Raw genomic sequence first — 56,632 nt, 5'->3', positions numbered from 1 at the left:
AGGTTGTCGTGCATGTGCGGGGCGACACCGCCGCCCTCCGCGTCCGCGCCCACCCACACGCCGTAGAGCTGGGCGACCTTCTCCTCCAGGGTCATCCGGGCCATCAGGTCGGCGACCCGGGTCCCGGCCGGCAGGGACGGGTCCCGCCAGGGGCCGAGGGGTTGGCTGAGGTCGTGCTCGGTCGCCATCGGAAGCGGCGTCCTTTCGTGGAATGCAGACAGGAAGGCAGGGGTGGAATGCGCGAGGGCGGACCCGGAGGGCCGGACGGTCACTTGCCGCCGACGCCCATCAGGCCGCTGATCAGCGCCTTGCGGGCGAGCAGGTAGGCGACGAACATCGGGATGCCGGACAGCACCACGGCCGCCAGCGTCGCCGGGATGTTCACGCCGTACTGGCTGCTGAGCGTGTAGAGGCCGGTGGTGAGCACCCGCTTGTTGTCCGACTGGGTCAGGATCAGCGGGAAGATGAATCCGTTCCAGGCGTTCAGCGCGGTGAAGACGGCGACGGTGCTCAGTCCGGAGCGGGACAGCGGGACCACCAGCTGCATCAGGATCCGGCCCTGGCCCGCGCCGTCCAGCGCCATCGCCTCGTACAGCTCCTCGGAGATGTCGCGCATGCTGCCGACCAGGATCAGCAGGGTGACCGGCATCGCGAAGGCGGCGGTGGGCAGGATGATGGCCGGCAGCGAGTCGTACAGGCCCATCTTCCCGATCATCACGTACAGCGGGACGATGGTGACCGGCGCCGGGATGGCCAGGCCGAGCAGGAAGATCCGGAACGCGAAGTTGGCCCAGCGGCCCGCGCTGCGCACCACCACATAGGCGACCGGTACGCAGAGCACCACCACGGCGGCCACCGTGAAGGCGGTCACCAGCACGTTGTTGACCAGGAAGCCCCAGAAGCCGCTGTCGAGCACCAGCTTGTAGTTGCTCAGCGTCAGCGTCTTCGGCCAGGACAGCGGGTTGCCGCCGAGTGCCTCGTCCTGGGTCCGCAGCGAGGTGGTGACCAGGATGTAGAGCGGGACCAGGACGATGACCAGCCAGACGCCCGCGCCGAGGCCGGCCAGCGGGTTGCCCTTCAGCGACAGGAACGAGCGGCCCTTCGCCGCGCCGAGTGTGCGACTCATGGTCACATCCCCTCCCGGGTGGAGCGCATGGACCCGAAGCCGGAGAACTTCACCATGAGCAGGGACAGCAGGGTGGAGACCACGACGAGGGCGGTGCCGAGCGCGCTCGCGTAGCCGAAGTCGAAGCCCTGGAAGGCCTCCCGGTACATCCCGTAGGACAGCGTGGTGGTGGAGGTGCCGGGACCGCCCTGGGTGAGCAGGAAGACGGTCTCGAAGGAGGTGAGCGAGCCCACGATGATCAGCACCGAGGAGGTGGTGATCGTGTGCCGCAGCTGCGGCAGGGTGATGTGGATGAACTGGCGCCAGCGGCCGCAGCCGTCGATGGACGCCGCCTGGTACAGCACCTCGGGGATCTGCCGCGCGCCGCCCTGGTAGATCAGGGTGTGGAACGGGATGAACTGCCAGCCGCCGACGAAGGCGACCGCGATCAGCGCGCCGTTCGGCGAGCCGATGATGTTGCCGTCGGGGAAGCCGATCCACGGCCCGATGGTGCTCGCCAGACCGAAGTTGGGGTCCAGGATCGCCTTGAAGAGCAGCGCGATGGCGGTGGTGGACAGCACCAGCGGGATGAAGAACACGGCCGACAGCACGGCCCGGTTCTTCTCCCGTCCGGCCGCCCAGACCCCCAGCAGCAGCGCGCACGGCGTCTGGAAGGCCCAGCTCAGCACGGTCAGCACGATGGTGGTGACGGTGGCCTGGCGGACGTCGCTGTCCTGGAACAGCCGGGTCCAGTTGGACAGGCCGGAGAACTGCGGCGTGCCGAGGCCGCCCCAGCTCCCGCAGAAGGAGAGGTAGACCGCGTAGACCATGGGCGCCACGGCGAAGACCGCGAAGAACAGCACACCGGGCACCGCCCAGCCGGGGCTGGGCCGTCCGACCCGGGCGGCCAGGCTGCGCCGGGCCGGGGAGCCCGGCTCCTGCCGCCCGCGCCGGTCCCCGCCGCGCTGATCCTGGCCATCGGGGCCGCCCTGGGCCCGGCCCGGCCCGCCTTCTTCCACGGCGGACCGGGCCTCTGCTTGACGGGACATTACTTGAGCGCCTTCATGTCGGTGACGAACTGCTCGGGGCTGACCTGGCCGGCGAAGAGCTTGCCGATCTCGGTGGTCATCTGGGTGGCCTGCTTGGCCGGCAGCGCCTGGTCCCAGGACAGCTGGAAGGACGGGGCCTTCTCGACCATGTCGTACTGGAAAGTGGCGAACGCCGGGTTGGGCGAGCTGGAGAGCAGCGACTTGGCCGAGGTGGTGGCCGGGACGTCGCCGTTGGCGACCAGCTTGTTCGCGTAGTCGGAGGCGGCCATGGCCTTCAGGAAGGCGATGGCGGCGTCCTTGTTCTTGGTGTGCGCGTTGACCGACCAGTAGTTGGTCGGGTTGCCGACCACGTCGGCCGCGTCGCCGGTGCCGCCCTCGACGGACGGGAAGTTGACCCAGCCCTCGTCCTTGGTGGCGAAGTCCTTGTGGTTGGACAGCTGGTTGGAGTAGTCCCAGCTGCCCATCAGCTGCATCGCGGCCTTGCCGGTGCCCAGCAGGGTCGGCGCGGCGTTGTTGGTGTAGCTGGTGGCGGTGAAGGTCTTGCCGAAGGTGCCGTCGTCGATGAGCTGCTTGGCCATCTGAGCGGCCTTCAGCACCGCCGGGTCGCCCCAGGCGGAGGAGTCGCCGTTGGCGATCTTCTGGAAGACGGACGGACCGGCGATCCGGTCCAGCAGCTCCTCCAGCCACATCTGCTCGGTCCAGGCGTCGGCGCCGCCGAGCGCGATCGGGGTGATGTTCTTGGCCTTCAGGGTGGTGATGGCCGACTGCAGCGCCGCCCAGGTGGTGGGGGCCTGCAGGCCGTTCTGGGCGAACAGGGTCTTGTTGTAGAAGAGGACCACGGGCTGCATGCCGCGCATGGGTATGCCGTAGTTCTTGCCGTCGAGGGAGCCGGCCGCCAGCACCGACGGCAGGAAGGAGCTCTTGAAGGAGGAGTCCTGGGTCAGATAGGGCGTCAGGTCGAGCAGCTCGCCCGCGTCGACGAAGGACTTGATGCTGCCGCCGCCCCAGTTGTAGAGCAGGTCCGGGGCGTTGGGCGAGCCCATCACGGCGTTGAGCTTGTTCTGGTAGGAGTCGCCGGGGACCTCGACCAGCTTCACCTTGACCTTGGAGGTCTTGTTGAACTCCGCGACCGCGGCTTCCTGGACCTTCACAGCGCCGTCGCCGTAGACGTACGCGGTCAGCGTGCCTCCGCCGGAGCCGCCCGAGCCCGAACCGGAGCCGCAGGCAGCGGTCAGCAGACCGAGACAGACCGCCCCCACCATCGCGGTGGTTCTGACAGCCCGTCGGCTCCCCTGCCGAGCACTCTTCGACCTGATCGCCATCACACACACCTTCGTGTCGAATGTTTCGGAGCAAATTCCGAATGATTACGGGGAACTTAAACGGCTGTTGTGATCGACGTCAAGATGCTCTTGGGTAGATCTCATTCCGGTTTCGAAGACCGTCCGCTAGCATCTCCGCCATGAGCACCGCCCGAGAACCACGTCTGCGCAGCGAGAACGGCTCCTCACCGACCGGGGCCACCCTCGCTGAGATCGCCCGCGCCGCAGGGGTGTCAGCCCCGACAGTTTCGAAGGTTCTCAATGGACGATCGGACGTGGCTCCGGCCACCCGGCTCCGTGTCGAGGAACTCCTCCAGCAGCACGAGTACCAGCCGCGGCGGCGCAGCGGCCCCGCCCCGGCCTCGCTGATCGACCTGGTCTTCCACGAGCTGGAGAGCCCCTGGGCGATGGAGGTCATCCGCGGGGTGGAGGCCGTCGCCCGCGACGAGAACCTGTCGCTGGTGGTCTCCGAGTCGGCCGGACGACTGAGCCCCGGCCAGAGCTGGGTCGACGCGGTGCTGGCCCGGCGCCCGGTCGGGGTGATCCTGGTCCTGTCCGACCTGGACCAGGCCCAGCGCGACCAGTTGACCAGCCGCGGTATCCCTTTTGTGGTGATAGATCCGGCCGGCGACCCGGGCCGGGACGTGCCCGCCATCGGCGCCACCAACTGGCAGGGCGGCCTCAGCGCCGCCCGCCACCTGCTCGAACTGGGACACCGCAGGATCGGCGTGATCAGCGGCCCGGCCCGGATGATGTGCAGCCGGGCCCGGGTGGACGGCTACCGCGCCGCGCTCGACACGGCCGGGGTGCCCTTCGACGAGAGCCTGGTCACCGAGGGCGACTTCCACCACGAGACCGGCTACACCGCGGGGCTGGAACTGCTCTCCAGGCCGGACCGGCCGACCGCCATCTGCACCGGCAACGACCTGCAGGCGCTCGGCCTCTACGAGGCCGCCCGGGAGCTGGGACTGAGCATCCCGCAGGACCTCAGCGTGGTCGGCTTCGACGACCTGCCGCTGGCCCGCTGGGTCGGCCCGCCGCTGACCACCGTCCGCCAGCCGATCATGGAGATGGCGGAGTCGGCCGTCCGACTGGTCCTGGACCTGGCCCGCGGCGCCGCCCCGGCCACCCGCCAGTTGGACCTGGCCACCAGGCTGATCGAGCGGAGCAGCACGGCCGCGCCGTCGGTCTGACCCACCGTCTCTTTTGTCTCTTTTGCCCGTTTTCTGCGCTCCAGTCCCGCCGAACCGAGGTGCCTCCGCCATGCCGACCGCACGGAACCCGCTACTGCCCGGCTTCTTCCCGGACCCCAGCGTCTGCCGCGTTGGCGAGGACTACTACCTGGTCAACTCGTCCTTCCAGTACTTCCCGGGCCTGCCGCTGCACCACAGCCGGGATCTGGTGCACTGGCGGCCCGCCGGCCATGTCCTGGACCGTCCCGAACAGCTCCCGCTGGACCGGATACGCCCCTCCGGCGGCCTATACGCGCCGACCATCCGGCACGACGGCAGCCGGTTCCACGTGGTCTGCACCCTGGTGGACGGCACCCTGCCGGGACGGCAGGGCAACTTCGTGGTCTCGGCGGAGGACCCGGCGGGCCCCTGGAGCGACCCGGTCTGGCTGCCCGAGGCGCCCGGCTTCGACCCCTCGCTCTTCTTCGACGAGGACGGTTCCGCGTACCTGCTGGGCACCCGTCAGATCGTCGGCGCCGAGCCCGCGGGCCGCACCGAGATCTGGCTCCGCCCGATCGACCCGGGCAACGGCTGGGCGTTCAGCGGTCCGGAGACCGTGCTGTTCTCCGGCGCGCTGGTCGACGCGGTCTGGGCCGAGGGACCGCACCTCTACCGCCACGACGACGGCTACCTGCTGCTGCTCGCCGAGGGCGGCACCGCGGACGACCACGCGATCACCGCGGCCCGCGCCGAGCGGATCACCGGCCCGTACCGCAACTGCCCGCGCAACCCGCTGCTGACCCACCGGCATCTGGGCTCCGGCCAGGCGGTCACCGGGGTCGGCCACGCCGACCTGGTGCAGACCCAGCACGGCGACTGGTACGCGGTGCTGCTGGCCACCCGTCCGCTGACCGCACCGGACGGCGAACCGCACGACCTGCTCGGCCGGGAGACCTTCCTCGCCCGGGTCGACTGGCAGGACGGCTGGCCGCTGTTCTCCGCCGGGGTCGGCCAGGTCGAGCCGCAACTGGAGGTCCGGCTGACCGGGGCCTCCCCGGCCGGGGCCGGCGGCCCCGACGCGGCCCCCGCGGCCGACGGACGCGACGACTTCCCCGCCCCCGCCCTCGCCCCGCACTGGAACCTGCTGCGGACGCCGTACCGGCCGGTCCACCGGCTACCGGGCACCGGGCTCCGGCTGCCGCTGCTGCCGGAGACGGTCACCGAGCGCGCCTGCCCGGCCCTGGTCGCCCGGCGGCTGCAGCACCACCGCTTCGAGGCCGAGACCGTGGTCCACTTCACCCCGGCCGCGCCCGGCGAGGCGGCCGGGCTGGTGCTGCTCCAGGACGAGGACCACCAGCTGCGGCTGCTGCTCGGCGCGGACGCCGGTCTGCGACCGACGCTCACCCTCACCGAGCGCCGGGCCGGCCAGGAGACGCTGCTGGCGAGCGCCCCCGCCCCGGGCGGCTCACCGCTGCGTCTGACCGTCCGCGCCGAGGGGCTGCGGCTGCACTTCGGTTACCAGAACGTTGTCTTCGCGGAGGCCGACGCCACCGTTCTGAGCACCCGCACCGCCGGCGGATTCACCGGCGCGTACATCGGCCTCTACGCCACCTCGCACGGCGTGCCCGGTTCGGCGAACCACGCCGACTTCCCCTGGTTCCGCTACTCGCCGCAGCCCTGACCGGGCGTCATCCCCTGGCCCGAGTCGGACGCGCGGACCTCCGGTTGGACCGGGCACTCGGCGACGACCTCCTGGGTTCCCGGTCGGAGTCCTAGCCAGGCTCCGGGACCATCCGGTGCAGACCCTTGCGGTCGTAGTAGGAGGCGGTGGCCAGGCCGAAGGCCAGAGCCACCAGCACCCCGACGCCGATCATCACCCAGGCCCGGGTGAGGCCGGCCCCCGCACGGGCGTCGAAGTAGAGGATGGCCCGCACTCCCCCGCTGAGCTGCCGCATCGGCTCGAACACCGCCAGCCAGCGGTAGAAGCCCGGCAGGGCCTCCAGTGGGACCGTCGCCCCGGAGGAGGGCAGGGCCAGCACGATGAAGACGAACATGCTGACGAGCTGTCCGATGCCGCCGAAGGCCGCGTTGATGGCCTGCACCCCCAGCCCCACGGTGGCGCTGGCGCAGAACGAGAACACCCAGAGCAGCCACAGGTGCGAGGCGTCCATGCCGAGCACCACCACGCACGCCAGCATGATGAGCGCCGACGTCAGTGCGGCGACGACCACCGACATGACCCACTTGACCAGCAGGGTCCTGGTCCGGTTGATCGGCACCACCGGACGGCGGGTGTGCCAGGGGCCGATCTCGCTGTCCGCGTAGCCCAGGCCGACGTCCACGCCGTTGCTGATCACATTGCCGCCCATGAAGCCGGCCAGCACCAGCAGCAGGGTGTAGTAGAAGGCGGTCAGGCCGAGCCCGCTGTGGGTCCCGATCGGGTGGCCGACCTGCACCGAGACGCTGATCGGGTCGGCCAGCAGCAGCCGTGCGGCGCTGCTGGCGGTCCCGGCGGCCACGGTGGGAGCAGCGGCGGTCAGGGACCTGCCGAGCTCCAGCGAGGCCTGGTGGGCGGCGGTCTGGTTGATGGTGCTGGCGAAGGACGAGGCCAGGCTGCCGACGCCAGGATTGGTGAGGACGTCCACGATCGGCCGCGCCGGGGTCCCGCCCCCGGTGCTGCCGAGCGCGGCCACCGCCTCGGTGAAGCCGGCCGGCACCTCCAGCACCCCGTCCAGCTTGCCGGAGGCCAACTGCCGCTCGGCGGCGGCCAGGTCCAACCGCCGCCAGGAGGCCTGCGGCTTGGAGTCGGCGGCGTTGGCGATCGAGTCGGTGATCTGCGCGCCGAGGTTGGCCTGCCGCCCGCCCAGCTCGCCGCCGCGGTCGGCGTTGACCAGACCGACCGGCAGCCGGTGCAGGTTCCCGTTGGGGTCGACGATGCCGCCCATGTAGAGGAGCGAGAGCAGCAGGACCACGAGCGTGACGATGACGGTGGGAAAAATCCAGATCTTGGGGTTGCGCAGCACCTGGAGCGGGCGCACCTGTCCCGGCCGCGACCGGCCCGGGGGGCGGAGAGGGGAAGACATGGCGCTCCAGGGGCTTCAGTGGTCGGCCCGGGCAACGTAACCGCTGACGCCGCGCGGACCGGGCGCCCCGCCCGGCCCGCGCGGCGGTTCCGCCCGTCTGGCCGAGCGGGCGTCTGGTTGGATGGACGGCCGGACCCACCGCCCCCGACCCCACGGAGCCCCCTTGACCAGCGCCTCCGCCCACCCGCCGGCCCACCGGACCGCCCACCCGGCAGCCCACCCGACCGCGTACCCGCCGGAGATCCGCGCCGCGCTGGCCGCGCACACCACGCTGACCCTCGCCTACGCCGACGCCGAGGGCCCCGGGGCCTGCGCCGTGCTGTACGCCTGCGCACCGGACAGCTCGCTGGTCCTGGTCACCTCCCGCAGCACCCGGCACGGCGGCGCCCTGGCCGCCGACGGTTCGGCAGCGTTCACCGCGCAGGCCGACGGTCAGGACTGGCTGTCGCTGACGGGAATTCAGGGGCGCGGTCGGTGCGAGCTGCTGACGGGTGATCAGCGAGAGGCGGGCTGGGCCGCCTATACCGCCAGGTTCCCCTTCGTCGCCGACGATCCGCGTCTGCGCGAGGCACTGCGGCGCACCGACCTGTGGGCCCTGCGGCCCAGTTGGCTGCGGCTGATCGACAACGGCCGGGGATTCGGCCACAAGCAGGAGTGGTCCGCCTGAGGAAGGCGGACCTCTGCGGCCCGCACCGGCTCAGCCCCCCGTCGGCCGCATCCCGTCCACGAAGACCGCGAGCGTACGTGCGCAGGCCTCCCGGTCCCCGGCGAACTCGACCGCCCTGGACGCGCCGACCAGCAGCGCCTTGAGCTCCGCGACGCCCAGGTCCGCCCGGACCGCGCCGACCGCCTGGGCCCGGCCCAGCAGTTCCTCCAGGGCCGCGGTCAACTCCCCGGCGATTCCCGAGGTCACCCCCTGGACGTCGACACCGGCCTGTTCCATCGCGTCCGCGAATGCGTTCTTCGCCGGGGCCTGATCGACGACCAGGGTGAAGAACTCGAAGAACGCCGGGCCCGGCTCCGCCGCGGTGGACAGCGCCCTGGCCTGCTCCCCGAGCCGCTCGAACCGCCCCAGGAAGACCGCCGCCAGCAGGGCCTCCTTGGTGGGGAAGTGCCGGAAGACGGTGCCGATCCCGACACCGGCCTGCCGGGCGATCTCCTCGGTGGACGCCCCGGTCCCCTTGGCGGCGAAGACCTCCTCGGCCACCGCCAGCAGCCGCTCCCGGTTGCGCCGGGCATCGGCACGCAGCGGGCGGACCGGCGCCCCGGACGCCACAGGCACAGCAGGCACAGCAGGCACAGCAGGCACAGCAGGCACAGCGGACGCGGCAGGCGCAGCAGGCGTGGGATCGGACGTCATCGGGTCCCGCCTTCGGTCGATCCCTGGACAAACGGAGTAGCCAGTCCGTATCGTGTAATCGGAGTCACAACTCCGATTCTAGCCGGATCTGCCCAGGAGGAGCCATGTCCGCGCCAGCCCGCACCCCGCGCCAGGCCTTCGAAGCCCTCATCGACCACATCACGGCCCGCCGGTGGAAGGAGATCCCCGACCTCTACGCCGAGGACGCTCGCGTCGAGATCCCCTTCGACCTGCCCGCACCGACCACGATCACCGGCCGCGAGGCGCTCCGCCGCCGCTTCACCGGCGCCTCCGCCGCCGGCCAGGACATCGAACTGCAGGCCCACAACGTCCGGGTGCACGAGACCGCCGACCCCGAGGTGATCGTCGCCGAGTTCGACTATCGCGGACGCGTCCCCTCCACCGGTCGCAGCTTCGACGTGGCCAACATCCAGGTCCTCACCGTCCGGGACGGCCTGATCGTGGCGACCCGCGACTTCCACGACCATCTGGCACTGGCCGCCGCCGGCGGCCAACTCCCCGCTGTGCTCGCGGCACTGGACTCCGCGAGCACTGCGAGCACCCCGGAGCGCTGAGCGCCGGTCGGGCCTCCTGCGCCAGGTCTCACTCCTGCGGCGGCTGCCACGGGGACAGGCCGGTCCCGCGGTCCAGGCGCAGCCAGCGGGTGATGCCGACGCCGTGCAGGAACGGCAGGTCGTGGCCGGCCACGACCAGGGCGCCCTGGTAGGAGGCGAGCGCCGTGGACAGCTGGCGCACGCTGGACAGGTCCAGGTTGTTGGTGGGCTCGTCCAGCAGCAGCAGTTGCGGGGCCGGTTCCGCCAGCATCAGCGCGGCCAGGGCGGCCCGGAAGCGCTCGCCGCCGGAGAGGGTGGCGACCTGCTGGTCCGCCCGGGCGCCGCGGAACAGGAACCGGGCCAGCCGGGCCCGGATCTGGTTGTCGGTGGCGGACGGGGCGAAGCGGGCGACATTGCCCACCACCGACAGGTCGTCGTCGAGCACGTCCAGCCGCTGCGGAAGGTAGCGCAGCGGCACCGCCGGATCCACCTCGCCGGACAGCGGGTCGAGTTCGCCGACCAGCGTGCGCAGCAGCGTGGTCTTGCCCGCGCCGTTGCCGCCGACCAGGGCGATCCGCTCGGGGCCGCGCAGGTCCAGGTCGAGCGCCACGCCTTCGGCGGCGTAGCGGGTGCGTAGCCCGCGGACCGTCAGCACGGTGCGCCCGGCCGGGACCTCGCTGGCTGCCAGGTCCACCCTGATCTCGGCGTCGGCACGGACCGCCAGTTCGGCCCCGGCCAGCCGCTCCCTGGCCTCGGCCACCTTCTCCTGCTGCTGGATCCGCAGCTTGCCCGAGGAGACCTGGGCCTGCCGCCTGCGCTCGTTCATCACGATCCTCGGCTCGCGCTTGCTGTCGTACTGCTTCTGGCCGAAGCGCTTCCGCCGGGCCAACGTGACCTGGGTGTCCACCAGTTCGCGCTGCTGGCGGCGGACGTCGGCCTCGGCGACCCGGACCATCCGCTCGGCCGCCTCCTGCTCGACAGCCAGCGCCTCCTGGTAGGCGCTGAAGCCGCCGCCGTACCAGTGCACCGAGCCGTCGCGCAGATCGGCGATCCGGTCCACCCGCTCCAGCAGCTCCCGGTCGTGGCTGACCACGACCAGCGCGCCGCGCCAGGAGGCGACGACGTCGTAGAGCCGCTCGCGGGCGTCAAGGTCCAGGTTGTTGGTCGGCTCGTCCAGCAGCAGCACCTCGGGCTGCCTGAGCAACTGCCCGGCCAGGCCCAGCAGTACGGCCTCGCCGCCGGAGACCTCGCCGACGGTGCCGCCCAGGCGCACGGCCCGGAGCCCGAGCCGGTCCAGGGTGGCCCTGGCCCGCTCCTCGACGTCCCAGTCGTCGCCGACTACGGCGAAGTTCGCCTCGGTGGCCTCACCGCGCTCGATGCCCAGCAGCGCCGCCCGGGTGTCCGCGATGCCCAGCACCTCGGCCACCGGCAGGGCCGCGTCCAGTACCAGGTTCTGCGGGAGGTACCCGAGGGCGCCGGTGACGGCCACGCTGCCGGCGTCCGGGCTCAGTTCACCGGTGAGCAGCCGCAACAGGGTGGACTTGCCGGAGCCGTTCAGCCCGACCAGACCGGTCCGGCCGGGGCCGACGGCCAGGTCGAAGTCCTTGAACAGGATGCGGCCGTCCGGCCAGCCGAAGCCGAGTCCGGAGCAGACCAGCGAGGCGGCGGGGGTGGTGGGGGTGTGCACGGTATGAGACATGGAGCGGCTCCCGGTGTCGGTGTGAGTGGCGGCACGGAGGGAGACACCGACAGCCCCGCAGGCAGGCACACACTGCGGGAGCAGCTATGGCAGAACTGCCACGAACGACAGAGCTGCCACGAACGACAACGCCGCCCAGGAACAGGGAGGGCATGGCTGATCGCCGAGTCGGACTGGGGCACGCGAGCACGATGGCTGCGGTGTCTCCGGACTCAGACGAGCAACGGCCTTCTCCTGTCGGGCGGCTTCAGGTACTGCATCAGGCTAGGCGGGCCCCGGTGCGGCCGCAAACGGTTTTACGCACGACAGCCGCACCCGCGCCGGCCGTCAGCCCACTCTGGACGTCGGGGTCGGTGACGTCGACGGCACCGATGGCTCCGACGGCGACGTCCTGCCGACCACCGGGGTGCCGGCCACCGGGGTGCCGACAACCGTCGTCCCGACCACCGGCGCCTTGCCGGGCGGCATCGGCCCGGCCGTCGCCAGCACTCTGGCGTACGCCCCCAGCGCCGCCACCAGGACGACAAGGATCACCAGCCAGCGCAGGTGCATCCGGGCCGGCAGGCTCAGCATCCAGGGCAGCGCCCCGCCGGACGGGGCCCGTCCGGCGCGGCGGTTGCGGTTGACGCGCCGGCTCAACGACGCCTCCTTCGGTTGACGGGACGCGAGTGCGGACGGGTACGGCCGATGTCGTCCCGGTAGGCCAGCAGTTCCAGCGGCATGTCGAAGGCGACCACGGCGACCGTCTGCGGGCCGTACTCGCTCGGCCTGGTGTAGCGGGCGATGAAGCGCTCCGAACGCAGCGAGCCCTCCAGCACCTCGACGTCCGTGCCCAGCGCGGGGATGCCCACGGCCTGGATCCGGGTGCCGTGCTGCTCGGACCAGAAGCGCGGTACCGGGGTGAACCGGGCGGCGCGGTCCGGGCCGCGCAGCAGCGAGTCGGCGGCGTGCTGGCCCATCTCGACTGCGTGGATCAGGTGTTCGACCCTTCGCGGCTGCGCGTCGAAGCGCGGATTGGGCCAGCGGGCCACGTCCCCGGCCGCGACGATATTGGGGTGCGACCGGCCCCACACGTCCACCGCGTGGCAGGTCGGGTCGCAGAGCACACCGTCGGAAACGTCGAGCCCGCTGCCGCGCAGCCACTCGGTCCGCGGCTCGCTGCCCAGCCCGAGCACCACGAAGTCGCAGTCCAGCACCGCTCCGTCGGTCAACCGCAGCCGCAGCACGTCGCCGTGGTCCTGCCAGTCGGTGATCTCGGTGCCGAGCCGGACGTCGACGCCGGCCCGGCGCTGGATGTCGCCGACCACCGTGCCCACCTGACTGCCGAGCACCCGGCGCAGCAGCGGGGCGCTGTGCACCACCAGGGTCACGTCCATGCCGTGTTCCCGTGCGGTGCAGGCCAGTTCGCAGCCGACGAAGCCGCCACCGAGAATCACCACATGGTGCGCGCGGGCGGCGTGCATGGCCCGCCGTACCGCGTCGGCGTCCGCCAGGGTGCGGATGGTGCGCACCCGCTCGCTGAAGACCGGCGCCTCGGGCAGCCGCTTGGCGTCCACACCGGTCGCCAGCACCAGCCCGTCGTAGGGCAGCCGCTCCCCTCCGCGCAGTTCCAGGGTGCGCTTCTCGACGTCCAGGCCGACCAGCCGGGTGTCCAGCAGCCAGTGCGCGTCCAGCGTCTCATCGGCCCGGAAGACCAGGTCGTCCTCGTCCAGCGCGCCCGCCAGGTACTGCTTGGACAGCGGCGGCCGGCTGTAGGGGCGGCGGGTCTCCTCGCCGACCAGGACCAGCTCGCCGTCGAAGCCGCGGTCCCTGAGCCTGGTCGCGGCGCTCAGCCCGGCCAGGCCGCCGCCGGCCACCACGATCCGCCTGCGGCTCGACCGCGAGGCCGATCCGCTCCGCAACGGGCGGCCCGAGGCCCGGCGTTCGGCGGAACCGCCGCCCGGGGCCTCGCCGCCGCGGATCGCGATGGCCTGCATCGGGCAGCAGCGCACCGCCTGCCGGGCCTGGGCCGCGAACTGTGCGGGCACGCTGCGGGTGTAGTGCAGCGAGCCGCCCTCGGAGATCCGGAAGACCTCCGGCGCCTCCTGCTGGCAGATGCCGTAGATGTGGCAGCGGTTGTTGTCCACGCTGACCCGGACCGGCTCGGCCTCCGGGACCAGCACCGGGCGGGCGAGGTCGAAGGAGTCGGCCGGGACCGGCGCGGGCCGCACTTCGGACGGCGGGACCGGCAGGTGCTGGACCGGGTGCGGGCCGACCGGGTACTGCTGGGGCGGGTACTGCTGGGACGGCATCGGGACCGGCTGCTGGGGCTGGACCGGCACCGGGTACCAGTGACCGGGCTCGGGCCGGCCCGGCTGGAGTTGAGGATGGCCGGCCCGGGGCCGGCCGGGCTGCGGGGGCGGACAGGCCGCCTGCGGATAGCCGGAGTGGGAGTCCGTCATCGGCCGACCCCCTCACCGGCGGGGAAGGCCCGCTGCCGCAGCCGGGACCGCGAGGGGAAGGCGCGGATCAGGAAGGCGAACAGGCAGGTGCCGGCCCCTGCGGCGACGCCGATCGCCACCAGGTTGTCGTGGCGCGGTTCGGGGTGCACCAGGAAGACATGCAGCCAGATCAGCGCGAAGGCGACATAGGCGAGTTGATGGAACCTCAGCCACCGGTGGTAGCCGAGCCGCCGCTGCAGCCAGACCGAGCAGCCGACGGCGACGGCGAGTTCGGTGCCGAGGATGCCGAGCCCCACCGGGAGCCGCTGCACCCCGCCGGTGAACGGAACGGTCAGTTCGCGCGCGCCGATCTGCCAGATCGGCTGGTACACGAACGTGAAGCCGTGCAGCGCGCCGAATATCAGGGCGGAGAGCGCCAGCACCATATGGGCGCCGTAGAAGGTCTGCCGGTTGACGGCGCGTTGCATGAATCTGAGTCGCAGCACAGCGCCGAGGACGATGGTGGCGACCATCAGTACATAGGCGATCAGCGCGAAGACCCGGGCGATCATGTGCACACCCGGGTCGTAGCTGACACCCTTGTCGTAGGCGTCCAGCGGTGAGCCGGGAATCGGCGCGACGGCGGCCGCCGCCGCTTCGGCGTGTGCGGGGGACGGTGCGAGAAGAGCGGGGACGACGAACCCCAGCAGCACGAGGACGAGCGCTGCCGTGACGGGGGGAGCGATCCGTCGGCGGCTGCTCGGGGGCGCAGCCGTTCGCTCTCCGAAAGATCGGAGCATGTCCTGGACTCCTTGCGTCGGCGCGCCCCGGAAACCCGGCAGGCAAAGGCCCGGATTAACGCCCGGCGGAGATCCGAATGGGTATTCACCCTTTCTGCACAATAATGTGACACGGATCCGGGCAAGGTGTGTCCGATCCCTTTCCCCGGAAGGGCGCGCTGCTTCGGGGGGAGGCTACACCACCGGATCGCGCCTGGTCGAAGCCGACCGGACAGGCCACGCCCAAGCAGGAGAAAACGGGATATAGGCAACTATTCCCGGGAAATCAACAATGCCCTGCGGCGCAATCGAACAATGATTCCCGGCGGATCAATTACCAGCCGATGCCCTGGAAATTCCCAGATTCCCGGGAAGGCCGCGAGTCCGGCGCGGCAGGCGGTACCGGGTCTCGCGTGGGCGCGTCGGCACGACCATGACGGCCTCCCGCGCTCCCGGCTGGAGGAGCCGGCGGTCCGCATAGCGTTCATCTTCATCCCAATGCAACGAACAGGTGCGCGCCGTTGCACTGCAGCGCACAGCCATTGCAACGAAATTATGCCATTAACCTGTACTGATTGGCTTCTGAAGCAACATGACCATTGCGCGATCCATGAACGCTACGTAGCGTTTCTCCTGTCAGAAACGAGCAACGCAGACGGAGAACACCATGCAGACGTTCAAGACCCCCGCCCCGATCACCGCCGTCCTGGAGATCCCCGCGGGACGCATCCAGTTCATCGCCGCCGACCGGACCGACACCAGGGTCGAGATCCTCCCGGCCAAGGCATCGAAGAGCCGGGACGTGAAGGCCGCGGAACAGACCTCGGTCGCATACGCCGACGGCGTCCTGCGGATCCAGGGCCTGACCAGGAACCAGTACCTCGGACCCAGCGGATCCGTCGAGGTCACCGTCCAACTGCCCGCCGGCTCCCGGGTCGAGGCCCGCACATCCGGCACCGAACTGCGGGTCGTCGGCCGACTGGGCGACGTCGCCTTCGACGGCGCCTATCGCGAGATCAAGATCGACGAGGCCGCGAGCATGCGTCTGACCGCGGTCGACGGTGACGTCGAGGTCGGCCGGCTCACCGGTCCCGCGGAGATCAGCACCGCCCGCGGCGACATCCGGATCACCGAGGCCGAGAACGGCGCGGTGGTGCTCAGTACCCAGATGGGCGACATCTCGGTCGGCGCGGCCGTCGGGGTCTCCGCCTCCCTGGACGCGAGCACCGGCCACGGCCGCGTCAGCAACGCCCTCAAGAACGACGGCACCACCGGCCTCGACATCCGCGCCACCACCGGCATGGGCGACATCAGCGCCCGCAGCCTCTGACCCGAAGGCCCCGGCCCGAGGCCCGACCCTGATCCGCAGTCCCTGACCTGCTGCCCCAGAAGGAGTACCCACCATGAGCAACCTGGCCATCGCGGCGAACGGGCTGCGCAAGTCCTACGGCGACAAAGTCGTCCTGGACGGCGTCGACCTGAACGTCCCGGAAGGAACGGTCTTCTCCCTGCTCGGCCCGAACGGCGCCGGCAAGACCACCGCCGTCAAGATCCTCTCCACGCTCGTCTCCGCGGACCCCGGCTCCGGCAGCATCCACGTCGGCGGCCACGACCTGAGCACCGATCCCCAGGCCGCACGCGCCGCGATCGGAGTCACCGGCCAGTTCTCCGCCGTCGACGGCCTGATCACCGGCGAGGAGAACATGCTGCTCATGGCGGACCTGCACCACCTCTCCAAGCGCGAGGGCCGCCGCACCGCCGCCGAACTGCTGGAGCGCTTCGACCTGGTGGAGGCGGCGAAGAAGCCCGCCTCCACCTACTCCGGCGGCATGAAGCGCCGACTGGACATCGCCATGACCCTGGTCGGCAACCCGCGGATCATCTTCCTCGACGAACCCACCACCGGCCTGGACCCGCGCGCCCGCCACAACATGTGGCAGATCATCCGCGAACTGATCACCGACGGCGTCACCGTCTTCCTCACCACCCAGTACCTGGACGAGGCCGACGAGCTCGCCGACCGCATCGCGGTACTCAACAACGGCACGATCGTCGCCCAGGGCACCGCCGAGGAGCTGAAGCGGCTCATCCCCGGCGGACACGTGCGGCTCCGCTTCACCGACCCGGCCGCCTACCAGAACGCCGCCGCCGTCCTGTCCGACGCCGCACCGGACGACGAGGCACTGGCACTCCAGCTCCCCAGTGACGGCAGCCAGCGCGAACTGCGCTCCGTCCTGGACCGGTTGGACTCGGCCGGCATCGAGGCCGACGAGCTGAGCGTGCACACCCCCGACCTCGACGACGTGTTCTTCACCCTGACCGGCGCCGGCGCCGGCATCCCCGCCCAGTCCAAGGAGAACGTCCGATGAGCACCCTGCCCCTCGCCGTACGCGACTCGACCACCATGCTGCGCCGCAACCTGCTGCACGCCCGGCGCTACCCGTCCCTCACCCTGAACCTGCTGCTCACCCCGATCATGCTGCTGCTGCTCTTCGTCTACATCTTCGGCAATGTGATGAGCGCGGGGATCGGCGGCGGCACCGGCCGGGCCCACTACATCGCCTACATCGTCCCCGGCCTGCTGCTGATGACCATCGGCAGCACCACCATCGGCACCGCGGTGTCCGTCTCCAACGACATGACCGAGGGCATCATCGCCCGCTTCCGCACCATGGCCATCCACCGCGGCTCCGTGCTGATCGGGCACGTCGTCGGCAGCGTGCTGCAGTCGGTCGCCAGCGTGGTGCTGGTGGGTGCGGTCGCCGTCGCCATCGGCTTCCGGTCCACCGGCGCCGGCGTCCTGGAGTGGCTGGCCGCCTTCGGGCTGCTGGTGCTCTTCGCCACCGCCCTCACCTGGATCGCCGTCGGCATGGGCCTGGTCAGTCCGAACGCCGAGGCCGCCAGCAACAACGCGATGCCGCTGATCCTGCTGCCGCTGCTGTCCAGCGCCTTCATCCCGGTCCACACGATGCCCGGCTGGTTCCAGCCGATCGCCCAGTACCAGCCGTTCACCCCCGCCATCGAGACCCTCCGCGGCCTGCTCCTCGGCAGCCGGATCGGCAACAACGGGTGGCTCGCCGTCGTCTGGTGCGTCGGACTGACCGTGCTCGGCTACTACTGGTCGAAGGCGAAGTTCGACAGCGATCCGGAGTGACCCGGACGACCACGCGGGCCGCGTCCCGCAGCCCGTCCCCAGGACGCAGTCGTCCCCTCCCAGGGCGGCGTACACCGACACCGCGTCGGAGTACGCCGCCCTGTCGGTTCTCCCCCGGGGCCCGGCCCGGCTCCGGCGCGCCCACGGTCCTGACAAACGGTCATATGGGATAAATGGTTCAGCTGCGGGGTGTCGTGGCCCCCGCCTGGACTCTGCGAGGAGCACGCACATGGCGGATATCGGCGACGTGATGGACCTGGTGCCGTCGTGGAAGCGGCAGGTCGGGGTGTCGGCGGCGGTGCTGCCCGGCGAGCGCGTGGACGCGGTGGCCGTCGGCGAGGTGCTGGGGGTCCCGGTGGCCGCGCCGGTGGCGGACCAGGACTGGCTGGGGCTGAGCTCCGCCGGGCTGCGGGCCGCCGGGATGGACGGGAGCGTCGGTCGGACCCTGGCCTGCCCGGTGCCCGGCGGCGGCCTGGCGGTGCTCTACGGGGTGGGAGCCGTGGAGGACGCCGACGCACGGGCGCTGCGGGACGCCGGGGCCGCGCTCGCCGCGGCGGCGAAGGACTACAGCCGGATCGCCCTGGTGGTCCCCGAGGGGACCACCGGCGCCGATGCCGCCGAGACGGCCGCGCAAGCGCTGGTGGAGGGGGTCGTGCTGGCCCGCTACGGCTATCCGGTGCTCAAGCGGCCGACCGCCGATCCCGAGCTGGAGTCGCTGGTGCTGCTGGCCGCCGAGGCCCGGTTGCCGGCGGTGGCGCAGGGCGCGGAGCGCGGCCGGGTGCTGGCCCGGACCCAGTCGCTGGCCCGGGACCTGGCCACCTGCCCGCCGAGCATCATGACCGCCGAGGTGCTGGCCCGGATCGCACCGCGGCTGGCCGCGGACTGCGGGTTCACCGCCGAGGTCTTCGACCGCGCGCAGCTGCGGCAGTTGGGCTGCGGCGGCCTGCTGGGGGTGAACGCGGGCAGCACGGACGAGCCACGGATGATCAAGGTCAGCTATGCTCCTTCCGACCGTCAGGCCGCATCGCTGGCGCTGGTCGGCAAGGGGATCATGTACGACTCGGGCGGCATCAGCCTCAAGCCCAGCGACGCCGTGCACGCCACCATGAAGAACGACATGTCCGGCGCCGGCGCCATCCTGGCGGCGATGACCGCGCTGGCGGCGCTGGCCTGCCCCACCGCCGTGACCGGCTGGCTGATGTGCACCGACAACATGCCGTCCGGCAGCGCGACCAAGCTCGGCGACGTGCTGACCATCCGCGGCGGTTCCACCGTCGAGGTGCTGAACACCGACGCCGAGGGGCGGCTGGTGATGGCGGACGCGCTGGTGCTGGCCACCGAGGAGCCCTGCGACGCGATCGTCGACATCGCCACCCTCACCGGCGCCAGCATGCGCGCCCTGGGCGCGGAGATCGCCGGACTGTTCGGCAACGACCAGCCGCTGGTGGACCAGGTGCTGGCCGCCGCCCGGCACACCGACGAGCCCTGCTGGCAGCTGCCGCTGGCCCGGCGCTACCGCGCCGAACTGGACTCCGACGTCGCCGACATCAAGAACATGGGCGGCCCCAACGGCGGCGCGATCCATGCCGCCCTGTTCCTCGAGGAGTTCGTCGGCGAGCGCCCCTGGGCGCACATCGACATCGCCGGGCCCGCCCAGAACGACAGCCCGAAGTCCTGGCGTCCGCGCGGCTGCACCGGCTTCGGCGCCCGGCTGCTGACCCGGCTGGCCCTCGACTTCAGCAAGCCCAAGCCCAAGCCGTAGCGGTAAGCCGCGCGGCCGGCCATCCGTACGCCGCACCCGAAAGCGCTCTACGTCGCGGCACCGAGCGCATAGGCGGCGACATACCCCAGCGCATTGGTCGCCCAGTGCAGCCCCATGGGGGCGAGCACACTGCCGGACCTGCGCCGCAACTCGCAGAAGACCACACCGGACGCCGCGGTGAACAGCACCGCCCCGGCGTCGGCCAGCACCGCGCCGAGAACCGAGTGGCCGAAGAGCGAGCCCAGTACCGGCTTGTCGGTGTTCAGGTGGAGCGAGGGCAGGATGTGCCACAGCCCGAACAGCAGTGAGGACACCCCGGTGGCCCAGTAGACGCCGCGGAGGCGCAGCAGCAGTCCGTACAGCACGCCGCGGAAGGCGGTCTCCTCCAGCAGCACCGTCCCCAGCGGCACTTCGACCAGGACCCGGTACGCGACCTGACCCCCCGCCAGGGTGTCCGTCCGCTGGTCGGCGAAGAGCCCCCGGGTCGGCGGGAACAGCGCACCGACCAGGTAGACGGCGGCGACGATCCCGATCACCGCCAGCGCCCAGCGCGTCCCGCGCGGAACGCTCTCCGGGGCCAGCCCGGCCAGCTCGGCGCCGCCCCGGGCCCCGCTCCGGGCCCCGTCGCCGGCCCAGTACGCGATGCCGAGCAGCACGATCACCACGACCACCGCCGTGAGCAGCCCCCAGGCGTGCAGCCAGCGGTTGTTGAGCAGGTTGGTGAGCACCAGCAGCACCACGGTGACGCTGAGCGCGGCCCCGTCGCGCACGGATGCCCCCTGACGGTTGGTTGGATTTGGAGCAACACGCCGGACATATCACTCAAATATTAATGAAAGCACCTAAAGTCGGCAGAGGCTTTCAATGACACCAGCTTCAATCGTGCGCCGATCGGAAGGCGGGGTCGCTGTGTCGCAGCAGGAACCCGAAGAGCTGCCCGAGGAGCACCCCCCGCCCGGGGCGCACCGCGTCCCCCCGCGCCCGCACCGGACCGTGCGCCGGCGCCCGGACTGGGGCGGGCTGCTCGTTGCGGCGGTGTTCTACTGGCTCTCCTTCACCCCGTCGCTGCTGCCCCGGCCGTGGTGGCTGCAGGTGCTCGCGGCGGCGGTCACCGCCACCATCGGCTACGCCCTCGGCGCGCTGATCGCCCGGATCGTGCGGATCTGGTTCACGCCCCCCGCCCGGTGGCGGCACACCGCCTGGTGGGCGCTGGGCATCGGGGTCACGGCCGCCGTGGTCGTGACCACCGCCTGGAGCGTGACCTGGCAGGGCGACTCGCGCCGCGCTGTGGGCATGGACCCCCGGGTGACCTGGTGGCAGTGGGCCCTGGTGCCGCCGATCGCGGTGCTGCTGTCCGCGCTGCTGGTGCTGATCGGACGTTCGCTGCGGCTGGCGAGCGGCACCGCGGCGCGCTGGCTCGGCCGGATCCTGCCGCCCAGGCTGGCTGCGGCCTGTGCGGTGGTGCTGGTGGCCGTGCTGGTGATCGGCATCGGCCAGGGGTTCCTGCTCCGCGGGGTGCTCAACGTCGCGGAGAGCAGTGCCGAGCTGGCCAATGACGCGACCTCGCCCGGCATCGTGCAGCCCACCCTGCCCACCCTCTCCGGCAGCCCCTCCTCGCTGGAGACCTGGGACAGCCTGGGGGCCAAGGGACGCGACTTCGTCGGCCAGGTCCGCACCCGGGCCCAGCTCACCGCGTTCAGCGGCAGGCCGGCCGAGGACCCGGTCCGGGTCTATGTGGGGCTGCGGTCCGCGCCGACCCTGGCCGACCGGGCCAGGCTGGCCGTCTCCGAACTGGAGCGTACCGGCGCGTTCAAGCGCAAGGTGCTGGCGGTGATCAGCACCACCGGCAGCGGCTGGATCAACCAGAACATCGCCAACCCGCTGGAGTACATGTACGACGGCGACAGCGCGCTGGTCGCCATCCAGTACTCCTATCTGCCCAGCGCGTTGTCGGTGCTGACCGAGGACGAGGCCGCGCACGCGGGCCGGGCCCTGTTCGACGCCGTCTACGCCCGGTGGTCCTCACTGCCGGCCGCCAGCCGCCCCAAGCTGCTGCTCGCCGGCGAGAGCCTCGGCTCCTACGCCACCGAGCGGGCCTTCGACGGCAGCCTGGACGAGCTGACCTCGCGGTCCGGCGGGGCGCTGCTGCTCGGGCCGACCGCCGACAACCCGCTCTGGCAGAACGTCAGCAACGGGCGTGACAGCGGGAGTCCGCTCTGGCACCCGATCTACCAGCAGGGACGGACGGTGCGCTGGAGCCAGGTCCCCGCCGATCTCGCCCGGCCGGCCGAGCCGTGGTCCACCCCGAGGGTCCTCTACCTCCAGAACGGCTCGGACCCGATCACCTGGTGGACCACCGACCTCATCCTGCACCGCCCCGGCTGGCTCAGGGGGCCGCGCGCGACCGATGTCTCCAGCGGGATGCAGTGGTACCCCTTCGTCACCTTCTGGCAGGTCACCTGCGACCTGCTCGGCGCGGACAGCGTCCCGATCAACCACGGCCACCGCTTCGGCACCCTGCCGGTCGACGGTTGGGCCGCCGTCGCCCAGCCGCCCGGCTGGACGGCGCAGGACACCGAGAGACTGGACGCCCTGCTGCAGCAGTGACGGGGCGTGACGGTCCATGATGGTGGGTGCACGGATTCGACGACGGAGTGGATGACATGCCTCTTGAGGGTGAGTACGAACCGAGCCCGGCGAAGTGGGTACGCGAGCAGGTGGAGCTCTACGAGAGCTCCGGCGGGACCGAGGGGACGACCCTGCGGGGCATGCCCGTCGTCATCCTCACCACGCGCGGCGCGAAGAGCGGCAAGATCCGCAAGACCGGGCTGATGCGGGTGGAGCACAACGGCACCTACGCCGTGGTCGCCTCCCAGGGCGGCGCGCCCACCCACCCGGTCTGGTACCACAACATCACCGCCGACCCGCACGTCGAGCTCCAGGACGGCCCGGTCCGCCAGGACATGACGGCCCATGAGGCCACCGGCGCCGAGCGCGACGAGTGGTGGGCCCGCGCCGTCCAGGCCTACCCGGACTACGCCGACTACCAGAAGAAGACCGACCGGGTGATCCCGGTCATCGTCCTCAGCCCGTCCGCGTAGCCTCCGCCTGTCCGAGTAGCCTCAGCCGGGTCCGGGGCGCCGCCGCCGCGGCGGCGGCGCCCCGGACCAGCGGGGCCTGCGGGGCCGACCTGCGGGCATTCGCGTCCATCGGGGCCGTTACAGTACCTGAATGGCAAATCTACGGGAGCAGATCCTCACCGAGCTCGGCGTCAAGGCGACCATCGTGCCCGAGGCCGAGGTCCGGCAACGGGTCGACTTTCTCAAGGCGTATCTGCGGGCGACCCCGGCCAAGGGCTTCGTACTGGGGATCAGCGGCGGCCAGGACAGCACGCTGACCGGCAGGCTGTGCCAGCTCGCCGCCGAGGAGCTGCGGGCCGAGGGGCACGAGGCCACCTTTGTCGCGGTGCGGCTGCCCTACGGCGTCCAGGCCGACGAGGACGACGCGCAGATCGCGCTGGACTTCATCCGGCCCGACCGCACCGTCGCGGTGAACGTCAAGCCGAGCGCGGACGCCGTCGCCGCCGAGTCGGCACTGGGCCTGGCGGAGCTGCTGGGCGACGCCCCCAAGCTGCGGGACTTCGTCCGCGGCAACATCAAGGCCCGCGAGCGGATGGTGATCCAGTACTCGATCGCCGGACAGCTGAACCTGCTGGTCGTCGGCACCGACCACGCCGCCGAGGCGATCACCGGCTTCTTCACCAAGTACGGCGACGGCGGGGTCGACATCACCCCGCTGTCCGGACTGACCAAGCGTCAAGGAGCAGCTCTACTCCAGGAGTTGGGCTCTCCGGCGAGCGTCTGGAAGAAGGTGCCGACCGCCGACCTGGAGGACGACCGGCCCGCCCTGCCGGACGAGATCGCGCTCGGGCTGACCTACTCCGATCTCGACGACTACCTGGAGGGCGTCGACGTCACCCCGGAGCTGGCGGCCAAGGTGGAGTCGGGCTACCTGGCGACCCGGCACAAGCGGGCCGTCCCGGTCTCCCCGCTGGACGACTGGTGGCAGCGCTGAACACCGTGTCCGCACAGGACTGGATCCTCCGCGCCGCCGAGCCCGGCGACGTCGAAGTGATCGCCGAGCTCCGCGCCGTCGTGATGCGTCCCGACCTGGAGCGGTTGGGGCGCTTCGACGAGCAGCGGGTCCGCGACCGGTTCCGGGACTCCTTCTCCCCGCGTCACACCTGGGTGATAGTCGCCGGCGGCTCCTTCGCGGGCAGTGTCACCCTGCGCGCGGCCGACGACGGACGGTGGCTGGAGCACTTCGTCCTGGCACCGGAACAGCAGGGCCGCGGCCTCGGCAGCGCCGTGCTGGCATCACTGCTGGCACGGGCGGACACGGACCGCGCCACCGTCCGCCTGAACGTCCTCAACGGCAGCCCGGCCCAACGCCTGTACGAACGCCACGGCTTCACCGTCGAGGACGAAGGCCCCATCGACGTCCATATGGCGCGGACACCGGTCTGCCGGGATCCCGGGTAGGGTGCGGCGGTGCGGCGCCCCCTTGTGCATGCACTGTCATCGGGTGCATGGTCCTCCGAGGAGCTGGGCTGGTCATGATCGGCGGAGGGCAGTCGGATGCGTGGATGGGGCCTGCTGCACAGACTCGGGGTGCTGGGCGGTGCCGCCGCCCTGCTGGCGGCGGCGCTCGGGGCGGGGGCGGGCGCCGGGTCCGCGGTCGCCGCTGACGCGCCGATCGAGACGGGGTACCAGAACCCGGTCACCGCGCTGCCGCCGGTGAGCCGGCCGCCGACGCCGCACTGCACAGTGACGGTGATGCGGAACGACTTCGGCAACACCATCGGCTCGCCGCCCTACACCGGCACGGTCACCCCGCCGGCGGACTGCCCGGGGCCGTGGAACAAGGTGGTGCTGGACTGGTCCGGCAGTGTGCAGGGCCGCCAGTACGACCGGCTCGCGGGCGTCTGGATCGGCGGCGCCGAGGTGCTGCGCACCAGCACGCCGGAGCCGACCGCGGCCGGGATCAGCTGGCACCTGGAGAAGGACGTCAGCAGCTTCATCCCGCTGCTGCGCACCGCCCAGCCGCTCGCGGTCTCCCTGGGCAATGTGGTCGACTCCACCTACACCGGCGTCTACCGCATGACGCTGACCCTCACCTACTACCGGTCCGACCGCCGCCACCCGGCCGCGCAGACCGCCGACCAGGTGCTGCCGCTGTCCGAGGACACCGCGGCAACAGCGGGGACGGCGGCAACAGCGGGGACGGCGGGCTATGCGAGCTGGTACTCGCTCAACCCGGGGCAGTCCGCGACCAAGACGGTCACCCTGCCGCGCAACCTCACCGGTGTGCAGTTGGAGGTCTACGCCCGGGGCGGTGGCTGCGACGAGCAGTGGTTCGACTCGGTCCCGTCCGACCTGGCCGCCAAGTACCCGGACTACCTCTGCGGCGGCGGGGCCTACCGCGAGGTGCAGGTCTCGGTGGACGGCAGGCCCGCCGGGATCGCCCAGCCCTATCCGGTGGTCTACTCGGGCGGCATCGTGCCGACCCTGTGGCGGCCGATCCCGGCGGTGGACCAGTTCGTCACCCAGGCCTACGACATCGACCTGACCCCGTTCGCGGGCACGCTGGTCGACGGCAAGCCCCACACCATCACCATCACCCCCTACAGCGCCGCCGACACCTGGACCGTGGACGGCACCCTGTTCCTGGACACCGACCACGGCGCGGCCCGCACCCACGGGGCGCTGAGCTCCGACACCCTGGGGCTCTCCCCCGCCGTCAGCACCACCGAGACCCCGGGCAGCGGCGGCACCACCGTGGTCGGCACCACCGCGCAGCGGGACTGGCAGACCTCGGGCTGGCTGCAGACCTCGCACGGACGGGTCGTCACCACCGTGTCCCAGCACGCCGTCTACAGCAACCGCGACGCGGTCTCCTCGGGCGGGCAGCGGCAGTTGATGGCCCAGCAGGAGTACGGCTCCACGACCGTCGCCGCCAGCGGCCGATCGACGACCCGGCAGGCCTGGTCGTACCCGGTCACGGTGGACTCCGACGTCCCGCTCTACACCGACGGCAACAACTACTCCCTCTCGGCCACCGTCTCCCAGGGCCGGATCCTGGTCGACAGCGTCCGCGCCGGCACCGGCGACCACGGATCCTGGCGGCCCACCGCGGTCACCGACGACCGGGTCGACGCCACCGGCGTCCTGGCCCGCACCGCCGGGGTCACCACCGCGGCCGACGGCACCGACTCCGAGCACTACCTGGGCACCACCGACACCGGCGGCTGCTACGACCGCAGCATCACCGCCGCCCACGGCTACGTCACCGCGGACCGGCAGCTCCCCTGCGGTTGGAGCGCCCTGGCCGCCGTCCGGTGGACGAGACCGGGGTCCGTCCACATCTTGCCTTCCTTCGCCCCTTGACCCTGCCACCGTGTCAGGGCCCAACCTCGAGAGCACCATGTTCACCATCGGAGACTTCGCCAGGCACGGACGTGTGTCGATCCGGATGCTCAGGCACTACGACAGCATCGGCCTGCTGCACCCGGCCCGGGTGGATCCGTCCAGCGGGTACCGCTTCTACGAGGCGGCGCAGCTGTCCCGGCTCAACCGGATCGTCGCGCTGAAAGACCTCGGTTTCACGCTGCAGCAGGTGCAGACGATCCTCGACGAGGAGGTCAGCGCGCCGGAGCTGCGCGGGATGCTGCGGTTGCGGCGAGCCGAGCTGGAGGCGGCCATCGCGGACGCGGCGGCCGGCCTGGTCCAGGTCGAGGCGAGGCTCCGGTCGATCGAGAGTGAGGGCGCCATGCCCCAGGAAGACGTCGTCATCAAGAGCCTGCCCGCACTGCGGCTGGCCGAGCTGAGCGGTACGGCCGCGAGCTTCAGCCCCGACGCCATCGGCCCGCTGGTAACCCGGATGTTCGACGAGCTGTGCGCGCACACCGGCGCCGCCGGGATCACCCCGGTCGGACCCGGCACCGTGTACTACGAGACCGGCGACGCCCTGGACGCGGGCGTGGTGGTGCACGCCGGCCTCCCGGTCGGCGCGGGGGTCACCGCCGGACCGGGCTTCGAGGTGGTCACCCTGCCCGCGGTCGAGCAGGCCGCGACCATCATGCACCGCGGCTCCATGGACGGGGTGCTGAGCACCAGTCAGCTGCTGGCCCGCTGGGCCGAGGCCCACGGCTACCGCTTCCAGCGGCACGCCCGCGAGATCACCCTGAACCACTCGGAGAATCCCGACGAGTGGGTGACCGAACTGCAGGCGCCGGTGGTCCCGGCCTGACCGAGGAAGCGACCGCGCCCGTACCGTCAGTCGAAGTTCAGGCTGCCGGTACGGGTGCGCTTCAGCTCGAAGAAGTCCGGGAAGCCGGCCAGCGCCCGGGCCCCGTCGAAGATCATGGCGGCCTGCTCGCCGCGCGGGATCGAGTTGAGCACCGGACCGAAGAAGGCCACCCCGTCGATGTGGATGGTGGGCGTCCCCACATCCTCGCCGACCGGGTCCATCCCCTCATGGTGGCTCTTCCGCAGCACGGCGTCGTAGGCATCGCCGTCCGCCGCGGCGAGCAGTTCCGCCGGCAGCCCCACCTCGGCCAGCGCCTCTGCGGCCACCGCGCGGTAGTCCTTGTTCCCGCCCTTGTGGATCCGGTTGCCCAGCGCGGTGTAGAGGCCCTCGTACACCCCCTCCCCGTGCTGCTCCCCCGCAGCGGTGACGATCCGCGCCATCGCCAGCGAGTTGTCCACCAGCTCCCGGTACCACTCCGGCAGCTCCCGGCCCTCATTGAGCACAAACAGACTCATCGGCCGGAACCGCAGCTCCAACTCCCTGAGCTCACGCACCTCCAGGATCCACCGCGAGGTGATCCAGGCGAACGGACAGGCGGCGTCGAAGTAGAAGTCGACCTTTGCAGGCGTGGCGGGCGCGGCAGGCGATTCAGTGCTCGTCATGACCGTTGATCCTCTCAACCCTCAAACCGTGGATACCGACAGGACGACACTATCCGTATAGTTGCCCACCCATCAGGGCCAATAGACCTCCATGATCCTGCGCCAATTATGAGGTCCGTCGAGGTGTAGGAGGGTGGGGCCAGGGCTGCCTCGGTCGACTCGCACCGGCCTCAGGTGAGTTGCGCGCGATGGCGTTGGAAGAGGGCGAGGGCGGCGATGGTGGGGGCGTCCTTGATTCGGCCGTCGGCGATCAGCTGCCACACCTCGGGCTCGGGGAACCAGCGGCTGATCAGGCCTGCCTCGGTCTCGTCGAGATCGGTCCCGCCCGCGGTGAGGTCGGTGGCGAGCAGGACGTGACAGCCCTGGTCGGCGAAGCCGTAGGCCGCGAACAGGTGTCCCAGCGGCGTCATCGAACCAGCGGTCAGCCCGGTCTCCTCGGCGAGCTCACCGCGGGCCAGGACGAGCGGGTCGGCGTCCGGACGGCCCTCCCAGGAGCCCTGCGGGAACTCCCAGTAGCGGCCGCCGACCGTGTAGCGGTACTGCTCGACCAGGTGGAAGCCGCCGTCCGCGTACGGGACCACCAGCGCGAAGTCGGGCTTCTGCACCACTCCGTAGACGCCCTCGACACCGTCGTACCGCAGGGTCAGATCCTCACGGACGGTCATCCAGCGGTTGGCATAGACGACGGTGCTGCTGGTGGCGGTCAGTTCGTGCTCGGGCAGCGCCGAAACCGATGCTTCATCAGACATGCCCGCAGGCTAACCGATCACGTCACGGCGCCGATCGCTCAATTGCTCATGTCGACACTGGCCGAGGCGCCGCTGACGCCGACGGCTGCAGCGGAGACCGGTCCGGCCGCGCCGAGTCCGCGGCAACGCGCAGGGCGTCGAGGACCGGACGGATCAGCGGATGCCGCTCGGCTCCGCGCCGGACCGCCGCGAACACCCGCCGGGTCGCCGGATCCCCGGCCACCGGCAGCACCACCACCTCCGGCAGGTCCACCCCGCGCAGCGCCGAACGCGGTACCAGGGCCACCCCCGCGCCCGCCCCGGCCAGCGCGGCGACCGCGCGGAAGTCGTCCGAGGAGTGCGTCACCCGGGGCTGGAAGCCGGCCGACTCGCAGGCCAGCATCACCACGTCGTGGCAGGGGTTGCCGGCGTAGGGGCCGATCCAGGGCTCGTCGGCCAGGTCGGCCACATTCACCCGCTCGCCCCCGGCCAGCCGGTGGCCCCGGGGCAGCACCGCGTCGAACGGCTCCGCGTACAGCGGGACCCGGGACAGCCGCTGGTCGTCCTCGCGCGGCGCGCCCCGGTACTCGACCGCCACCGCCAGGTCCGCGTGCCCGTCCAGCACCATCATCAGGCTGGCGTCGCCCTCGGCGTCCCGCACCCGGATCCGGATGCCCGGGTCGGTCTCCCCCAACGCCGTCATCGCCGGGGCCACCACCGCGGAGATGCCGGTGGCGAAGGACACCACGGTGACCTCGCCCGCGTCGCCCGCGCCGTAGGCGGCGAGCTCGGCCTCGGCCCGCTCCAGCTGGGCCAGCACGGTGTTGCTGTGCGCCACCAGGATCTCCCCGGCGGCGGTCAGCCGGACCCCGCGGCCGTCGCGCACCAGCAGCTGGTGGCCCACCTCGTGCTCCAGCGCGGCCAGCTGCTGGGAGACGGCGGACGGGGTCAGATACAGCGCGGCGGCCGCGGCGGTCACCGTACGGTGGTCCGCCACGGCCCGCAGGGTGCGCAGCCGCCGGGTGTCGATCACACGGTCATTTTGCCAGGGATGCCCGGGCCGCCACGAATGCCCCCACTGCCGTCTCCACGTCCTCGGCCGAGTGGGCGGCCGACAGCTGGACCCGGATCCGGGCCTTGCCGTGCGGGACCACCGGGTAGGAGAAGCCGACCGCGTAGACGCCGTGCTCCAGCAGCTGCTCGGCGATCCGTCCGGCCTGCTCGGCGTCGCCGACCATGACCGGGGCGATCGGGTGGTCGCCGGGCAGGATCTCGAAGCCCTCCTCGGTCATCCGCCGGCGGAACAGCTCGGTGTTGGCGTAGAGCCGGGCCCGCAGCGCGGCGCCGTGGCCGGTGGTGTCGTCCTCCAGCAGGTCAAGCACGGTGATCGAGGCGGCCGCGATCACCGGGGCGAGCGAGTTGGAGAACAGGTAGGGGCGCGAGCGCTGCCGCAGCAGCGCGACGATCTCGGCGCGGGCGGCGACATAGCCGCCGGAGGCCCCGCCCAGGGCCTTGCCCAGGGTGCCGGTGAGGATGTCCACCCGGTCCATCACCCCGTGCAGCTCAGGGGTGCCGCGGCCGCCGGGGCCGACGAAGCCGACCGCGTGCGAGTCGTCCACCATGACCATCGCGCCGTAGCGCTCGGCCAGGTCGCAGATCTGCTCCAGCGGGGCGACGTAGCCGTCCATGGAGAACACGCCGTCGGTGACGACCAGCTTGCGCCGGGCCTCGCCGGCCTCCTTGAGCTGCGCCTCCAGGTCGGCCATGTCGCGGTTGGCGTAGCGGAAGCGGCGGGCCTTGGACAGCCGGATGCCGTCGATGATGCTGGCATGGTTGAGCGCGTCGGAGATCACCGCGTCCCGCTCGTCCAGCAGGGTCTCGAAGACGCCGCCGTTGGCGTCGAAGCAGGAGCTGTAGAGGATGGTGTCCTCCTGCCCCAGGAAGTGCGACAGCCTGGACTCCAGCTCCTTGTGCACCTCCTGGGTGCCGCAGATGAAGCGGACCGAGGCCATGCCGTAGCCCCAGCGGTCCAGCGCCTGCTTGGCGGCGGCCACCACCTCGGGGTTGTCCGCCAGGCCCAGGTAGTTGTTGGCGCAGAAGTTCAGCACCTCGCCGGGGCGTCCGCCCGCGGTGACGTCGACCGAGGCGCTCTGCGGGGTGCCGATGACCCGCTCGGGCTTGTGCAGACCGGCGCTGCGGATCTCGTCGAGGGTGGCGCGGAGGTCCGCGCGGACCGAGTCGAGCATTCTGGGGTCACTCCTGGTCTCGTTGGCTCGGATGGATGGCGGCTCGGATGGACGGCGGCTCGGGCGATGGGGCGGTCGGCTACGCCGTCCAGTCGAGGATGACCTTGCCGCAGCGCCCGCCGGCCGCGTCGTCGAAGGCCGCGTCGAAGTCCCGGTAGGAGTAGCGGCCGGTGATCACCGGGCTGAGGTCCAGCCCGCCCTCCAGCAGCACCGACATGGCGTACCAGGTCTCGAACATCTCCCGGCCGTAGATGCCCTTGAGGGTGATCATCGAGGTGACGATCCGGGCGAAGTCGACCGGGAACTCCTCGGCCGGCAGCCCCAGCATGGCGATCTTCCCGCCGTGGGTCATGTTGGCGATCATGTCGCGCAGCGCCTCGGGGCGGCCGGACATCTCCAGGCCGACGTCGAAGCCCTCGCGCAGCCCCAGCTGCCGCTGCCCCTCCTCGATGGTGGCGCTGCGCACATCCAGGGCCAGGCTGACGCCGACCTTCTCGGCCAGCTGCAGCCGGTACGGGCTGACGTCGGTGATCATCACCTTGCGGGCCCCGGCGTGCCGGGCCACCGCCGCCGCCATGATGCCGATCGGGCCCGCCCCGGTGATCAGCACGTCCTCGCCCACCAGCGGGAACGACAGCGCGGTGTGCACGGCGTTGCCGAACGGGTCGAAGATCGCCGCGACGTCCAGGTCCACCGGCACCCGGTGCACCCACACATTGGAGGCGGGAAGGGTGACGTACTCGGCGAACGCGCCGTCCCGGCCGATGCCCAGGCCCACCGTGCTGCGGCAGAGGTGGCGCCGGCCGGCCAGGCAGTTGCGGCACTTGCCGCAGACCAGGTGGCCCTCGCCGCTGACCAGGTCGCCCACCGCGATGTCGGCGACCCCGGGGGCCGTCCCGACGACCTCGCCGACGAACTCGTGACCCAGCACCAGCGGGGTGCGCACGGCCTGCTGCGCCCAGCCGTCGTAGCTGCGGATGTGCAGGTCGGTCCCGCAGATACCGGTGCGCAGCACCTTGATCAGCACCTCGCCCGGGCCCATCTCGGGCTCCGGGACGTCCAGCAGCCACAGCCCGGGCTCCGCCTTCGCCTTAACCAGTGCCTTCACGGCGGGAGCCTCCTGAGCTGCTCTGAACTGCTGCGATCGGGATACAGCGGTGTACGGCGGCTGCGAGCGCGACCGCCGCTGACAAACCCTGCCGGTCCGCCCTGCCGCAGGTCCATCGAGGCTTTCTTAAGCGCGCCTCCACCGGAGCTTCATGGTGCCCCGGGAGGCGGGCGCCCGCGATCCGCGGCCCGCGGGTCCGGGGGCGCGCCGCGCCACGACACGCCGTACGGCGCCACGCATTCGGGTGATGATCCCGGCTCCGCCGTTGCCCGGCGGGGCCTCGGAGCGTTGGAGGTGCTGAGCCTCGTGTCCCGATCGCTCGCTCCATCCTGCTGTCTCGAAAGGGTCCCATCGTGAACCACAAGCGCAACACCTTCGTCGCCGCCGCCGCTCTCGGTCTGCTCGCCGCCGGCGCGGGTGTCGCCTCCGCGTCCAGCACGGCCGCGGGTGCCGCGACCCACTCCCCCGGCGTCGCCTCCGGCAACCTGATCCAGGTGCCGGTGCACGTCCCGGTGAACGTCTGCGGCGACAGCGTCAACGTCATCGGCGTGCTGAACCCGGCCTTCGGCAACGAGTGCTCCAACTGGGGCTGACCGCACCCGGCGTAGGCCTGCACCGAACCCCCGGCACCCCGGTGCCGGGGGTTCGGTCGTCCCGGGGGAGCGGCGGACGCCGCCGCCCGCCGGGCACGGTGAGGAAAGCGAAACGGCGCCGAAGCCTTCAGGACATCTCCCGGCAATGTGAAACCTGCGCGAAACACACCCGTTCGCGACCGGAAATCTGCCCCGGCGAGCATCGCCATGGTGAACCCCCATGCCGCCCTGCTCGCCGCCTCCCCGCCCGCCCTCGACGCCGGCGACACCGCCTGGCTGCTCGTCGCCACCGCGCTGGTCCTGCTGATGACCCCAGGGCTCGCCCTCTTCTACGGCGGCATGGTGCGCACCAAGAGCGTGCTCAACATGCTGATGATGAGCTTTGTCTCGATCGCCCTGGTCACCGTGGTCTGGCTACTGGTGGGCTACACCCTGGCCTTCGGCCGCGACGCCGGCGGCGTCGGCCTGATCGGCGATCTGGAGCATCTGGGAATGGCCGGAATCACTCCGACCTCGCTCACCGGCAGCGTCCCCACCCTGCTCTACGCGACCTTCCAGCTGACCTTCGCGATCATCACCGCCGCGCTGATCAGCGGCGCCGTCGCGGACCGGGCCAGATTCGCGGCCTGGGTGGTCTTCGTGCTGGTCTGGACGCTGGTGGTGTACGTACCGGTGGCGCACTGGGTGTTCGCGCCCGGCGGCTGGATCAACTCCCAGCTGCACGCCCTGGACTTCGCCGGCGGGACGGTGGTCGAGGTGAACTCCGGCGCCTCAGGGCTCGCCCTGGCCCTGGTGCTCGGCCCCCGGCTGGGCTTCCGCCGGGAGGCGATGCGCCCGCACAACCTGCCGCTGGTGCTGCTGGGGGCCGGGCTGCTCTGGTTCGGCTGGTTCGGCTTCAACGCCGGCTCCGCGCTCGGCGCCAACGGGCTGGCTGCGGCCGCCCTGCTGAACACCCAGGCGGCCGCCTGCACCGGGCTGCTGGGCTGGCTGCTGACCGAGAAACTGAGGGACGGTCACGCCACCACACTGGGCGCGGCCTCCGGGGCGGTGGCCGGGATGGTCGCCATCACCCCGTCCTGCGGCTCGGTGGACCTGCCCGGCGCGCTGGTCATCGGATTGGTCGCGGGCGTGCTCTGCTCCTACGCGGTGTCCTGGAAGTTCCGCTTCGGCTACGACGACTCGCTGGACGTGGTCGGGGTGCACCTGGTCGCCGGCGTCGCCGGAACCGTGCTGATCGGCGTCTTCGCGACCAGCGTGATGACCGGCGGCGCGGACGGCCTGCTGCACGGCGGCGGCCTGGACCAGCTCTGGCGGCAGGCGGTCGCGGTGCTGGCCACCGGGGCGTACGCGTTCGGCGCCAGCTACGGCATCGGCAAGCTGATCGACCGCCTGATCGGCTTCCGCGCCCCGGCCGAGCACGAACTCTCCGGGCTGGATCTCGCCGAACACGCCGAGACCGCATACGATCACGGCGTCATCCACCAGGGGGCCCTCGCCGGATCCCCGGTCCACCGCGGTGACGCCAACCGCACCGGCCCCCACAGCAGCGACCTCAGCAGAGAGATCCCCTCCCAATGAAGCTCATCACCGCCGTCATCAAGCCGTTCAAGCTGGACGAGGTGAAGACGGCGCTGAACGAAGTCGGCGTACGCGGCCTCACCGTCACCGAGGCCAGCGGCTACGGCCGCCAGCGCGGGCACACCGAGGTCTACCGCGGCGCCGAGTACCGGATCGACCTGGTGCCCAAGGTCAGGATCGAGGTCCTGGTCGAGGACGCGGAGGCGGACAGCGTGATGGACGCGATCGTGAAGGCCGCGCGGACCGGGAAGGTCGGCGACGGCAAGGTGTGGAGCGTGCCGGTGGAGACGGCGGTCCGGGTCCGCACCGGCGAGCAGGGGCCCGACGCGGTCTGACGGCGGGTGCAGAACAAGAGGGTCCGGCACCGGTTCGGTGCCGGACCCTCGGCCTGTCAGTCCTGCGGTCGGCGGGCCGGTACTACTTCCAGGTGTCCGACAGCGTCACGGTGCCCGAGCTGCCGGTGGTGTAGCTGCGGTTGGTCCCCGACTCCCAGGTCACGTTCCCCGAGGCGTCCTTGACGATGTACTTGTACTCGAACGAGGTGTTCGGGGAGATGCTGACGGTCTTGGACCAGACCGGGTAGCTGCTCGACGACAGCAGGATCGCGTTGCCCGTGTCCCACTGGCCGAGCCCGCTGATGCTGCCGACCACGTACACGTTCTGGCCGGTGACGGTGGTCTTGGTCTCGTCGAAGACGACCCCGACGGAGCTGGTGGCGTTGGTCCCCCAGGCGTTGCTGAGGGTGGCCGCCGAGGTGCCGGTGGTGGCGGTGTGGTTGGCGCCGGACTCCCAGGTGACGGTGCCGTCCGGGTCCTTCTTGATGAACTTGTACGCGAAGGCGGTGTTGGACGGCAGGTTCACCGTCGCCGACCAGGTCGGGTAGGCGGCGGAGGAGAGGGCGACCGCGTTGGCGGTGTTCCAGCCGCCGAGCGCCGCGATCGAGCCGACCACGTAGACGTTCTGGCCGTACCAGGTCGTGGCGGCGTCGTTGAAGGTCTCCGCCACGGTGGTGCTGGAGCCGTTGAAGGTGTCGGTGAGGGTGGCGCTGTCACCGGAACCCGTGGTCGCGCTGTGGTTGGATCCCGGTTCCCAGGTGACGTTACCCGCCGAGTCCTTGGCGATGTACTTGTACTGGATCGCGGTGGACTTGGGCAGGGTGACGGTGACCGTCCAGTTCGATCCCGACTGGGTCATCGGTATCGCGCTGCCCGGGGCCCAACTGCCCAGCTCACTGGTGGAGCCGACCAGGTAGAGCGGGGCGCTGGACGGGGCTCCGCTGACGGTGAAGGTCTCGTTCACGGTCGAACTGGTGGAGCCGGTGCTGGTGCTGGTCGCCGTGGTGGTGGGCGTCGCGGTGGCAGTCGCGGTCGCACTGGCGCTGGCGCTGGCCGAGGCCGACGCACTGGCGGTCGGGGTGCCGGTGCCGGTTCCGGTCGTGGTGGCGTACAGCGCCACCGAGTCGCCGGCCGCGATGGACACCGTCGCGTTGCCGGAGCTGTCGACGGCCACCGTCGGGCCGGAGCAGGCGCCGGTCGAGGCGGTGTAGTCGCCGTGGATGATGTCGCAGTAGGTGCCCGCGGCCAGGCCGGTGGCGAAGGTCCTGGTCTGCGTGGTGCTCTCGTTGTTGATCGAGATCCAGGCCTTGGAGCCGCGGGAGAAGGCGATCAGGTTGGACCCGTCGTCGTACCAGTTGGCGACGGCGGCCGTGCCGGCCGCGTTGTGCCAGCCGACCATGTTGGCGATGCCCGTGCTGCGGTCGGTGCAGACCCAGGCACTGGAGGAGCAGTCGGTGTTGGTGACGAAGCCGTTGGAGTCGGCCGGCGGCGAGTCGTCGGAGCTGTTGAAGGAGAAGCCGGAGAAGACCGAGGGCGTGCCGTAGCCCCAGGCCAGCATGAACTCGGTGGCCAGCGTGTACTGGGTGCCGTTCTTGTAGTTCAGGGTGCTGCCGTTGCGCTCGGTGTCATGGTTGGTCACCATGGCGCCGTCGTAGGCGCTCGGCAGCAGGCCCCAGGTGCTGCCGAAGGTCTTCAGGTTGGCGATGCTGCCCTGGAACTGGCTCTTCATGGCGTACGCGTAGTCGAAGCCGATCACGCTGCCGTTGCTCTCGAACGCTGCGGGCGCCAGGTTGCCGCTGCTCCCCGGGTAGACCTCCTGCAGCACGAACGGCCGCGCGCCCCACAGCGTGTTGTTCAGCCGGGACTCGATGTCGGCCATGTCGGCCTGGGCGATGTGCTTGGCGGAGTCGACCCGGAAACCGTCGACGCCGTCGGCGATCAGCGTGTTGAGGTAGGCCGCGATCTTCGCGCGGACGTCGTCCGTCTCCGTGTAGAGGTCGGCCAGGTTCTCCAGGTCACACTCCTGGACCTGGGTCTGGCTGTTCCAGTCGTTGATCGACAGACCGGAGTTGGGACAGTTGGCGGGGTAGGTGTGGAAGTCGGAGGAGGTGTAGGGGACTTCGCTGTAGCTCCGCGACGACACCGAGAAGCTGTCGCCGCCGTAGGAGTCGGTGCTCGTCTGGTCGGTGCCGGACATGTGGTTGATCACCGCGTCCGTGTAGACCTTGACGCCGGCGTTGTGACAGGCCGTCACCATGGCCTGGAACTGCGCCGCGGTGCCCATCCGGCTGTTGAGGTCGTAGCCGACCGGCTGGTAGACGTCCCACCAGGAGTGCGTGGTGCCGGCCAGGCGGATGGAATCCTGGGGCGGGGACACCTGCACCGCGCCGTAGCCCTTGGGGCCGAGGACATCGGTGCACTCGGACGCGACCGAGGGCCAGTTCCACTCGAAGAGGTTGGCGATCACATCACCGCCGTTGCTGCTGCTGGTGGCATGGGCGGAGCCGCCGAGCGCGAGCGGCAGCAGGCCGCCGGCGAGCATCGCGCCGGCGAGCAGCAGCCCACCCGGGCGGGACCGCAGCCGGCTGGTGCGGCGTGAGCCGCCGGGCGGTGGAGCCATGGACGTGGATCTACGCAACGACTGCATCGTGACTGCTCCCAGGAGGGTGGATGGGATGGGTCGTCATGCGGGCCCGCACGCGGCGCCACAGCCTCCGCACATCATTGCGAAAGCCGTCTGATGGACCGTCCGACCCCGGTGACCACCAAGGACCTGACGGTGCGCGAGATGACGATCCCGCCGGTGACGGGTGGTGGTCAACCCTTGAGTGCAAACAATTTCAGCTTCTTACGAAAACTCCCTGCGAGCTTTCAGTGAATCCCGAAAGCCGGACACCGGCTACGCGTCGTCCGCGGCCGGCGTCGGACGCACGTCGGCCCAGCGCTGGAGCAGCGCGGGGCGTTCGAGCTGATGCTCCGTCATGACCCGCTGGACAGCGGGCATGACGCCGGTCAGCGAAGGCGGACGCCGACCAGTCTGGTGAGGAAGCGGTCGACCTGGTCCTCCAGGGACGGCCAGGGCAGATCGGGCTGGCTGAGGCGCATGGAGACGGCGCCGTGGACGGCCGCGCGGAGGTCGAGGGCGATGAGGGCCGGGTCGTCGACCGGGGCGAGGCCCGCGTCCATGCAGCGCTGGACGGCGAGGGTGCTGCGGTCCGCCAGCTCCTGCCGGAAGGGCATGCCCGGGCTCTGGTTGACGGTGCTCTCGTGCAGCACACGGTAGAGGCCCGGGTGCTCCTGGGCCCAGGCGCCGAGCAGCAGGGTGCGGGCCCGCAGCCGGTCCACCGGGTCCTCGCTGTCACGCTCGGTCTCGTCGACGGCGCGCACCAGCTCGTGGTGGCAGCGCTCCATCGCCGCGAGCACCAGCGCGTTCCGGTCGGCGAAGTGGATGTAGACGGACGTCGCGGCGATATTGGTCCTGCGTGCCACGGCGCGCAGCGACAGCGCCTGGTCGTCGCCGAGTTCGTCCAGCAGAGCGAGGGCGGACTCGACGATGTCCTCGCGCAGCCGTTCGCCCTTGCCGCGGGGGTTGCGGCCGCGCGGTGCTGCGGTGGGGGTCGGATCCATGAGCGGCAGTCTAGGGGAACGGCCATAGCACTACGGGTGTAGCCTTACGGCCCCGAGCGGGAGCGGGCCCGGGGCCAGGCGGTCCTGGCGCGCGCGACAGGCTACGATCCGCTCGTGCTGAAGATCGGTCTCATTGGTATGGGTCGGATGGGGACTCCCATCTGCGCCAACCTCGTCGAGGCGGGCCATCGAGTGGCCGCCTACGACATCCGTCCCGAACGCGAGGCAGCCGCGTCGGACTGCGGCGCGGCCTGGTGCGGCTCGGGGCGCGAGGCGGCGGCTGGGGCGGATGTGCTGGTGCTGGACCAGCCGGAGTTCAATCCGCCCATGGACTGACAAAAGGTCATGCTGCTTGTCCTGAAAGATAGTTCATCTAGTATCGCGGGCATGATCCCTGGCCTCCCTGACTATTCCGGTCTCACCCCAGAACTGCTGGACGAAGCCTGCCGGGCCGCCGTCACGGCGTGCGACGCCGGCGTCGCAGCCATCGTCGCCGTGCCGGCGTCGCAGCGTACGTACGCCAACACGATGCTGGCCCTGGAGGACGCCGAGCAGTCGCTGGCGGCGGCGATCAGCGCCTGGACGTTCATGGCCCAGGTCGCCGTCGACGAGTCCCTGCGCGACGCGGCGCAGGAGTGGGAGGAGCGGCTGGGCAAGCACCGGGTCGGGCTCGGGTTCGACGAGGAGCTCCACCGCGCGGTCACCGAGTTCGCGGTCAGCGCCGAGGCCGCGGCGCTGACCGGTGAGGACGCCCGGCTGCTGGAGCACACCCTGCGCGACTACCGGCGCAACGGCTTCGAGCTCTCGGCGGGCGAACGGCGGCGGCTGCGCGGGCTCTTCGACGAACTGGTCGGACTCGGCTCCCGGTACGTCGAGGCGCTGGCCACCTGGGAGGACGCCATCGAGGTCGACCGGGAGGAGTTGGACGGCCTGCCGGACTCCTTCATCGACGGCCTGGAAACCGTCGACGGCCGCTACCGGGTCTCACTGGAGCCCCCGGAGTTTCAGCCGTTCATGGCCAACGCCCGCTCCTCGGAGCGTCGGCGCGAGCTGATGGGGAAGGACTTCCGCAAGGGCGGCTCCGAGAACGTGGCCCGGCTGGAACGGGCCCTCGCCGCACGGGCCGAGATCGCCCGCACCCTCGGCTACGACTCCTGGGCCGACTACGCCGTCGAGCCGCGGATGGCCAGGACCCGGGAGGCCGCCGCGGCCTTCGTCGACGATCTGCACGCCAGGGTCGCCGCCAAGGCGGAGAAGGACCTGGTGCTGCTCGCCGACGCCAACGAGGCGGCCGTCGGCACTCGGGAGCTGCACCGCTGGGACCACTCCTTCGCGGTCAACCAGCTGAAGCGCACCGCGTTCGCGGTCGACGCCCTTGAGGTGGCGGCCTACTTCCCGCTGGACGCCTGCCTCGACGGGCTGTTCACGCTGGTCCAGGAGCTGTTCGCGGTGCGCTTCCACGAGCTGCCGGACGCCCCGGTGTGGCATCCGGACGTGCGCGCCTACGCGATCACCGACGCGCAGGACGCGATTGACGCCGAACCGCTCGGGTACTTCTTCGTGGACCTGTTCTCCCGGCGCGGCAAGGACGGGCATCCGACCTGCTACACCCTCAGGGCCGGACGGTCGTTGGCGGACGGCGGCTACCAGCGACCGGTGGCGGCCATCACCGCCGGCTTCGGCCGGCCGACCGCGGACCGCCCCTCGCTGCTGCGGCACTCGGAGGTGGTCGGCCTCTTCCACGAGTTCGGCCATGTCCTGCACGGGACGCTGACCCGCGTCCAGCGGGCGCGCTTCTCCGGCTCCGAGACGGAGGTGGACTTCGTGGAGGCACCGGCGCAGATGCTGGAGCACTGGTGCTGGGATCCGGCGGTGCTGCGCCGTTTCGCCCGTCACCACGAGTCCGGCGAAGCCCTTCCGGAGCAGCTGCTGGCCGGGATGGTCGCGGCGAAGAACGTCGACTCCGGCCTGGCGACGATGCGTCAGCTGTACTTCTCCGCCCTCGATCTGGCCTACCACTCGCCGGGCTTCGACGGGGACTCCACCGCCGTCCTCAAGGAGGTCTCCGAGAGGTACGGGTTCACCCACCTGGAGGGCACCCACTTCCAGTCCCGCTTCAGTCACCTCTTCGGCTACGAGGCTGGCTACTACGGCTACCTGTGGTCGCAGACCCTGGGCGACGACATGTACACCAGGTTCACCGAGGCCGGGCCGACCGAGGCTGGGACGACCGATCCCGGGCCAGGACTTGCCTTCCGGCGGACCGTGCTGGAACGCGGTGGCACCGTGGACGGCGACCAGCTGGTTCGGGACTTCCTCGGCCGGGCACCGAACCATGATGCCTATCTCCGCGGCCTCGGAGGTCTCTGACCGGCCTTGACTGCGACGCGTCCCTGACTCGTCGCGCGGTTCCCCGCGCCCCGGGGTGCAACCGGTGGAACCGGCGCGCTGCGGGGACGTTGCACCCGAGGGGCGCGGGCGGGCGTGCTCACCCGGGCAGCAGCCGCACCGCTGCGGTGGCGACCACGGCCACCAGGACCACCACCAGGAAGGGCGCCCGGCGCCACAGGGCGATTCCGGCGGCGGCCAGGCCGAGGGCTCGTGCGTCCAGCGCCAATCCGTGGGCGCCGTGGCCGAAGGTCTGCAGCGCCGTGAGTGCGGCCAGCAGGGCGACGGGGGCGAGCGCGGCGAAACGGCGCACGGCGGGGCGGTCCAGCAGTCCGGCCGGGATCGAGAGGCCCAGAAGTTTCAGCAGGTAGCAGCCCGCGGACAGGACCAGTACGGCGCTCCAGACGTTCACGATGCCTCCTCGCTCCCGCTCTTCCGCGACCCGCGCAGCAGGCCCGCGATCGGTACGGCGGCGACGGCGGCGAGCACCGGCAGTCCGGCCGGCAGCACCAGGCTCGCGCCCAGCGCCAGTGCAGCTCCCAGCAGCGCCACCGAGCGGGTCTCCCCCGCCGCCCGCAGCTGCGGTCCGAGCAGGGCCAGGAAGACGGCCGGGCCGGCGGCGTCCAGCCCGAAGCGGGAGGAGTCGCCCAGAGCGCCGGCGCCGAGGGCGCCGACCAGGGTGGTGAGGTTCCAGGTCAGATAGAGGCTGACGGCGGTGACGGCGAAGCCGATCCGGGTGCTGCGCCGGTCCGGCTGGACCATGGCGACGGCGGTGGTCTCGTCGATCACGCCCTGGGCCGCCAGCGGGCGGAGCAGCCGGGGCAGCTCCAGCCGGGGACCGAGGCGAAGACCGTACAGGGAGTTGCGGACGCTGAGGAAGAGCGCCCCGGCCACGCCGGCCATCGGGGCGGCGCCCGCCGCCAGCGCCGCGACCAGGGCGAACTGGGAGGCCCCGGTGAAGGCCAGCAGGCTGAGTGCGCAGGTCTGCCAGACCGTCAGATGCGCGGTGACGCCGGCCACGCCGAAGGCCAGCCCGGACGCTCCGATGGCGAGGCCGACGCCGAGGGCGTCCCGAACGACCGTGCGGTCCGTGACGGGCGGCGGAGGGGCGGCGGTGGGGGCCGAAGCGGGCTGCCGGTTGCGCTGGCGGGCGATCATGCCGCCATGCTGCCCCCGGTCACGGCTCCAGGGCTTGTACGTTCCTGCGCGCCCGCTGGTACGCCCCGGGCGGTACGCCGACGATCCGGCGGAAGTGCCTGGTCAGATGTGCCTGGTCGACGAAGCCGACGGTGACGGCGGCCTCGGCCGGCATGGTGCCGGCGTCCAGCAGCCGACGGGCCGATCCGACCCGGTGCTGGGTCAGCCAGGCGTGCGGCGGCAGCCCGTACACGCTGCGGAAGGCGCGCAGCAGCGGGAACGGTCGGGCCTGGACCGCGGCGGCGAGCTCGTCCAGGGTGGGCGGGTCGGCGATCCGGGCCACCAGCAGGTCCCTGGCCTGTTGCGCCGCGCGCAGCCCGTCGGCGGGAGGCTGCCGGTCCGGGCTGCGGCCCCGGGCGTGGCCGCGGACCACCCGGGCCAGCGCCAGCTCCAGCAGCGTGCTCGCGGCGAGGACCTGGTTCTGCCCGGCGGCCCGGTGCACCCGCTGGACCAGCTGGTTCAACTCCTCGTCCACCGCGACGGGGCTGTTGAACCCCAGCGTCCCGGAGCCGGCGCCCAGGTCGGCGGCGACCGCTGACATCCGTTCCACACTCGGGTAGACCACCTGGTAGCTCCAGCCGCCGGGGTCGCCGGCCTGCCCGGTGTGCAGGGTGTCCGGGTCGACCAGGGCGAGGCTGCCGGCCCCCGCGACCTCCAGCCGGCCCCGGTAGTGGAACGCCTCGACGCCGGTGGTGATCGCGGCGATCACATAGGTCGCATGGGTGTGCTTGCCGAAGGAGTGCCGGACGTAGGAGGCGTCGAGCAGGTCGACCTCGGGGAGCGCCGGGTGGGTCCAGTAGTGGGCGCGCTCCTGGGAGTTGGATCCCCTGACTGCAGCGGTCATGACGGCGGCCCCGCCTACTCCAGCTGGTCCGCGAAGGCCAGCAGTTTCTCGGTCGAGTACGCGAGGCGCCCCGCGCGCAGGTCGTCGAGCACCCCGTCCAGCCAGGTCAGCTCGGCCGCGGTGACGGCCCGCAGGTACTCGCCCTCCAGGGCGGTGATCCGCGGCAGCCCGCGCTCGGCCTCCGCCGCCGCGGCGGCGTCCATGTCGCGCACCGAGGCCGCCACCAGTTCGCGGCGCGCTTCCAGCGCCGCCAGCATCTCCGCCGGTTCCAGCAGCAGCAGCTGCGACAGCGCGGCGGGGAACTCCGGGTACTCCTGCTTGGGCGTGCGCAGCATCTCGACCAGCCAGGACCGCGCCGTCGCCCGGCCCTGCTCGGTGACCTCGTAGACGGTGCGCTCGGGGTACTGCTGGTCCCGGCCGGTCTCCCGGACCGCGATCAGCCCGGCGGCGAGCAGCCGGTCGATGGTCCGGTAGAGGCCGGCCCGCTGGCCGACGTTGACGACCTGGTCCTTGCCCCACTGCTTGATCAGCCGCTGGATCCCGTAGGGGTGCAGCGGCTTGTAGGCCAGCAGGGACAGCACGGTGAGCGCCAGCGGCGAACTGCGCACGGGGGTGGGGGTGTCCATACGGGACATCCTAGCGCGGACTAGCCCCGTCGATACTAGTTGACTTGAGACTAGTTCCAGTGCGACTATCAATCCATCGACGCGAGAGCACGGACGAAGGATGGGAAGCAGTCATGAGTACGCGAGACACCCGCACCGCCCTGGTCATCGGCGGAGGCATCGCCGGCCCGATCGCCGCCATGGCCCTGCAGCAGGCCGGTATCGAAGCCACCGTCTTCGAGGCCTACACCGGCACCGCGGACGGCAAGGGCGGCGGCATGACCATCGCCCCCAACGGGCAGGACGCCTTGGACGCCGTCGGCCTCGGGGAGCTGCTCCGGCCGCTCGGCGTCCCGATGACCGGCATCGTGATGCAGGACTGGGCCGGCCGGCGCCTCGCCGAGTTCGGCAACCCGCCCGGCGTCCCGCCGATGCAGCTGGTCTGGCGCGCCGACCTCTACACCACGCTGTACGGGGAGACCGAGCGCCGCGGGATCCGCATCGAGCACGGCAAGCGCCTGGTCGACGCGGTGGACACGGCCGACGGCGTCACGGCGCACTTCGCCGACGGGACGACGGCCACCGCGGACATCCTGATCGGCGCCGACGGCATCCGCTCCACCGTGCGCACCCTGATCGACCCGGACGCGCCCGGCCCCTCCTACGCCGGGCTGATCAGCTTCGGCGCCCAGGTACAGGGGAGCACCACGCCGTCGACCCGCTCCAAGATGAACATGAGCTTCGGCAAGCAGGCCTTCCTGGGCTACCAGGTGCTCGACGACGCCTCGGCCATCTGGTTCGTCAACCTCCCGCACCCGGAGGCGGTCTCGGCGGCCGAGACGAAGCAGACCCCGTCGGAGGAGTGGCTGCGGCTGCTGAGCTCGAAGTTCGCCGACGACCGCACTCCGGCGCGGGAGCTGATCGGCCGTACCGCCCCGGAGGACCTGATCGTGGTCGGCCCGGTGGAGAACATGCCGCCGCGGGTGCCGGTGTGGAGCCGGGGCCGGATGGTCCTGGTCGGCGACTCGGCGCACGCGCCCTCGTCCAGCTCGGGGCAGGGCGCCTCACTGTCCATCGAGAGCGCCGTGGAACTGGCCCGCTGCCTGCGCGACCTGCCCCACCAGGAGGCCTTCGCCGCCTACGAGCAGCTGCGCCGGCCCCGGGTGGAGCGGGTGATCAGGGAGACCACCCACAAGAACAGCGCCAAGGCGGCGGGGCCGGCCGGGCGGGTGGTCTTCGCCATGATGATGCGGCTGTTCGGCAGGATCAACAAGCCGGAGAAGATGGCCTGGGTGTTCGACCACCGGATCGACTGGAATGCCCCGGTCACCGCCTGACCGATCGTCACCGGCACCTCACCGGTACACCGGCGCCCCGGAAGCCGACCTCGGCTTCCGGGGCGCCTTCGGCTTCAGCCGGCCGGCGGCGGCGCGGTGCTCTCCCGTACCACCAGCTGCGGGGTGACCACGCTGCGCACCTCGCCGCCCGGCCGGTGGTCCTCGGCGAGCTGCTCCAGCAGCAGCGACACGCACAGCCGTCCGACCTGCTCGAAGTCCTGGTGCACGGTGGTGAGCGGCGGATGGAAGAAGCCCGACTCCGGGATGCCGTCGTAGCCGATCACGCTGACGTCGCGGGGGACCTCCCGGCCCGCCTCGCGCAGGGCCTTGATCAACCCCAGCGCCATGTGGTCGTTGGCCGCGAAGACCGCGGTGACGTCCTTGTCCTCGGCCAGCCGGCGGCCGATCAGATAGCCGGAGTCCGCCGACCAGTCGCCGTAGAGCACGGCCGGGATCGGCGCCCCGGCCCGCTTGAGGGTGCTGTACCAGGCGGCCGCGCGGCGCCGCGCCGAGAAGGAGTCCTGCGGTCCGGCCAGGTGCCAGACGGTGCGGTGGCCCAGACCCAGCAGATGGGCGGTGGCGGCTTCGGCGCCGGCCGCCTGGTTGTTGTCCACCGAGGGGTGGCGCTGGTCCGGGTCCCCGTCGGCGACCACCACCGGGACCCCGGTGGGCAGCCGCAGGTCGGGGTGGTCCAGGATCTGCGCCTCGATCATGATGATGCCGTCCACGCCCTGGCCCGCCAGTTTGGAGAACGCCTTGCGCATCGCTCCCCCGGTCTGGGACTCGGGTCCGACCAGGTTCACCGAGTAGCCGGCTGTCTGCGCGGCCTCCGAAATGGCTTGCAGGGTACGGCTGTTGCCATGGGCGCTGAGGCTGAAGCTGATCACGCCGATCATCCGGAACCGGCCGGTCACCAGGGCGCGTGCGGCGCTGTTGGGCCGGTACCCCAGCACCTGCATCGCGGAGAGGACCCGCTGCCGGGTCTCCTCGTCCACGTTGCTGCGTTCATTGGCGACCCGGGACACGGTCTGGCTCGAGACCCCGGCCAGCGCCGCGACGTCCGCCTGGGAGGGCGGCTTGACGGTCTGCGTCACCTTGCGGGCCTCTGTCACACGTCTCACCTCTCGTGATGTTTACGTCAACATCGTATCCAGCCCACGGCAGCCCCGGCAATGCTTCCGAGCCACCACGGAACCGGCCTGCCCTCCGGCGTTTGGTCCGTATTCGGATGGTTCCGCCAGGCTGTTCGCGGTGCCGACTCCTGCTGGAAATTTTTCGGCAACGAGCCTTGACGCCTTCGATGCGGCTGGCACACACTCATCGACACATGGACCGTGTTTGCGTAAACATGTCTGCGAAATGGACCCAGCTGTGACGAGCGAAACCCTCCAACCCCGGCTCCGCCGCCGAAGGGCACCACGCCCCGGCAGGTACGGGATGCTCTTCGTGAGCCCGTTCCTGCTGGCCTTCGCCTTCGCGATCGCCGCACCGCTGCTGTACGCGGCCTACCTGAGCCTGTTCCGGCAGGGCCTGGTCGGCGGCAATGTCTTCGTGGGCCTGGACAACTACAGCCGCGCCCTCTCGGACGCGCTGCTGCACACCGGGCTGATCCGGGTCGCGATCTTCCTGGCGGTCCAGGTCCCGGTGATGCTGGGGATGGCGCTGCTCGCCGCGCTGGCACTGGACAGCGGCCGGCTGCGCTGGGCCGCGCTGTTCCGCATCGGGATCTTCATCCCCTACGCGGTCCCCGCCGTGGTGGCGGCCCTGATGTGGGGCTACATCTACGGTCCGCGGTTCGGCCTGGTGCACCAGATCGGCAGTGATCTGAGCATCCCGCTCCCGGACCTGCTCTCGCACTCCTGGATGCTCGCCTCCATCGGCAACATCACCACCTGGGAGTACACCGGCTACAACATGCTGATCCTGTACGCGGCGCTGCGCTCGGTCCCCTACGAGCTCTACGAGGCCGCGGAGGTGGACGGGGCGGGTGAGATCCGCAAGGCGGTCAGCATCAAGATCCCGGCGCTGCGGCAGGCCCTGCTGCTGTGCACCATCTTCTCGATCATCGGCAGCTTCCAGCTGTTCAACGAGCCCAATGTGCTCCAGGCGCTGGCCCCCGGCGTGATCACCACCAACTACACGCCCAACATGTACGCCTTCAACCTCGCCTTCAACGGCCAGGAGTACAACTACTCCGCCGCCATCGCCGTGGTCCTCGGCGGCGTCACCGCCGTCGTCGCCTACGCCGTCCAGCTGTGGACCAACCGACAGGAGCGTGCGTTGTGAGCGCTGCAACCACCGCCCCCGACCGGCCGCCCGTGGCCACCCCGTCCCGCCGTCCGCGCCAGCGCCCGGCCAGGCCGCGCAGCCGGGCCAGTACGTCGCTGACCGTCGCCATGGTGCTGATGCTGGCCTACACCCTGGTGCCGCTGCTGTGGCTGGTGATGAGCAGCACCAAGAACAGCCAGTCGCTGTTCTCCAGCTTCGGCCTGTGGTTCGGGAACGGCTTCTCCTTCTTCCACAACGTCCATGAGGTGCTGACGTACGACAACGGCATCTATGTCCGCTGGCTCGGCAACACCGTGCTCTACGCCGTCGTCGGCGCCGGCGGCGCGGCCGCGCTGGCCGCGCTCGGCGGGTACGGGCTGGCGAAGTACTCCTTCCGCGGCAAGCGGATGGTCTTCGGGATGGTGATCGGCGCCATCACGGTGCCGACCACGGCGCTCGCGGTGCCGACCTATCTGCTGTTCAGCAAGATCGGCATCGTGAACACCCCCTGGGCCGTCATCATCCCGGCGCTGGCCAGCCCGTTCGGGCTCTACCTGATGCGGGTCTACGCCCTGGAGGCGGTGCCCGACTCGCTGCTGGAGGCGGCCCGGATCGACGGCGCGAGCGAGCTGCGGACCTTCTTCACCATCTCGCTGCGGCTGCTGGCCCCCGGCTTCGTCACGGTGCTGCTGTTCACGCTGGTGGCGACCTGGAACAACTACTTCCTGCCGCTGATCGTGCTGAACAACCCCAAGTGGTTCCCGCTCACCGTCGGCCTGAGCCAGTGGAACTCCCAGACCACCGGACCGCAGACCGGCGCCACCCTGGACCTCTACCCGATGGTGATCACCGGCAGCCTGCTGGCGGTGGTGCCGCTGGTGGTCGCCTTCCTGCTGCTGCAGCGCTACTGGCAGTCGGGCCTGGCCGCGGGCAGCGTCAAGCAGTAGCACCCCCTGATCCCCCACCGGTCCCGGCGTCCCACCCGAGCCCACCGGTGCGGTCCAGCACGTCCCGAAACGCCCTGACACGTCCTGACACTCCATCGAAAACCCTCACCCTCCCGACAGGAGACCATCCCAGATGGACACCACGCGCAGATCATCCCGCTTGCGGACCCGTACGGTGCTGGCACTGTCCGCCGCGCTGGCCCTCTCGCTGACCGCGGCCTGCAGCAGCAGCTCCTCCGGGAACGGGGCCGCCAACCCGGCCGCCGCCGGGTCCTCGGCCGCCGACGCGCTCAACACCCCGACCACGCTCACCTTCTGGACCTGGGTGCCGAGCATCCAGACCACGGTGAACGCGTTCGAGAAGAAGTACCCGAACATCAAGGTCAATGTGGTGAACGCGGGCCAGTCCGCCGCCGAGTACACCAAGCTGCAGACCGCGATCAAGGCCGGCAGCGGCGCCCCGGACGTGGCCCAGATCGAGTACTTCGCGCTGCCGCAGTTCGCCCTGTCCAAGCAGGTCGTCGACCTGACCCAGTACGGCGCCGCCTCGCTGAAGTCGGGCTACACGGCCTCGGCCTGGGACCAGGTCGCGCTGCAGGGCGGCATCTACGGCTACCCGCAGGACACCGGGCCGCTGACGATGTTCTACCGCACCGACATCTTCAAGAGCCTGGGCCTGACCGCGCCCACCACCTGGGCCGAGTTCGCGGCCGACGCCGCCAAGATCCACGCGGCCGACCCGACCCACTACATCACCTCGATCGACCCGGGCGACGCCGGCGGCGTCGACAGCCTGATCTGGCAGGCCGGCGGCAAGCCCTTCCAGACCACCGGCTCCACCTCGGTCAACGTCAACCTCAAGGACAGCGGCTCGGCCAAGTTCTCGTCCATGTGGACCTCGCTGCTCTCCAAGAAGCTGGTCGACCCCACCCCCGGCTGGACCACCGACTGGTGGAAGAGCATGGGCAGCGGCAAGTACGCGATGTGGATCGCCGGCGCCTGGGCCCCGGGTTCGCTGGAGACCACCATCGCCAACACCAAGGGCAAGTGGGGCGTCGCACCGGTGCCGCAGTGGACCGCGGGTGACAACGTCTCGGCGGAGAACGGGGGCTCCTCCGACGCGGTGGTCTCCACCAGCACCCACAAGGCCGCCGCCGCGGCCTTCGCCGCCTGGCTCAACTCCAGCGCCGAGGGCGCCGCCTCGCTCAACAGCATCGGGCTGTTCCCGGCCACCACGGCCCTGCTGAACAGCTCCACCTTCCTGGACCAGACCTTCCCCTTCTTCAACGGGCAGAAGGCCAACCAGGTCTTCGCCGCCTCCTCCAAGGCGGTCGCCGCGGGCTGGCAGTACCTGCCCTACCAGGTCTACGCCAACTCGATCTTCAAGGACAGCATCGGCCAGGCCATCACCAACGGCAGCGACCTGTCCGCCGCACTCGGGACCTGGCAGACCGGCATCTCCCAGTACGGTACCCAGCAGGGCTTCACCGTGGCCAACGGCTGAGCACCGCGCACCGGCCGCCCATCCCTCCGGCCGCCCACCACGGGCGGCCGGACCCCGCCCCGACCGCCCCTGTACCGATAGCGGAGCCAGACAACCGTGGCCATACTCGACATCACCGATGACGGATTCCACCTGGACGGCCAGCCGTTCCGCATCCTCTCCGGCGGACTGCACTACTTCCGGGTCCACCCCGAGCAGTGGGCCGACCGGCTGCACAAGGCCCGGCTGATGGGCCTCAACACCGTCGACACCTACGTCCCCTGGAACCTGCACGCCCCGCGTCCGGACGTGTTCTCCCTGGACGGCATCCTGGACCTGCCGCGCTTCCTGGAGCTGGCCGCGGCGGAGGGGCTGCACGTACTGCTGCGGCCCGGACCCTACATCTGCGCCGAGTGGGAGGGCGGCGGGCTGCCGTCCTGGCTGCTGGCCGACCCCACCATGGAGCTGCGCACCACCCACCCGGGCTTCGTGGCCGCGACCGACGACTACCTGGACCGGCTGCTGCCCGCCGTCCTGCCGTACCTGTCCACCCGCGGCGGACCGGTCATCGCCGTCCAGTTGGAGAACGAGTACGGCGCCTTCGGCGAGGACGCCGGCTATCTGACCCGGCTGGCCCAGGCCCTGGTCAAGCGCGGCGTCGACGTCCCGCTGTTCACCTCCGACCAGCCGGGCGACCTGGCCGGCGGCGGCCTGGACGGGGTGCTGCGCACCGTCAACTTCGGCTCCGGCGCGGAACGCGGGCTGGCTGCGCTGCGTGCGCAGCAGCCGACCGGGCCGCTGATGTGCACCGAGTTCTGGAACGGCTGGTTCGACCGCTGGGGCGGCAAGCACACCGTCCGCCCGGCCGCCGACGCCGCCCGGACCCTGGACGAGATGCTGTCCGCCGGTGCGTCGGTGAACTTCTACATGTTCCACGGCGGCACCAACTTCGGCTTCACCAACGGCGCCAACGACAAGGGCGACTACCGCGCCACCATCACCTCCTACGATTACGACGCCCCGCTCGACGAGGCCGGCGACGCCACTCCCAAGTACCGTGCCTTCCGCGAGGTCATCGCCCGGCATGCGTCGGTGCCCGAGCAGCCGGTCCCGGCGCCCTCCGCCAAGTTCGCCCGGTCCGGCATCGAACTCACCGAGCAGGCACCGCTGTTCGCCGACCTCCCGGCCCTCGGCACCCCGGTTTCCGGCGACCGTCCGCTGACCATGGAGGAGCTGGGGCAGAGCTTCGGTTTCGTGCTCTACACCACCCGGCTGCGGACGCCCGGACCGACCCGGCTCACCGTCGGCGCCGTGCGCGACCGCGCCCAGGTCTTCCTGGACGGGCAGCCGGTGGGCGTCCTGGAGCGCGAGAACCACGAGCACACCCTGGTCTTCACCGTGCCCGACGGCGGGGCGGAGCTGCGGGTGCTGGTGGAGAACCAGGGGCGGGTCAACTACGGGGCGGCCCTGCACGACCGCAAGGGCCTGATCGGCCCGGTGACGGTCAACGGCAAGCCGGCTGACGAATGGTCAAGCCTGCCGCTGCCGCTGGACGACCTCGCCCCCTTCGCCTTCGGCCCGGCCCCCGACGTCCCCGTCCCCGGGCCGGTGCTGCACCGGGGCACCTTCCAGGCCGACCGTTCAGCCGACAGCCATCTGCACCTGGACGGCTGGACCAAGGGCATCGCCTGGGTCAACGGCTTCAACCTGGGCCGCTACTGGTCCCGCGGGCCGCAGCGCTCGCTGTACGTGCCCGCCCCCGTGCTGCGGCCCGGAGCCAACGAGATCGTCCTGCTCGAACTCCACGGCTCCACCGGCCGCACCGTCGACCTGCGCGAGGTCGCCGACCTCGGGCCCACCGAGGAGTAGCGCCAAGGAACCACCACCCCACCCGGCACACCGTTGGAGGGACCGTCATGTCCAGGCTCGTCCTGACCCCCACCCGGCGCCTACGCGCCCTCCTGTGCACCCTCGTCACCGCCCTCGCCACCGTCCTGACCACCGCCGCGATCGGCGGCCTCGCCGTACTGCTGCCGGCGCAGGCCGCCTTCGCGGACACCAGCAGCACGTTCACCCCCGGCAGCGCCTGGAACGACAGCTCCGGCAACGCCCTGCAGATGCACGGCCTCGGCATCATCAAGGTCGGCTCCACCTGGTACGGCTTCGGCGAGAACAAGTCCGGCGAGAGCTCGTCCGACGCCGCCTTCCAGTCCGTCAACTGCTACAGCTCCACCGACCTGTCCCACTGGACCTACCAGGGCGCCGCGCTGAGCGAGCAGAGCAGCGGGGACCTCGGCCCGAACCGCGTGGTGGAGCGCCCCAAGGTCATCTACAACAGCAGCACCGGCATGTACGTGATGTACCTGCACATCGACAACGCCGGCTACAGCGAGGCCAAGGTGGGCGTCGCCACCAGCAGCACCCCCTGCGGCGCCTACAGCTATCTCGGCAGCTCACAGCCGCTGGGCTTCCAGAGCCGGGACATCGGGCTGTTCCAGGACACCGACGGCACCGGCTACCTGCTGAGCGAGGACCGCGCCAACGGCCTGCGCATCGACAAGCTCTCCGGCGACTACCTCAGCGTGGTCTCCTCGGTCCAGGTCTTCGCCGACTACGAGGCTCCGGCCATGGTCAAGGCCAACGGCGTCTACTACCTGCTGGGCTCGCACCTCAGCGGCTGGAGCGCCAACGACAACGTCTACGCCACCGCCACCTCGCTGACCGGGACCTGGTCCGCGTTCCGCACCTTCGCCCCGGCGGGCACCCGGACCTACACCACCCAGACCGCCAACATCATCCCGGTGCAGGGCAGTTCGGGGACCACCTACATCTACGCCGGCGACCGCTGGACCACCGGCGACCTGGGTGCCTCGCCCATGGTCTGGCTGCCGCTGACGCTGAGCGGCACCACCGTCTCGGTGGGCTGGCAGAACAGCTGGACCCTGGACGTCACCACCGGCGCCTGGTCCGGCACCTCCAACCCGACCGCCGCCACCCGAACCCTCACCGCCGCCAACAGCGGTCTGCTGATGGACGTCAGCAGCGGCTCCACGGCCAACGGGGCGCACATCATCCAGTGGACCGCGACCGGCGGCGGCAACCAGAAGTGGGCGCCGACCCGGGTCTCCGGCAATGTCTACACGCTGACCGGCACTGCCTCCGGCAAGTGCCTGGAGGTGCCGAACAGCTCGCTGGCCCAGGGCACCCAGCTGGACATCTGGACCTGCAACGGCGGGACCAACCAGCAGTGGGCGCTGGCCTCCACCGGCAGCTGGACCAGTTCCACCGACACCACCTACGTGCTGGTCAACCTGAAGAGCGGCTGGACCGTCGACGTCAGCGGCCAGTCCACCACGGCCGGCGCGGTGGTCGACCAGTGGGCCGCCAACGGCGGCAGCAACCAGTCCTGGACCCTGAACTGAACCTTGCTCCCTGCGGCCCGGTCACCCGTCCCCTTGCCGGGGCGGGCGACCGGGCCGCAGAGGGGTGCCTCCACGCGGAGCTGACGGTCGGGTCGGCCTGATCCCTGGCGTCCTCATCCGCCCGGTCGGTGGAGCAGCAGGCAGGCCTGCGGGGCTCCGGGCCCCTGCAGGTCCCTGAGCAGGGTGGCGTCCAGCACCAGGCCGGCGGCGGTGGCCAGTTCGGCGATCAGTTCCGGTGGGCGCAGGTAGAGGTCGAGGGACATGGGATGGCCGTAGCCCTGGTCCTTGCGGCGCTTCTCGTCGCCGACGTGGAAGCCGAGCAGCACGTGGCCGCCGGGGGCCAGCACCCGGTGGAACTCGCGGAACGCCACCGGCAGTTCCTCCGTGGGGGTGTGCACGGTCGAGTACCAGGCGACGACTCCCCCGAGCCCGCCGTCGGGCAGGTCCAGGGCGGTCATCGTGCCGACGTCGAATCGCAGACCGGGGTGCGTCCGCCGGGCCACCCCGACCATCACCGGTGACAGCTCGACGCCGAAGGCGTCCAGGCCCAGGGTGTGCAGATGGGCCGTCACATGTCCTGGCCCGCAGCCCGCGTCGAGGACGGGGCGGTCGCCGCCGGCCAGTACCAGCTCGGCGAACGCGGCCATCGTCGAACGCCCCAGCAGGTCGTTCTCGAAGGCCGGGCCCACCAGCCCGGCGTAGGACTCGGCGACGGTGTCGTAGGAGGCGCGGATCTCGGTCAGATGAGTCGGCTCAGCCATGCGCAGACCTTACCGGGGGGCCGCTGAGCGCAATATTCGGATGTAGATACCGAGTGTATAGACGCAGTATCCATACTCGGCGTACGGTAACGCCATGAGTGTTCCGCTGACCCTGTTGGGGCTGCTCGACCGCGAGCCGAGCCATGGATACGACCTCAAGCGCGACTACGACACCTTCTTCGTCCGGGGCAAGGCCCTTCCCCCCGGCCAGGTCTACTCGACCCTCGGGCGGCTCGCCCGCGACGGCAAGGTCGTCGCCGGGGAGAACGAGGCCGGCAGCGGCCCGGACCGCAAGCGCTACGCGATCACCCCGGCCGGCCGGAACGAGGTCGAGTCCTGGCTGGCCGAGCCGGTGGACGGCGACCCCAATCTGCAGACCGTACTGTTCGTCAAGGTCGTGCTGGCGCTGATGCTGGGACGCGACGCCGAGGGCTACCTCAACGCCCAGCGCGCCTCGCACCTCAAGCGGATGCGCGAACTGACGGCCCTTCGTCGCAGCGGCGACCCGGTCGACGCGCTGCTCGCCGACCACCGGCTGTTCCATCTGGAGGCCGACCTGCGCTGGATCGACCTCACCGGTGCCCGGCTCAGCACCCTCGCGGACATGGTGGCCGCGTCATGAGCGCCGCAGAGTACCCGAAGCCCGGGAAGTCGCTGACCGTCCCCTCCCCCGGCGGGACCGGCGACGGCGGCGGCCCGCTGATCGAGGCCCGGGGCCTGTACCGCTCCTTCGGCAGCACGCCCGCGCTGCAGGGCGCCGACCTGGCGGTCGACCCGGGCGAGATCGTGGCCGTGATGGGCCCCAGCGGTTCGGGCAAGTCGACGCTGCTGCACTGCCTGGCCGGGATCTTCCGGCCGGACCGCGGCGAGGTGTGGTTCGACGGCGGCAGGCTGGACCTGCTGAACGAGAACAGGCGGACCGAGCTGCGCCGCACCGCCTTCGGGTTCGTCTTCCAGTTCGGCCAGCTGGTACCGGAACTGACGGTCGCCGACAACATCGCGCTGCCGCTGCTGTTCAACCGGGACGACCGCAAGGACGCCTACCGCAAGGCCGACGACTGGCTGAACCGGCTGGAGCTGGACGGGCTGGGCGGCCGGCGCACCGGTGAGCTCTCCGGCGGCCAGGCACAGCGCGTCGCCATCGCCAGGGCACTGGTGATCCACCCGCGGGTGGTGTTCGCGGACGAGCCGACCGGCTCCCTGGACTCGCTCACCGGCGAGCGCGTCATGGACCTGCTCACCGACCTGGCCCGGGCCGAGGGCACCACGGTGGTGCTGGTCACCCATGACGCCCGGGTCGCCGCCTACGCCGACCGCGAGATCATGGTCCGCGACGGCCTGGTGACCAGCCCGTTCCCGGTGGAAGGCGGCCGCTGATGCTCCGCCTCGGCCTCCGGCTCTCGCTCCAGGGCGGCAGGGAGGCGCTGGTGCGTCTGGCCGCCATCGTCGCCGCCGTCGCCCTGGGCGTCGCGGTGGTGCTGTCGATCCTCGCCGACTACCGCGGCTACCAGACCCTGATGGACCGGCAGTGCTGGGAGTGCACCCACGGCACCGCGGTGAGCAGCACCGCCGCCATCCCCGGCTCCGGCACGCTGTGGAACGTCAGCGACGACTACTTCCACGGCAAGACCGTGGAGCGGCTTGACGTCGCCCCACTGGGCCCCGACGCACCGACCATCCCCGGCCTGCGGCAGCTGCCGGGCGCCGGGCAGTTCGTGGTCTCCCCGGCACTGGCGGCGCTGCTCCGCACGGTCCCCGCCGACCAGCTCGGCGACAGGTTCCCCGGCACCCAGTCCGGGCTGATCGGCGATGCCGCGCTCACCGGACCGGAGCAGCTGGTGGTGGTCGTCGGCCACACCCCCGCGCAGCTCGCCGCCGACTCCGGCACCGAGTACGTCACCCGGGTCGCGACCAAGCACAGCGACATCAGCACCTCCAACATCTACCAGTACGGCTTCCGCCTGGGCACGATCGCGGTGCTGTTCCCGCTGCTGATCCTGATCAGCACGGCCACCCGGCTCGCCGCCGCCCGGCGCGAGGAGCGCTACGCCGCGATGCGCCTGGTCGGCGCGACGCCCCGGCAGATCAATGTGATCGCCTCGGTGGACTCCGCCGTCGGCGCGCTGCTCGGCACGCTGCTGGGCATCGGCGTCTTCCAGCTGATCCGCTCCGGGGTCAACGACCTCGCGGTGACCGGCTCGCGGTTCTTCCCCGCGGTGGTGCACCCCACCGCGGCGGACTACGCCGCCGTGGTCGTCGTCGTGCCGCTGGCCTCCGCGACGGCCGCGCTCTGGTCGCTGCGGCGGGTACGCGTCTCCCCGCTGGGCACCAGCCGCCGGGCGACGCCGCCCGCTCCCGGGGCCTGGCGGCTGGCACCGCTGCTGCTCGGCCTGGTCATCTTCGTCGGGCCGCTGGTGATCCTCGGATTCCAGAACAAGTCGACGAGCGGGCCCAGCAGTTCGGCGCTGGCACTGGCCCAGCTCGGGGTGCTGCTGATCATGGCCGGGCTGATCCTCAGCGGCTCCTGGCTCACCCTGCAGGTGGCCCGGGGCCTGGCCAGGCTCACCAGGGGTCCCGCCGCGCTGCTGGCCGCCCGACGGCTGGCGGACAACCCCAAGGCGGCCTTCCGGGCGGTGAGCGGGCTGGTGCTGGCGGTCCTGGTGGGGACGGCCATCGGCGGCCTGGTGCCGTCAGTGGTCGACGGGCAGAACAGCGGATCCGCCGGGTCGCTGACCCAGGTGCTGCAGGCCGGCTTCGCGGTCGACGCCACCTCGAAACCCGGGCCGGACAACGGTCCGGGCACAGCGGCCGGGCCGGCCCCCGGCGCCCTCGGACTGTCCCCGCAGACCGCCGTCCCGCTGCTCGGCCGACTGCGCTCCTTCCCCGGGACGACCGTGGTGCCGATCTACTCGGACAGTGCCGTCTCCACGACGCCGGCCCGCGGCAGCGGCGGGGAGATCGTCGCCTGCGCCGATCTGCGCGAGCTCAGCGCCCTCGGGCAGTGCGCGCCGGGGGCCCAGGACGTCAAGGCGGACTTCAGGGCGCTCCAGGACGACAACCTGCTCTCCCTGGAGCGGCAGTTGCCGCTGGTCACCAGTGCCAGCGCCACCGGGACCATCGACGTCTCGCAGCTGGACCTGCGCACCGTGCTGGTCAAGGTGGACAGCTCGGACACCCTCGAACAGATCCGCACCCTGCTGTCCACCTACCTGTCCGCCAACGGTGTCACCCAGCCCCCGCAGACCTTCGGCGAGGTCGGCCAGGCCCGGGCCGGGCTGCTCAGGGCCGCCGAACGGGTCATCGAGGTGCTGGTCGGGCTGACCGTCCTGGTCGCCGGGTGCAGTCTGGCGGTGTCCGTCGGCGGGAGCCTGGTCGAGCGCAGGCGGCCGTTCACCCTGCTGCGGCTGAGCGGAACGCCGACGCCGACGCTGTACCGGGCGGTGGTGCTGGAATCCATGCTGCCGCTGCTCACCGCGACCGTGGTGGCCGGAGTGATCGGCTTCGGCACGTCGCTGCCGCTGGTGCTGGCGCTGGTCCCGCAGCACGCCCATCTGGCCGCGCCGGACGGCGCCTACTTCGCGCTGATGGGCGCCGGGCTGCTGGCCTCGGTGCTGGCGATCCTGACGGCGCTGCCGCTGCTCGGCAGACTGACCGCGCCCTCGAACGCACAGTTCGAGTAGGCGGGCCGATCCGGACAGGGGCGGGCAGGGGGGGCGGGCCCCCCCCCCCCCCCCCC

At 71.3% G+C, this 56,632-nt stretch carries 52 protein-coding genes (1 of these 52 running past the window's edge); 28 read left to right on the top strand and 24 right to left on the bottom strand.

Annotated elements, in window-relative coordinates; all coding sequences use genetic code 11:
- From TR46_RS01160 to TR46_RS01145, 4 genes are all read right to left on the bottom strand, one after another.
- A protein-coding gene (locus tag TR46_RS01160; protein WP_042392029.1) for a beta-xylosidase/alpha-l-arabinosidase crosses the window boundary here: on the bottom strand, positions 1–188 show its 5' end (the start). Its footprint begins 2,185 nt before the window's first position; only the first 188 of its 2,373 coding nucleotides appear in the window; the start codon lies at positions 186–188; its stop codon lies beyond the left edge, outside the window.
- A gap of 80 nt (positions 189–268) precedes the next feature.
- Positions 269–1,126 carry a carbohydrate ABC transporter permease gene (locus TR46_RS01155; protein ID WP_042392027.1) on the bottom strand — a complete coding sequence of 286 codons (858 nt, stop codon included), beginning with the start codon at positions 1,124–1,126 and terminating at the stop codon, positions 269–271.
- Between the two features lie 2 nt (positions 1,127–1,128).
- Positions 1,129–2,154 carry a carbohydrate ABC transporter permease gene (locus TR46_RS01150; RefSeq protein WP_084717702.1) on the bottom strand — a complete coding sequence of 342 codons (1,026 nt, stop codon included), beginning with the start codon at positions 2,152–2,154 and terminating at the stop codon, positions 1,129–1,131.
- Positions 2,154–3,416 carry an ABC transporter substrate-binding protein gene (locus tag TR46_RS01145; RefSeq protein WP_042392025.1) on the bottom strand — a complete coding sequence of 421 codons (1,263 nt, stop codon included), beginning with the start codon at positions 3,414–3,416 and terminating at the stop codon, positions 2,154–2,156. Before TR46_RS01145 ends, TR46_RS01150 begins: the two co-directional genes overlap by 1 nt.
- A 200-nt stretch (positions 3,417–3,616) precedes the next feature.
- On the opposite strand from TR46_RS01145, the gene TR46_RS01140 reads away from it, so the two are divergent.
- Positions 3,617–4,669: a LacI family DNA-binding transcriptional regulator gene (locus tag TR46_RS01140; protein ID WP_042392023.1), complete on the top strand. Its 1,053-nt coding sequence runs from the start codon at positions 3,617–3,619 to the stop codon at positions 4,667–4,669.
- A 70-nt stretch (positions 4,670–4,739) separates the two neighbouring features.
- The gene (locus tag TR46_RS01135; RefSeq protein ID WP_042392021.1) at positions 4,740–6,329 is read left to right on the top strand and encodes a glycoside hydrolase family 43 protein; all 1,590 of its coding nucleotides are present in this window, start codon (positions 4,740–4,742) and stop codon (positions 6,327–6,329) included.
- Between the two features lie 91 nt (positions 6,330–6,420).
- On the opposite strand, the gene TR46_RS01130 is transcribed toward TR46_RS01135, so the two are convergent.
- Entirely contained in the window at positions 6,421–7,731 is a 1,311-nt protein-coding gene (locus TR46_RS01130) for a YhgE/Pip domain-containing protein (RefSeq protein ID WP_042392019.1), read from the bottom strand.
- 163 nt (positions 7,732–7,894) lie between these two features.
- Between TR46_RS01130 and TR46_RS01125 the strand changes: the two genes are divergently transcribed.
- Positions 7,895–8,398, top strand: coding sequence for a pyridoxamine 5'-phosphate oxidase family protein (locus TR46_RS01125; protein WP_236655161.1), 504 nt, complete (start codon positions 7,895–7,897; stop codon positions 8,396–8,398).
- 30 nt (positions 8,399–8,428) lie between these two features.
- Here the strand turns inward: TR46_RS01125 and TR46_RS01120 are convergent, their stop codons facing one another.
- Positions 8,429–9,022: a TetR/AcrR family transcriptional regulator gene (locus tag TR46_RS01120; protein ID WP_236655160.1), complete on the bottom strand. Its 594-nt coding sequence runs from the start codon at positions 9,020–9,022 to the stop codon at positions 8,429–8,431.
- A 173-nt stretch (positions 9,023–9,195) separates the two neighbouring features.
- Between TR46_RS01120 and TR46_RS01115 the strand changes: the two genes are divergently transcribed.
- Positions 9,196–9,666, top strand: a complete 471-nt coding sequence (locus TR46_RS01115) for a nuclear transport factor 2 family protein (RefSeq protein ID WP_042392016.1) — start codon at positions 9,196–9,198, stop codon at positions 9,664–9,666.
- A gap of 28 nt (positions 9,667–9,694) precedes the next feature.
- On the opposite strand, the gene TR46_RS01110 is transcribed toward TR46_RS01115, so the two are convergent.
- The 4 genes from TR46_RS01110 to TR46_RS37630 all read right to left on the bottom strand — a co-directional run bounded on the left by TR46_RS01110 (position 9,695) and on the right by TR46_RS37630 (position 14,564).
- A complete protein-coding gene (locus tag TR46_RS01110) occupies positions 9,695–11,344 on the bottom strand; it encodes an ABC-F family ATP-binding cassette domain-containing protein (protein WP_042392006.1) in 1,650 nt (549 codons plus the stop codon).
- 327 nt (positions 11,345–11,671) lie between these two features.
- Positions 11,672–11,983, bottom strand: coding sequence for a hypothetical protein (locus tag TR46_RS01105; RefSeq protein WP_042392005.1), 312 nt, complete (start codon positions 11,981–11,983; stop codon positions 11,672–11,674).
- Entirely contained in the window at positions 11,980–13,785 is a 1,806-nt protein-coding gene (locus TR46_RS37635) for an FAD-dependent oxidoreductase (RefSeq protein WP_052432475.1), read from the bottom strand. Before TR46_RS37635 ends, TR46_RS01105 begins: the two co-directional genes overlap by 4 nt.
- Positions 13,782–14,564 carry a ferric reductase-like transmembrane domain-containing protein gene (locus tag TR46_RS37630; RefSeq protein WP_152626244.1) on the bottom strand — a complete coding sequence of 261 codons (783 nt, stop codon included), beginning with the start codon at positions 14,562–14,564 and terminating at the stop codon, positions 13,782–13,784. The genes TR46_RS37635 and TR46_RS37630 overlap by 4 nt, the downstream gene beginning before the upstream one ends.
- A 646-nt stretch (positions 14,565–15,210) precedes the next feature.
- On the opposite strand from TR46_RS37630, the gene TR46_RS01090 reads away from it, so the two are divergent.
- The 4 genes from TR46_RS01090 (at position 15,211) to TR46_RS01075 (ending at position 19,459) form a co-directional block, all read left to right on the top strand.
- Entirely contained in the window at positions 15,211–15,873 is a 663-nt protein-coding gene (locus TR46_RS01090) for a DUF4097 family beta strand repeat-containing protein (protein ID WP_042392003.1), read from the top strand.
- Positions 15,874–15,946: 73 nt separating this feature from the next.
- Entirely contained in the window at positions 15,947–16,912 is a 966-nt protein-coding gene (locus TR46_RS01085) for an ATP-binding cassette domain-containing protein (protein ID WP_042392000.1), read from the top strand.
- On the top strand, positions 16,909–17,697 hold the full coding sequence (locus tag TR46_RS01080; RefSeq protein ID WP_042391997.1) for an ABC transporter permease: 789 nt from the start codon (positions 16,909–16,911) through the stop codon (positions 17,695–17,697). The genes TR46_RS01085 and TR46_RS01080 overlap by 4 nt, the downstream gene beginning before the upstream one ends.
- A gap of 229 nt (positions 17,698–17,926) precedes the next feature.
- Positions 17,927–19,459 (top strand): leucyl aminopeptidase, encoded by a 1,533-nt coding sequence (locus tag TR46_RS01075; RefSeq protein WP_042391995.1) that lies wholly within the window; start codon positions 17,927–17,929, stop codon positions 19,457–19,459.
- Between the two features lie 47 nt (positions 19,460–19,506).
- Here the strand turns inward: TR46_RS01075 and TR46_RS01070 are convergent, their stop codons facing one another.
- Complete coding sequence (locus TR46_RS01070; RefSeq protein ID WP_042391992.1) at positions 19,507–20,229, bottom strand: CPBP family intramembrane glutamic endopeptidase; 723 nt, start codon at positions 20,227–20,229, stop codon at positions 19,507–19,509.
- 139 nt (positions 20,230–20,368) lie between these two features.
- Between TR46_RS01070 and TR46_RS01065 the strand changes: the two genes are divergently transcribed.
- The 6 genes from TR46_RS01065 to TR46_RS01040 all read left to right on the top strand — a co-directional run bounded on the left by TR46_RS01065 (position 20,369) and on the right by TR46_RS01040 (position 26,767).
- Complete coding sequence (locus TR46_RS01065) at positions 20,369–22,066, top strand: alpha/beta hydrolase (RefSeq protein WP_201776357.1); 1,698 nt, start codon at positions 20,369–20,371, stop codon at positions 22,064–22,066.
- Positions 22,067–22,122: 56 nt separating this feature from the next.
- Positions 22,123–22,560 (top strand): nitroreductase family deazaflavin-dependent oxidoreductase, encoded by a 438-nt coding sequence (locus TR46_RS01060; protein WP_042392230.1) that lies wholly within the window; start codon positions 22,123–22,125, stop codon positions 22,558–22,560.
- Positions 22,561–22,690: 130 nt separating this feature from the next.
- Positions 22,691–23,533, top strand: a complete 843-nt coding sequence (gene nadE / locus TR46_RS01055) for an NAD(+) synthase (RefSeq protein ID WP_042391989.1) — start codon at positions 22,691–22,693, stop codon at positions 23,531–23,533.
- A complete protein-coding gene (locus TR46_RS01050; RefSeq protein WP_042392227.1) occupies positions 23,530–24,000 on the top strand; it encodes a GNAT family N-acetyltransferase in 471 nt (156 codons plus the stop codon). The genes nadE and TR46_RS01050 overlap by 4 nt, the downstream gene beginning before the upstream one ends.
- Positions 24,001–24,096: 96 nt before the next feature.
- Positions 24,097–25,905 carry a peptide-N4-asparagine amidase gene (locus TR46_RS01045; protein WP_042391987.1) on the top strand — a complete coding sequence of 603 codons (1,809 nt, stop codon included), beginning with the start codon at positions 24,097–24,099 and terminating at the stop codon, positions 25,903–25,905.
- A 37-nt stretch (positions 25,906–25,942) separates the two neighbouring features.
- Positions 25,943–26,767, top strand: a complete 825-nt coding sequence (locus TR46_RS01040) for a MerR family transcriptional regulator (protein ID WP_042391984.1) — start codon at positions 25,943–25,945, stop codon at positions 26,765–26,767.
- 26 nt (positions 26,768–26,793) lie between these two features.
- On the opposite strand, the gene TR46_RS01035 is transcribed toward TR46_RS01040, so the two are convergent.
- The 5 genes from TR46_RS01035 to tdh all read right to left on the bottom strand — a co-directional run bounded on the left by TR46_RS01035 (position 26,794) and on the right by tdh (position 31,511).
- On the bottom strand, positions 26,794–27,429 hold the full coding sequence (locus TR46_RS01035) for a mycothiol-dependent nitroreductase Rv2466c family protein (protein ID WP_042391982.1): 636 nt from the start codon (positions 27,427–27,429) through the stop codon (positions 26,794–26,796).
- A gap of 170 nt (positions 27,430–27,599) precedes the next feature.
- Positions 27,600–28,178 (bottom strand): NUDIX domain-containing protein, encoded by a 579-nt coding sequence (locus TR46_RS01030; RefSeq protein WP_042391980.1) that lies wholly within the window; start codon positions 28,176–28,178, stop codon positions 27,600–27,602.
- A 46-nt stretch (positions 28,179–28,224) separates the two neighbouring features.
- Positions 28,225–29,190 (bottom strand): LysR family transcriptional regulator, encoded by a 966-nt coding sequence (locus TR46_RS01025; RefSeq protein WP_084717692.1) that lies wholly within the window; start codon positions 29,188–29,190, stop codon positions 28,225–28,227.
- Between the two features lie 4 nt (positions 29,191–29,194).
- Positions 29,195–30,403 (bottom strand): glycine C-acetyltransferase, encoded by a 1,209-nt coding sequence (locus tag TR46_RS01020; RefSeq protein WP_042391978.1) that lies wholly within the window; start codon positions 30,401–30,403, stop codon positions 29,195–29,197.
- A gap of 79 nt (positions 30,404–30,482) precedes the next feature.
- The gene (gene tdh, locus TR46_RS01015) at positions 30,483–31,511 is read right to left on the bottom strand and encodes an L-threonine 3-dehydrogenase (RefSeq protein ID WP_042391976.1); all 1,029 of its coding nucleotides are present in this window, start codon (positions 31,509–31,511) and stop codon (positions 30,483–30,485) included.
- A 350-nt stretch (positions 31,512–31,861) separates the two neighbouring features.
- Between tdh and TR46_RS01010 the strand changes: the two genes are divergently transcribed.
- From TR46_RS01010 to TR46_RS01000, 3 genes are all read left to right on the top strand, one after another.
- Entirely contained in the window at positions 31,862–32,104 is a 243-nt protein-coding gene (locus TR46_RS01010; protein WP_084717690.1) for a chaplin, read from the top strand.
- A 207-nt stretch (positions 32,105–32,311) separates the two neighbouring features.
- Positions 32,312–33,682, top strand: coding sequence for an ammonium transporter (locus TR46_RS01005; RefSeq protein ID WP_042391973.1), 1,371 nt, complete (start codon positions 32,312–32,314; stop codon positions 33,680–33,682).
- Positions 33,679–34,017 (top strand): P-II family nitrogen regulator, encoded by a 339-nt coding sequence (locus tag TR46_RS01000; RefSeq protein ID WP_042391972.1) that lies wholly within the window; start codon positions 33,679–33,681, stop codon positions 34,015–34,017. Before TR46_RS01005 ends, TR46_RS01000 begins: the two co-directional genes overlap by 4 nt.
- Before the next feature lie 82 nt (positions 34,018–34,099).
- Here the strand turns inward: TR46_RS01000 and TR46_RS00995 are convergent, their stop codons facing one another.
- Positions 34,100–36,637 (bottom strand): carbohydrate-binding module family 20 domain-containing protein, encoded by a 2,538-nt coding sequence (locus TR46_RS00995; protein ID WP_063770497.1) that lies wholly within the window; start codon positions 36,635–36,637, stop codon positions 34,100–34,102.
- A gap of 392 nt (positions 36,638–37,029) precedes the next feature.
- A complete protein-coding gene (locus TR46_RS00990) occupies positions 37,030–37,644 on the bottom strand; it encodes a TetR/AcrR family transcriptional regulator (protein WP_042391970.1) in 615 nt (204 codons plus the stop codon).
- A 114-nt stretch (positions 37,645–37,758) separates the two neighbouring features.
- Here TR46_RS00990 and TR46_RS00985 point away from each other — a divergent pair, with 114 nt between their 5' ends.
- Together TR46_RS00985 and TR46_RS00980 are read left to right on the top strand one after the other, a co-directional pair.
- Positions 37,759–37,980, top strand: a complete 222-nt coding sequence (locus TR46_RS00985) for an NAD(P)-binding domain-containing protein (protein WP_084717688.1) — start codon at positions 37,759–37,761, stop codon at positions 37,978–37,980.
- 51 nt (positions 37,981–38,031) lie between these two features.
- On the top strand, positions 38,032–40,014 hold the full coding sequence (locus tag TR46_RS00980; RefSeq protein ID WP_042391967.1) for a M3 family metallopeptidase: 1,983 nt from the start codon (positions 38,032–38,034) through the stop codon (positions 40,012–40,014).
- A gap of 118 nt (positions 40,015–40,132) precedes the next feature.
- Here the strand turns inward: TR46_RS00980 and TR46_RS00975 are convergent, their stop codons facing one another.
- From TR46_RS00975 to TR46_RS00960, 4 genes are read right to left on the bottom strand one after another with little or no spacing between them, the layout of a single operon-like run.
- Complete coding sequence (locus tag TR46_RS00975; RefSeq protein WP_042391966.1) at positions 40,133–40,444, bottom strand: AzlD domain-containing protein; 312 nt, start codon at positions 40,442–40,444, stop codon at positions 40,133–40,135.
- Positions 40,441–41,190 (bottom strand): AzlC family ABC transporter permease, encoded by a 750-nt coding sequence (locus TR46_RS00970; RefSeq protein ID WP_042391965.1) that lies wholly within the window; start codon positions 41,188–41,190, stop codon positions 40,441–40,443. Before TR46_RS00970 ends, TR46_RS00975 begins: the two co-directional genes overlap by 4 nt.
- Positions 41,191–41,209: 19 nt before the next feature.
- Positions 41,210–42,073: an AraC family transcriptional regulator gene (locus TR46_RS00965; RefSeq protein ID WP_042391963.1), complete on the bottom strand. Its 864-nt coding sequence runs from the start codon at positions 42,071–42,073 to the stop codon at positions 41,210–41,212.
- 14 nt (positions 42,074–42,087) lie between these two features.
- Positions 42,088–42,699: a PadR family transcriptional regulator gene (locus TR46_RS00960; RefSeq protein WP_369405972.1), complete on the bottom strand. Its 612-nt coding sequence runs from the start codon at positions 42,697–42,699 to the stop codon at positions 42,088–42,090.
- Positions 42,700–42,812: 113 nt separating this feature from the next.
- Here TR46_RS00960 and TR46_RS00955 point away from each other — a divergent pair, with 113 nt between their 5' ends.
- Positions 42,813–44,015 carry an FAD-dependent oxidoreductase gene (locus TR46_RS00955; RefSeq protein WP_042391959.1) on the top strand — a complete coding sequence of 401 codons (1,203 nt, stop codon included), beginning with the start codon at positions 42,813–42,815 and terminating at the stop codon, positions 44,013–44,015.
- A gap of 74 nt (positions 44,016–44,089) precedes the next feature.
- Here TR46_RS00955 and TR46_RS00950 read toward each other — a convergent pair whose 3' ends face one another.
- A complete protein-coding gene (locus TR46_RS00950; RefSeq protein ID WP_042391950.1) occupies positions 44,090–45,136 on the bottom strand; it encodes a LacI family DNA-binding transcriptional regulator in 1,047 nt (348 codons plus the stop codon).
- Between the two features lie 316 nt (positions 45,137–45,452).
- Between TR46_RS00950 and TR46_RS00945 the strand changes: the two genes are divergently transcribed.
- The 5 genes from TR46_RS00945 to TR46_RS00925 all read left to right on the top strand — a co-directional run bounded on the left by TR46_RS00945 (position 45,453) and on the right by TR46_RS00925 (position 52,135).
- Entirely contained in the window at positions 45,453–46,301 is an 849-nt protein-coding gene (locus TR46_RS00945; protein WP_236655159.1) for a carbohydrate ABC transporter permease, read from the top strand.
- Positions 46,298–47,230, top strand: a complete 933-nt coding sequence (locus TR46_RS00940; RefSeq protein ID WP_042391946.1) for a carbohydrate ABC transporter permease — start codon at positions 46,298–46,300, stop codon at positions 47,228–47,230. Before TR46_RS00945 ends, TR46_RS00940 begins: the two co-directional genes overlap by 4 nt.
- A gap of 133 nt (positions 47,231–47,363) precedes the next feature.
- Positions 47,364–48,734: an extracellular solute-binding protein gene (locus TR46_RS00935; protein WP_042391944.1), complete on the top strand. Its 1,371-nt coding sequence runs from the start codon at positions 47,364–47,366 to the stop codon at positions 48,732–48,734.
- Positions 48,735–48,830: 96 nt separating this feature from the next.
- Positions 48,831–50,582 (top strand): glycoside hydrolase family 35 protein, encoded by a 1,752-nt coding sequence (locus tag TR46_RS00930; RefSeq protein WP_042391940.1) that lies wholly within the window; start codon positions 48,831–48,833, stop codon positions 50,580–50,582.
- 47 nt (positions 50,583–50,629) lie between these two features.
- Positions 50,630–52,135: an RICIN domain-containing protein gene (locus TR46_RS00925; RefSeq protein ID WP_084717684.1), complete on the top strand. Its 1,506-nt coding sequence runs from the start codon at positions 50,630–50,632 to the stop codon at positions 52,133–52,135.
- A gap of 113 nt (positions 52,136–52,248) precedes the next feature.
- Here TR46_RS00925 and TR46_RS00920 read toward each other — a convergent pair whose 3' ends face one another.
- Positions 52,249–52,896 carry a class I SAM-dependent DNA methyltransferase gene (locus TR46_RS00920; protein WP_152626242.1) on the bottom strand — a complete coding sequence of 216 codons (648 nt, stop codon included), beginning with the start codon at positions 52,894–52,896 and terminating at the stop codon, positions 52,249–52,251.
- Positions 52,897–52,990: 94 nt separating this feature from the next.
- Here TR46_RS00920 and TR46_RS00915 point away from each other — a divergent pair, with 94 nt between their 5' ends.
- The 3 genes from TR46_RS00915 to TR46_RS00905 are packed head-to-tail and all read left to right on the top strand — an operon-like array spanning position 52,991 to position 56,576.
- Complete coding sequence (locus tag TR46_RS00915; RefSeq protein ID WP_042391934.1) at positions 52,991–53,518, top strand: PadR family transcriptional regulator; 528 nt, start codon at positions 52,991–52,993, stop codon at positions 53,516–53,518.
- A 32-nt stretch (positions 53,519–53,550) separates the two neighbouring features.
- A complete protein-coding gene (locus TR46_RS00910; RefSeq protein WP_042392219.1) occupies positions 53,551–54,273 on the top strand; it encodes an ABC transporter ATP-binding protein in 723 nt (240 codons plus the stop codon).
- Positions 54,273–56,576, top strand: a complete 2,304-nt coding sequence (locus TR46_RS00905; protein WP_042391932.1) for an FtsX-like permease family protein — start codon at positions 54,273–54,275, stop codon at positions 56,574–56,576. The genes TR46_RS00910 and TR46_RS00905 overlap by 1 nt, the downstream gene beginning before the upstream one ends.
- Positions 56,577–56,632: the final 56 nt, after the last annotated feature.

The organism is Streptacidiphilus carbonis, assembly GCF_000787775.1.
Taxonomy (GTDB): domain Bacteria; phylum Actinomycetota; class Actinomycetes; order Streptomycetales; family Streptomycetaceae; genus Streptacidiphilus; species Streptacidiphilus carbonis.
The sequence above is the reverse complement of the archived record's forward strand: the minus strand, read 5'-3'. Positions and strand labels throughout refer to the sequence as shown.

What these genes read in the sequence shown, in the direction of transcription:
- TR46_RS01155 (WP_042392027.1), bottom strand. Translation starts at nt 1,126, where the DNA reads ATGAGTCGCACACTCGGCGCGGCGAAGGGCCGCTCGTTCCTGTCGCTG.
- TR46_RS01150 (WP_084717702.1), bottom strand. Translation starts at nt 2,154, where the DNA reads ATGTCCCGTCAAGCAGAGGCCCGGTCCGCCGTGGAAGAAGGCGGGCCG.
- TR46_RS01145 (WP_042392025.1), bottom strand. Translation starts at nt 3,416, where the DNA reads ATGGTGGGGGCGGTCTGTCTCGGTCTGCTGACCGCTGCCTGCGGCTCC.
- TR46_RS01140 (WP_042392023.1), top strand. Translation starts at nt 3,617, where the DNA reads ATGAGCACCGCCCGAGAACCACGTCTGCGCAGCGAGAACGGCTCCTCA.
- TR46_RS01135 (WP_042392021.1), top strand. Translation starts at nt 4,740, where the DNA reads ATGCCGACCGCACGGAACCCGCTACTGCCCGGCTTCTTCCCGGACCCC.
- TR46_RS01130 (WP_042392019.1), bottom strand. Translation starts at nt 7,731, where the DNA reads ATGTCTTCCCCTCTCCGCCCCCCGGGCCGGTCGCGGCCGGGACAGGTG.
- TR46_RS01115 (WP_042392016.1), top strand. Translation starts at nt 9,196, where the DNA reads ATGTCCGCGCCAGCCCGCACCCCGCGCCAGGCCTTCGAAGCCCTCATC.
- TR46_RS01110 (WP_042392006.1), bottom strand. Translation starts at nt 11,344, where the DNA reads ATGTCTCATACCGTGCACACCCCCACCACCCCCGCCGCCTCGCTGGTC.
- TR46_RS37635 (WP_052432475.1), bottom strand. Translation starts at nt 13,785, where the DNA reads ATGACGGACTCCCACTCCGGCTATCCGCAGGCGGCCTGTCCGCCCCCG.
- TR46_RS37630 (WP_152626244.1), bottom strand. Translation starts at nt 14,564, where the DNA reads ATGCTCCGATCTTTCGGAGAGCGAACGGCTGCGCCCCCGAGCAGCCGC.
- TR46_RS01090 (WP_042392003.1), top strand. Translation starts at nt 15,211, where the DNA reads ATGCAGACGTTCAAGACCCCCGCCCCGATCACCGCCGTCCTGGAGATC.
- TR46_RS01085 (WP_042392000.1), top strand. Translation starts at nt 15,947, where the DNA reads ATGAGCAACCTGGCCATCGCGGCGAACGGGCTGCGCAAGTCCTACGGC.
- TR46_RS01080 (WP_042391997.1), top strand. Translation starts at nt 16,909, where the DNA reads ATGAGCACCCTGCCCCTCGCCGTACGCGACTCGACCACCATGCTGCGC.
- TR46_RS01075 (WP_042391995.1), top strand. Translation starts at nt 17,927, where the DNA reads ATGGCGGATATCGGCGACGTGATGGACCTGGTGCCGTCGTGGAAGCGG.
- TR46_RS01060 (WP_042392230.1), top strand. Translation starts at nt 22,123, where the DNA reads ATGCCTCTTGAGGGTGAGTACGAACCGAGCCCGGCGAAGTGGGTACGC.
- nadE (WP_042391989.1), top strand. Translation starts at nt 22,691, where the DNA reads ATGGCAAATCTACGGGAGCAGATCCTCACCGAGCTCGGCGTCAAGGCG.
- TR46_RS01045 (WP_042391987.1), top strand. Translation starts at nt 24,097, where the DNA reads ATGCGTGGATGGGGCCTGCTGCACAGACTCGGGGTGCTGGGCGGTGCC.
- TR46_RS01040 (WP_042391984.1), top strand. Translation starts at nt 25,943, where the DNA reads ATGTTCACCATCGGAGACTTCGCCAGGCACGGACGTGTGTCGATCCGG.
- TR46_RS01035 (WP_042391982.1), bottom strand. Translation starts at nt 27,429, where the DNA reads ATGACGAGCACTGAATCGCCTGCCGCGCCCGCCACGCCTGCAAAGGTC.
- TR46_RS01030 (WP_042391980.1), bottom strand. Translation starts at nt 28,178, where the DNA reads ATGTCTGATGAAGCATCGGTTTCGGCGCTGCCCGAGCACGAACTGACC.
- TR46_RS01020 (WP_042391978.1), bottom strand. Translation starts at nt 30,403, where the DNA reads ATGCTCGACTCGGTCCGCGCGGACCTCCGCGCCACCCTCGACGAGATC.
- TR46_RS01005 (WP_042391973.1), top strand. Translation starts at nt 32,312, where the DNA reads ATGGTGAACCCCCATGCCGCCCTGCTCGCCGCCTCCCCGCCCGCCCTC.
- TR46_RS01000 (WP_042391972.1), top strand. Translation starts at nt 33,679, where the DNA reads ATGAAGCTCATCACCGCCGTCATCAAGCCGTTCAAGCTGGACGAGGTG.
- TR46_RS00995 (WP_063770497.1), bottom strand. Translation starts at nt 36,637, where the DNA reads ATGGCTCCACCGCCCGGCGGCTCACGCCGCACCAGCCGGCTGCGGTCC.
- TR46_RS00990 (WP_042391970.1), bottom strand. Translation starts at nt 37,644, where the DNA reads ATGGATCCGACCCCCACCGCAGCACCGCGCGGCCGCAACCCCCGCGGC.
- TR46_RS00980 (WP_042391967.1), top strand. Translation starts at nt 38,032, where the DNA reads ATGATCCCTGGCCTCCCTGACTATTCCGGTCTCACCCCAGAACTGCTG.
- TR46_RS00970 (WP_042391965.1), bottom strand. Translation starts at nt 41,190, where the DNA reads ATGATCGCCCGCCAGCGCAACCGGCAGCCCGCTTCGGCCCCCACCGCC.
- TR46_RS00965 (WP_042391963.1), bottom strand. Translation starts at nt 42,073, where the DNA reads ATGACCGCTGCAGTCAGGGGATCCAACTCCCAGGAGCGCGCCCACTAC.
- TR46_RS00960 (WP_369405972.1), bottom strand. Translation starts at nt 42,699, where the DNA reads ATGGACACCCCCACCCCCGTGCGCAGTTCGCCGCTGGCGCTCACCGTG.
- TR46_RS00955 (WP_042391959.1), top strand. Translation starts at nt 42,813, where the DNA reads ATGAGTACGCGAGACACCCGCACCGCCCTGGTCATCGGCGGAGGCATC.
- TR46_RS00945 (WP_236655159.1), top strand. Translation starts at nt 45,453, where the DNA reads ATGCTCTTCGTGAGCCCGTTCCTGCTGGCCTTCGCCTTCGCGATCGCC.
- TR46_RS00935 (WP_042391944.1), top strand. Translation starts at nt 47,364, where the DNA reads ATGGACACCACGCGCAGATCATCCCGCTTGCGGACCCGTACGGTGCTG.
- TR46_RS00925 (WP_084717684.1), top strand. Translation starts at nt 50,630, where the DNA reads ATGTCCAGGCTCGTCCTGACCCCCACCCGGCGCCTACGCGCCCTCCTG.
- TR46_RS00920 (WP_152626242.1), bottom strand. Translation starts at nt 52,896, where the DNA reads ATGGCTGAGCCGACTCATCTGACCGAGATCCGCGCCTCCTACGACACC.
- TR46_RS00915 (WP_042391934.1), top strand. Translation starts at nt 52,991, where the DNA reads ATGAGTGTTCCGCTGACCCTGTTGGGGCTGCTCGACCGCGAGCCGAGC.
- TR46_RS00905 (WP_042391932.1), top strand. Translation starts at nt 54,273, where the DNA reads ATGCTCCGCCTCGGCCTCCGGCTCTCGCTCCAGGGCGGCAGGGAGGCG.